This window comes from Luteimonas rhizosphaerae (assembly GCF_002849595.1).
Classification (GTDB): Bacteria; Pseudomonadota; Gammaproteobacteria; order Xanthomonadales; family Xanthomonadaceae; genus Luteimonas; species Luteimonas cellulosilyticus.
Genome location: NZ_NRQR01000004.1, coordinates 112,760 through 164,862 on the forward strand (window position 1 = coordinate 112,760; position 52,103 = coordinate 164,862).

Annotated in this window: 46 protein-coding genes and 5 pseudogenes (1 of these 51 cut by a window edge); 23 read left to right on the plus strand and 28 right to left on the minus strand. The window is 69.8% G+C overall.

The features are described from left to right. On the plus strand, positions 1-416 hold the 3' portion of the coding sequence (arsB, locus tag CJ022_RS02095; RefSeq protein WP_101925045.1) for an ACR3 family arsenite efflux transporter. 658 nt of this gene lie to the left of the window's left edge; 416 of the gene's 1,074 nt are visible here — the last part of the coding sequence; the start codon falls outside the window, past its left edge; its stop codon occupies positions 414-416. A 30-nt stretch (positions 417-446) separates the two neighbouring features. On the opposite strand, the pseudogene CJ022_RS02100 reads toward arsB, so the two are convergent. Beyond that, positions 447-1,465: pseudogene (locus CJ022_RS02100) on the minus strand (MBL fold metallo-hydrolase). 97 nt (positions 1,466-1,562) lie between these two features. On the opposite strand from CJ022_RS02100, the gene CJ022_RS02105 reads away from it, so the two are divergent. Both CJ022_RS02105 and CJ022_RS02110 read left to right on the plus strand, forming a co-directional pair. Next, positions 1,563-2,171, plus strand: a complete 609-nt coding sequence (locus CJ022_RS02105) for a TetR/AcrR family transcriptional regulator (protein WP_101925046.1) — start codon at positions 1,563-1,565, stop codon at positions 2,169-2,171. Between the two features lie 108 nt (positions 2,172-2,279). Next, on the plus strand, positions 2,280-3,392 hold the full coding sequence (locus CJ022_RS02110) for an alkene reductase (RefSeq protein WP_101925047.1): 1,113 nt from the start codon (positions 2,280-2,282) through the stop codon (positions 3,390-3,392). Between the two features lie 47 nt (positions 3,393-3,439). On the opposite strand, the gene CJ022_RS16650 is transcribed toward CJ022_RS02110, so the two are convergent. Both CJ022_RS16650 and CJ022_RS02115 read right to left on the minus strand, forming a co-directional pair. Beyond that, positions 3,440-3,835, minus strand: coding sequence for a hypothetical protein (locus CJ022_RS16650; protein ID WP_143703856.1), 396 nt, complete (start codon positions 3,833-3,835; stop codon positions 3,440-3,442). 168 nt (positions 3,836-4,003) lie between these two features. Next, a complete protein-coding gene (locus CJ022_RS02115) occupies positions 4,004-4,366 on the minus strand; it encodes a hypothetical protein (protein WP_101925048.1) in 363 nt (120 codons plus the stop codon). 285 nt (positions 4,367-4,651) lie between these two features. Between CJ022_RS02115 and CJ022_RS02120 the strand changes: the two genes are divergently transcribed. From CJ022_RS02120 to CJ022_RS02135, 4 genes are all read left to right on the plus strand, one after another. Beyond that, positions 4,652-5,770 carry a calcium/sodium antiporter gene (locus CJ022_RS02120; protein ID WP_233198556.1) on the plus strand — a complete coding sequence of 373 codons (1,119 nt, stop codon included), beginning with the start codon at positions 4,652-4,654 and terminating at the stop codon, positions 5,768-5,770. Positions 5,771-5,865: 95 nt separating this feature from the next. Beyond that, a complete protein-coding gene (locus CJ022_RS02125) occupies positions 5,866-6,489 on the plus strand; it encodes a dihydrofolate reductase family protein (RefSeq protein ID WP_101925090.1) in 624 nt (207 codons plus the stop codon). A gap of 189 nt (positions 6,490-6,678) precedes the next feature. Continuing rightward, positions 6,679-7,068, plus strand: a complete 390-nt coding sequence (locus tag CJ022_RS02130; RefSeq protein WP_101925049.1) for a BlaI/MecI/CopY family transcriptional regulator — start codon at positions 6,679-6,681, stop codon at positions 7,066-7,068. 1 nt (position 7,069) lies between these two features. Next, the gene (locus CJ022_RS02135; RefSeq protein ID WP_101925050.1) at positions 7,070-8,953 is read left to right on the plus strand and encodes a M56 family metallopeptidase; all 1,884 of its coding nucleotides are present in this window, start codon (positions 7,070-7,072) and stop codon (positions 8,951-8,953) included. Between the two features lie 348 nt (positions 8,954-9,301). Here CJ022_RS02135 and CJ022_RS02140 read toward each other — a convergent pair whose 3' ends face one another. The 3 genes from CJ022_RS02140 to CJ022_RS02150 all read right to left on the minus strand — a co-directional run bounded on the left by CJ022_RS02140 (position 9,302) and on the right by CJ022_RS02150 (position 12,216). After that, a complete protein-coding gene (locus CJ022_RS02140; protein WP_101925051.1) occupies positions 9,302-10,462 on the minus strand; it encodes an AAA family ATPase in 1,161 nt (386 codons plus the stop codon). A gap of 34 nt (positions 10,463-10,496) precedes the next feature. Further along, positions 10,497-11,549 (minus strand): SMP-30/gluconolactonase/LRE family protein, encoded by a 1,053-nt coding sequence (locus CJ022_RS02145; protein ID WP_101925052.1) that lies wholly within the window; start codon positions 11,547-11,549, stop codon positions 10,497-10,499. A gap of 160 nt (positions 11,550-11,709) precedes the next feature. Further along, complete coding sequence (locus CJ022_RS02150; RefSeq protein ID WP_101925053.1) at positions 11,710-12,216, minus strand: MgtC/SapB family protein; 507 nt, start codon at positions 12,214-12,216, stop codon at positions 11,710-11,712. A 534-nt stretch (positions 12,217-12,750) separates the two neighbouring features. On the opposite strand from CJ022_RS02150, the gene CJ022_RS02155 reads away from it, so the two are divergent. The 3 genes from CJ022_RS02155 (at position 12,751) to CJ022_RS02165 (ending at position 15,346) form a co-directional block, all read left to right on the plus strand. Continuing rightward, positions 12,751-13,914: a zinc-dependent alcohol dehydrogenase gene (locus CJ022_RS02155; protein ID WP_101925091.1), complete on the plus strand. Its 1,164-nt coding sequence runs from the start codon at positions 12,751-12,753 to the stop codon at positions 13,912-13,914. Positions 13,915-14,177: 263 nt separating this feature from the next. Next, positions 14,178-14,675, plus strand: coding sequence for an RNA polymerase sigma factor (locus tag CJ022_RS02160; RefSeq protein ID WP_101925092.1), 498 nt, complete (start codon positions 14,178-14,180; stop codon positions 14,673-14,675). Between the two features lie 11 nt (positions 14,676-14,686). Next, positions 14,687-15,346: a serine/threonine protein kinase gene (locus CJ022_RS02165; RefSeq protein WP_101925054.1), complete on the plus strand. Its 660-nt coding sequence runs from the start codon at positions 14,687-14,689 to the stop codon at positions 15,344-15,346. Positions 15,347-15,356: 10 nt separating this feature from the next. Here the strand turns inward: CJ022_RS02165 and CJ022_RS02170 are convergent, their stop codons facing one another. The 4 genes from CJ022_RS02170 to CJ022_RS02185 form a co-directional block, all read right to left on the minus strand. Further along, a complete protein-coding gene (locus tag CJ022_RS02170; RefSeq protein WP_101925055.1) occupies positions 15,357-16,334 on the minus strand; it encodes a hypothetical protein in 978 nt (325 codons plus the stop codon). A gap of 96 nt (positions 16,335-16,430) precedes the next feature. After that, positions 16,431-16,895, minus strand: a complete 465-nt coding sequence (gene msrB, locus CJ022_RS02175) for a peptide-methionine (R)-S-oxide reductase MsrB (protein ID WP_101925056.1) — start codon at positions 16,893-16,895, stop codon at positions 16,431-16,433. Between the two features lie 271 nt (positions 16,896-17,166). After that, positions 17,167-17,970 (minus strand): exodeoxyribonuclease III, encoded by an 804-nt coding sequence (gene xth / locus CJ022_RS02180; RefSeq protein WP_101925057.1) that lies wholly within the window; start codon positions 17,968-17,970, stop codon positions 17,167-17,169. Positions 17,971-18,046: 76 nt separating this feature from the next. Beyond that, on the minus strand, positions 18,047-18,265 hold the full coding sequence (locus CJ022_RS02185; protein ID WP_101925058.1) for a polyprenyl synthetase: 219 nt from the start codon (positions 18,263-18,265) through the stop codon (positions 18,047-18,049). Between the two features lie 129 nt (positions 18,266-18,394). Between CJ022_RS02185 and CJ022_RS02190 the strand changes: the two genes are divergently transcribed. Continuing rightward, positions 18,395-19,294 carry an alpha/beta hydrolase family protein gene (locus CJ022_RS02190; protein WP_101925059.1) on the plus strand — a complete coding sequence of 300 codons (900 nt, stop codon included), beginning with the start codon at positions 18,395-18,397 and terminating at the stop codon, positions 19,292-19,294. A 123-nt stretch (positions 19,295-19,417) separates the two neighbouring features. Here CJ022_RS02190 and CJ022_RS02195 read toward each other — a convergent pair whose 3' ends face one another. The 7 genes and pseudogenes from CJ022_RS02195 to CJ022_RS17740 all read right to left on the minus strand — a co-directional run. Further along, a complete protein-coding gene (locus CJ022_RS02195; protein WP_101925060.1) occupies positions 19,418-19,777 on the minus strand; it encodes a YciI family protein in 360 nt (119 codons plus the stop codon). A 209-nt stretch (positions 19,778-19,986) separates the two neighbouring features. Then, complete coding sequence (locus CJ022_RS02200; RefSeq protein ID WP_233198557.1) at positions 19,987-20,427, minus strand: DUF2628 domain-containing protein; 441 nt, start codon at positions 20,425-20,427, stop codon at positions 19,987-19,989. Positions 20,428-20,550: 123 nt separating this feature from the next. Then, positions 20,551-21,201 (minus strand): hypothetical protein, encoded by a 651-nt coding sequence (locus CJ022_RS02205; RefSeq protein ID WP_101925061.1) that lies wholly within the window; start codon positions 21,199-21,201, stop codon positions 20,551-20,553. A 165-nt stretch (positions 21,202-21,366) separates the two neighbouring features. Next, a complete protein-coding gene (locus CJ022_RS02210; RefSeq protein WP_101925062.1) occupies positions 21,367-22,776 on the minus strand; it encodes a tetratricopeptide repeat protein in 1,410 nt (469 codons plus the stop codon). Positions 22,777-23,356: 580 nt separating this feature from the next. Then, entirely contained in the window at positions 23,357-24,043 is a 687-nt protein-coding gene (locus CJ022_RS02215) for a DsbA family oxidoreductase (RefSeq protein ID WP_101925063.1), read from the minus strand. Between the two features lie 178 nt (positions 24,044-24,221). Continuing rightward, entirely contained in the window at positions 24,222-27,647 is a 3,426-nt protein-coding gene (locus CJ022_RS17195; protein WP_199171410.1) for an autotransporter domain-containing protein, read from the minus strand. Between the two features lie 151 nt (positions 27,648-27,798). Then, positions 27,799-29,178 (minus strand): annotated as a pseudogene (locus CJ022_RS17740) (beta strand repeat-containing protein); the annotation flags it as partial. Between CJ022_RS17740 and CJ022_RS17365 the strand changes: the two are divergent. Further along, positions 29,141-29,284 carry a hypothetical protein gene (locus CJ022_RS17365; protein ID WP_233198559.1) on the plus strand — a complete coding sequence of 48 codons (144 nt, stop codon included), beginning with the start codon at positions 29,141-29,143 and terminating at the stop codon, positions 29,282-29,284. The pseudogene CJ022_RS17740 and the gene CJ022_RS17365 sit on opposite strands and share 38 nt — an antisense overlap. A gap of 72 nt (positions 29,285-29,356) precedes the next feature. Further along, the gene (locus CJ022_RS17370) at positions 29,357-29,563 is read left to right on the plus strand and encodes a hypothetical protein (protein WP_233198560.1); all 207 of its coding nucleotides are present in this window, start codon (positions 29,357-29,359) and stop codon (positions 29,561-29,563) included. 1,332 nt (positions 29,564-30,895) lie between these two features. Here CJ022_RS17370 and hutU read toward each other — a convergent pair. Further along, entirely contained in the window at positions 30,896-32,569 is a 1,674-nt protein-coding gene (gene hutU / locus CJ022_RS02230; RefSeq protein ID WP_101925064.1) for a urocanate hydratase, read from the minus strand. A gap of 109 nt (positions 32,570-32,678) precedes the next feature. On the opposite strand from hutU, the pseudogene CJ022_RS02235 reads away from it, so the two are divergent. After that, a pseudogene (locus CJ022_RS02235) lies at positions 32,679-33,345 on the plus strand (ThuA domain-containing protein). A gap of 248 nt (positions 33,346-33,593) precedes the next feature. Here the strand turns inward: CJ022_RS02235 and CJ022_RS02240 are convergent. Then, on the minus strand, positions 33,594-33,908 hold the full coding sequence (locus CJ022_RS02240; RefSeq protein WP_101925065.1) for a hypothetical protein: 315 nt from the start codon (positions 33,906-33,908) through the stop codon (positions 33,594-33,596). Positions 33,909-34,127: 219 nt separating this feature from the next. Here CJ022_RS02240 and CJ022_RS02245 point away from each other — a divergent pair, with 219 nt between their 5' ends. The 3 genes from CJ022_RS02245 (at position 34,128) to CJ022_RS02255 (ending at position 37,624) form a co-directional block, all read left to right on the plus strand. After that, entirely contained in the window at positions 34,128-35,408 is a 1,281-nt protein-coding gene (locus CJ022_RS02245; protein ID WP_101925066.1) for an alkaline phosphatase family protein, read from the plus strand. A gap of 132 nt (positions 35,409-35,540) precedes the next feature. Next, positions 35,541-37,091 (plus strand): DNA-3-methyladenine glycosylase 2 family protein, encoded by a 1,551-nt coding sequence (locus CJ022_RS02250; protein ID WP_101925095.1) that lies wholly within the window; start codon positions 35,541-35,543, stop codon positions 37,089-37,091. Next, the gene (locus CJ022_RS02255) at positions 37,088-37,624 is read left to right on the plus strand and encodes a methylated-DNA--[protein]-cysteine S-methyltransferase (RefSeq protein WP_101925096.1); all 537 of its coding nucleotides are present in this window, start codon (positions 37,088-37,090) and stop codon (positions 37,622-37,624) included. Before CJ022_RS02250 ends, CJ022_RS02255 begins: the two co-directional genes overlap by 4 nt. A 163-nt stretch (positions 37,625-37,787) precedes the next feature. On the opposite strand, the pseudogene CJ022_RS02260 reads toward CJ022_RS02255, so the two are convergent. Beyond that, positions 37,788-39,010: pseudogene (locus CJ022_RS02260) on the minus strand (formimidoylglutamate deiminase). A gap of 65 nt (positions 39,011-39,075) precedes the next feature. Between CJ022_RS02260 and CJ022_RS02265 the strand changes: the two are divergent. Then, positions 39,076-39,285: a hypothetical protein gene (locus tag CJ022_RS02265; RefSeq protein ID WP_101925067.1), complete on the plus strand. Its 210-nt coding sequence runs from the start codon at positions 39,076-39,078 to the stop codon at positions 39,283-39,285. Beyond that, positions 39,269-40,495 carry an imidazolonepropionase gene (gene hutI, locus CJ022_RS02270; protein WP_101925068.1) on the plus strand — a complete coding sequence of 409 codons (1,227 nt, stop codon included), beginning with the start codon at positions 39,269-39,271 and terminating at the stop codon, positions 40,493-40,495. Before CJ022_RS02265 ends, hutI begins: the two co-directional genes overlap by 17 nt. Before the next feature lie 12 nt (positions 40,496-40,507). Here the strand turns inward: hutI and CJ022_RS02275 are convergent, their stop codons facing one another. From CJ022_RS02275 to CJ022_RS02285, 3 genes are all read right to left on the minus strand, one after another. Next, on the minus strand, positions 40,508-41,236 hold the full coding sequence (locus CJ022_RS02275) for a hypothetical protein (protein ID WP_101925069.1): 729 nt from the start codon (positions 41,234-41,236) through the stop codon (positions 40,508-40,510). A gap of 183 nt (positions 41,237-41,419) precedes the next feature. Continuing rightward, complete coding sequence (locus CJ022_RS02280) at positions 41,420-41,605, minus strand: 30S ribosomal protein THX (RefSeq protein ID WP_101925070.1); 186 nt, start codon at positions 41,603-41,605, stop codon at positions 41,420-41,422. Positions 41,606-41,714: 109 nt separating this feature from the next. After that, positions 41,715-42,110 (minus strand): MerC domain-containing protein, encoded by a 396-nt coding sequence (locus CJ022_RS02285; protein WP_101925071.1) that lies wholly within the window; start codon positions 42,108-42,110, stop codon positions 41,715-41,717. A 73-nt stretch (positions 42,111-42,183) separates the two neighbouring features. On the opposite strand from CJ022_RS02285, the pseudogene CJ022_RS02290 reads away from it, so the two are divergent. The 3 genes and pseudogenes from CJ022_RS02290 (at position 42,184) to CJ022_RS02300 (ending at position 46,396) form a co-directional block, all read left to right on the plus strand. Further along, positions 42,184-44,402 (plus strand): annotated as a pseudogene (locus CJ022_RS02290) (TonB-dependent receptor). Between the two features lie 312 nt (positions 44,403-44,714). Then, a complete protein-coding gene (locus CJ022_RS02295; protein WP_101925072.1) occupies positions 44,715-45,164 on the plus strand; it encodes a MarR family winged helix-turn-helix transcriptional regulator in 450 nt (149 codons plus the stop codon). Next, positions 45,161-46,396 carry an MFS transporter gene (locus CJ022_RS02300; protein WP_233198561.1) on the plus strand — a complete coding sequence of 412 codons (1,236 nt, stop codon included), beginning with the start codon at positions 45,161-45,163 and terminating at the stop codon, positions 46,394-46,396. The genes CJ022_RS02295 and CJ022_RS02300 overlap by 4 nt, the downstream gene beginning before the upstream one ends. 34 nt (positions 46,397-46,430) lie before the next feature. Here CJ022_RS02300 and CJ022_RS02305 read toward each other — a convergent pair whose 3' ends face one another. Beyond that, positions 46,431-46,943 carry a transcriptional repressor gene (locus CJ022_RS02305; RefSeq protein WP_101925073.1) on the minus strand — a complete coding sequence of 171 codons (513 nt, stop codon included), beginning with the start codon at positions 46,941-46,943 and terminating at the stop codon, positions 46,431-46,433. 62 nt (positions 46,944-47,005) lie between these two features. Then, entirely contained in the window at positions 47,006-48,412 is a 1,407-nt protein-coding gene (gene gltX, locus CJ022_RS02310) for a glutamate--tRNA ligase (RefSeq protein WP_101925074.1), read from the minus strand. A 92-nt stretch (positions 48,413-48,504) separates the two neighbouring features. Between gltX and lpxH the strand changes: the two genes are divergently transcribed. After that, entirely contained in the window at positions 48,505-49,251 is a 747-nt protein-coding gene (lpxH, locus tag CJ022_RS02315; protein WP_101925075.1) for a UDP-2,3-diacylglucosamine diphosphatase, read from the plus strand. A 147-nt stretch (positions 49,252-49,398) separates the two neighbouring features. Here lpxH and CJ022_RS02320 read toward each other — a convergent pair whose 3' ends face one another. From CJ022_RS02320 to CJ022_RS02330, 3 genes are all read right to left on the minus strand, one after another. Further along, a complete protein-coding gene (locus tag CJ022_RS02320; protein ID WP_101925098.1) occupies positions 49,399-50,223 on the minus strand; it encodes a ferritin-like domain-containing protein in 825 nt (274 codons plus the stop codon). A 19-nt stretch (positions 50,224-50,242) separates the two neighbouring features. Continuing rightward, positions 50,243-51,709, minus strand: coding sequence for an amidophosphoribosyltransferase (gene purF, locus CJ022_RS02325; RefSeq protein ID WP_101925076.1), 1,467 nt, complete (start codon positions 51,707-51,709; stop codon positions 50,243-50,245). Positions 51,710-51,777: 68 nt separating this feature from the next. Beyond that, a partial coding sequence (locus tag CJ022_RS02330; RefSeq protein WP_199171411.1) for an SPOR domain-containing protein occupies positions 51,778-52,103 on the minus strand: 326 nt, incomplete at its 5' end.

Consider the following 52,103-nt stretch of genomic DNA (forward strand, 5'->3'; position numbering starts at 1 on the left):
GCTTCCTCCCGAAGATCAGTCCGATCACCCTGGTCGCGCTGCTGTTCACCATCGTCGCGATGTTCAGCCTCAAGGGCGGCGACGTCGTGCGGATTCCGATGGACGCGGTGCGCATCGCGATCCCGCTGACGATCTACTTCCTGATCCAGTTCGTCGTCAGTTTCTGGATGGGCAAGCTCATCGCCAAGGATTACCCGCGCACGACGGCCATCGCGTTCACCGCGGCCGGCAACAACTTCGAACTCGCCATCGCGGTCGCGATCGCGGCGTTCGGCCTGGCCTCGCCGGTCGCGTTCGCCGCGGTCATCGGGCCGCTGGTCGAAGTGCCGGTGCTGATCCTGCTGGTGCACGTGGCGCTGCGACTGGGCCGGCGGCATTTCGGCACCGACGGCGTGCCGGCAGCCGCGCAGCGCTGAGCCAGGCGGACCTGGCGCACCGGCGCGGTGTCAGCGGACCTCGCGCCACCACGGATCGCCGACCTGCGGATCTGTGATGTCGACACGCTCGCCCATGCGCGGCGTGCTGATGCGGAGGCGAGATCGAAGGTGCCGTTGTGGATCGGCAGCAGCACGTCGGCGCGCAGGTCGCGGAAGGCCTGCAGGGTCTGTTCGGGCTGCATGTGCACCAGCGGCCAGCGCACGTCGTAGGCGCCGCTTTCCACCAGGGCCAGATCGAAGGGACCGTGGCGCCTGCCGATCTCGGCGAATGCGTCGGAGTAGCCGCCGTCGCCGCTGAAGAACATGCGCAGGTCGTCGTCGACGATGACCCAGGAGGCCCACAGCGTGCGGTCGGTGTCGCGCAGGCCGCGGCCGGAGAAGTGCTGCGCCGGCGTCAGGCTGAAGCGCAGGCCGTCGACGGTCGTGTCCTGCCACCAGTCGAGCTGGCGGATCTTCGCTGCGTCGATGCCCCAGTCGACCAGGCGGTCGCCGACGCCGAGCGGCGTCAGGATGTGGCGCGTGTTGCCTGCCAGCGCGACGATCGCGTGCCGGTCCAGATGATCGAAATGGTCGTGCGACAGCACGATGCCCTCGATCGGCGGCAGGTCGGCGAGCGCGATCGGCGGGGCGTGGAACCGCGCCGGACCGGCCCACTGCACCGGCGACGCACGCTTGGAGAAGACCGGGTCCGTGAGCCAGTAGCCGCCACGCAGCTTCAGCAGCACGGTCGAGTGGCCCAGGCGCCAGAGGCTGCGGTCCGGCGCCGCGTCGAGATCCGCGCGGGTCAGCGCGACGACCGGGATGTCGCCGGCCGGCACCGTGTTCTCCGGCTTCCGGAAGAAGACATCGAAGCCCAGCCGCACGCTGGCCCAGAAGCCCAGCCTGGGAATCTCGATCGCGTTGCGGAACCGGCCGTCGCGCTGCTGCGGCGATTCGGCGTACGGCGGCAGGTCGGGACTGCGGGCACAGGCGTAGAAAGTGGTCACGAGCAGGGATCCGGTCAGCAGGAGGAGGAGGAGACGCTTCATGGCGGGAATCGGCTGGGTACACTGCACAGTGTAGTTTCATTCCGGCGAATGTAAACCCTCCAGTGTAGAATTTCGCTTTGTCCGGAGGAGCGTCGCCATGCCCGCCCCCAGCCGCCTGACCGATCGCAAGCGCGAGGCCATCGTCCGCGCCGCCGTCGTCGCCTTCCGCACCGCGGGATTCGAGGCGACGAGCATGGACCAGGTCGCCGCCGACGCCGGCGTGTCCAAGCGCACGGTCTACAACCACTTCCCGAGCAAGGACGCGCTGTTCGGCGAGATCCTGCGTGCGCTGTGGGACCGGATCACCGCCAGCGTCGACCTGCCGTATGCGCCCGGGCAACCGCTGGACGCGCAACTGCGCCAGTTGCTCGGCCAGAAGCTCGCCCTGCTGGGCGATCCGGATGCGATCGATCTCGCGCGCGTGGCGATGGCGGAAATCATCCGCAACCCGGAACGCGCCCGCGACATCGTCGCGCGCATGGACGAGAAGGAAGAAGGCGTGACCGCGTGGATCCGCGCCGCGCACGCCGATGGCCGGCTACGCGACGTCGATCCCGCGTTCGCGGCGATGCAGTTGCAGGGGCTGGTGAAAGGGTTCGCGTTCTGGCCGCAGGTCACGATGGGCGCGCCGCCGCTCGATGGCGCCGCACGCGCGCGCGTCGCCGATGCCGCGGTGGCGATGTTCCTCGGGCACTACGCGGCCTGAGGCGCATTGCCGCAACGTTGCATCCCGGCAGGCGGATGCTGCGACGCTTGATAAGCGCGGGCGCGCGCATCAGATGGGGAGGCCGTTCCACTGTCGAGACCGTCCACCATGCCCACCCTGTTCGATCCCCTGACCGCCGGCGCGCTGTCGCTGCCCAACCGCATCGTCATGGCCCCGCTGACGCGCAACCGTTCGCCGGATGCGATTCCCCTGCCGCGCACCGCGCTGTACTACGCGCAGCGCGCGACCGCCGGCCTGCTGGTCACCGAAGCCACCGCGATCAGCCACCAGGGCCAGGGCTATGCCGACGTGCCTGGCCTGTATGCGCCGGAGCAGGTCGCCGGTTGGCGCCAGGTCACCGAGGCCGTGCATGCGGAAGGCGGCAGGATCGTCGTGCAGCTGTGGCACGTGGGCCGTATCTCGCATACCAGCCTGCAGCCCGATGGCCAGGCGCCGGTCGCGCCGTCGGCACTCCGCGCCGCGAGCAAGACCTTCATCCACGACGCCGATGGCCGGGGCGCGTTCGTCGACACGTCCGAGCCCCGCGCGCTCGAAGCGTCGGAACTGCCTGGCATCGTCGAGGATTACCGGCGCGCCGCGCGCGCGGCGATCGACGCCGGCTTCGATGGCGTCGAAGTGCATGCCGCGAACGGCTATCTGATCGACCAGTTCCTGCGCGGCGGAAGCAACCGTCGCGAAGACGCGTACGGCGGCAGCATCGAGAACCGCGCGCGTTTCCTCGGCGAGGTCATGCGTGCGGTCGTCGAGGAAATCGGCGGCGAGCGCACCGGCATCCGCCTGTCGCCGGTCACGCCGGCGAACGATGCGCACGACGACCAGCCGCAGCCGCTGTTCACCCACGTGGTCGAGGTGCTGGCGCCGTTGAACCTCGCGTTCGTGCATGTCGTCGAAGGCGCCACCGGTGGCGCGCGCAATCACCAGCAAGGCGATGCACCGTTCGATTACGTGGCCTTGAAGGCGGCCTATGCCAAGGCCGGCGGCAACGGCGCCTGGATCGTCAACAACGGCTACGACAAGACGGATGCCGAGGCCGCGATCGACACCGGCCACGCCGATGCGGTGGCGTTCGGCCGTCCCTTCATCGCCAACCCCGATCTCGTGCGACGCCTGCGCGAGAATGCGCCCTTGAACGAGCCCGACCAGGCGACGTTCTACGGCGGTGGCGACACCGGCTACACCGACTACCCGACGCTCGACTGAGCGCCGGGGCCGATGACCGTCGCGACAGGGCGACGGTCATCGTTCTCTCAGTCCGGCCGCGTGGCCGGCGTGGTCTGGAATTCCTGGCCCGTTGCCGGATCGCGTGCACGGCCGGGAATGGTTTCCTGGGCGCCGGGAATCACCCGCCCCTGCGCATCGCGGACCTGGCCGGGAATGTGCGGAGTACGCATCGGCGCAGTCTGCGTCGCCGGTGTCGGCTGCATCGACTGTGTGGGCGCAGGGCCCGCTTCCGGAATGCCGGTCGCGGGACGGGCGCGCTGCGACGCGTTCGCCGGCACCGGGGTCGGCGCCGGTGTCGCCGTCGTAGGTGACGTGGTCGGCGATGTCGGTGTGGTCGGCCGTTGCAGCTGTTGCGCCCACGCCGGCGCGGCGGCGACCGCCAGCACGACGGGGACGAGAATTCGATAGGGAATGCGGGACATGACGCCTCCAGGGGCGTAGGGGAGATTCGACCCTACGCGCCGCGCAATGCGCTGGAGATGAAAGATCCGTTGGATGGCGGCCCCAACGCAGACGGGCGCCGGATGACCCGGCGCCCGTCGTGGCAACGCATCGCCCCGTTCAGCGGCGATCGGAGACGCGTGGTTGCGTCAGTCGACGCACAGCGTCGTCGCGACGCCGTCGTGCACGCGCTGCTGGCAGCCGAAGGGGTTGGTGGTCACGCTGCAGGTGCCGCCGACCGTGGCGCCGTCGGTGGTGCCTTCCGGCGCGACGCACAGGCCTTCGCACTGCTCGCTGGTGGTGCAGGCCTTGCCGGCGTCGGTGGTCTGGCGCAGGCACTGCTTGACCGGCGCGCGGCCCAGCTGGGTCCACTCGCCACCGACGCGAACGCATTCGGCTTCGTTGGTCACCGAGCCCTGGTCGGGGCCGGCGTTGGTCGTGGTGCGTTCGGCCGGCGCACTGCAGGCGGCGAGCGTGGCGGCGAACAGCAATGGAAGCAGGCGTTTGAACATCGGACGTTCCAGTCGGGTGGGAGCGCGAGTCTAGCGACGGCCGCGTGAAGCCGCAGCCTTGTGCGACGCGTCACGCGTCCGGCCGCGACCGGTCGATCGCCGCCATGCAAGCGCGGGGCGAACGCCTGCCCGGCATTCCCGCGCGGGTCCGGTCCAGCGGCATGACGATCGCCGTCGTAATGGCGCATCGCGCGGCACGCGCCCGACAGTGCGAGTGCCGCATCTGCACGCGCGAGCGCATACCATGCCGCGTCCCGACCCCGACCCCGAGCGCCGCGAGATCCCATGCTGACTGTCCTGATGTTCTTCGCCGGCCTCGCCGCGCTCGTCGGCGGCGCCGAACTGCTGGTGCGCGGCGCCTCCAAGGTCGCGCTGTCGTTCGGCATCTCGCCGCTGGTCGTCGGCCTGACCATCGTCGCCTTCGGCACCAGCGCGCCGGAAATGGCGGTGTCCGCCGGCGCGGTGCTCGCCGGACAGACCGATCTCGCGGTCGGCAACGTCGTCGGCAGCAACATCTTCAACGTGCTGTTCGTGCTCGGCCTCAGTGCGCTGATCGCGCCGCTGGTCGTGCACACGCAGATCATCCGCCAGGAAGTGCCGATCCTCATCGGCGCCTCGGTGCTGATGCTGGCGCTGAGCCTCGACGGCGGCCTCGGCCTGTGGGACGGCGCGCTGCTGCTCGGCCTGCTGATCGCCTACACGGTGTTTCTGGTGGTGCAGTCGCGGCGCCAGGGTCTCGCCGATGCGGCCGCTTCCGGCGCGGACGGGGCCGCGCCGAGCGAATTCGATGTCGAATACCGCGCCGCCGATGCCGGCGCCTGGGATTCGCGGCTGCCGGTGCAGCTGGCGTTGATCGTGGTCGGCCTCGGCCTGCTGGTGCTGGGCTCGGACTGGCTGGTCACCGCCGCGGTCACGTTCGCCACCGCGCTCGGCGTCAGCGATGTGGTCATCGGCCTGACCATCGTCGCCGCCGGCACCTCGATGCCGGAAGTCGCGACCTCGGTCGCGGCGGCGCTGAAGGGCGAGCGCGACATCGCCGTCGGCAACGCGATCGGCAGCAGCACCTTCAACATCCTCGGCTGCCTGGGCCTGTCGGGTCTGCTGGCCGGCAGCACCGGGCTGGTCGTGCCGCCGGCGCTGCTCGCGTTCGATCTGTGGGTCATGGTCGCCGGCGCACTGGCGGCGCTGCCGATCTGCCTGTCCGGGCGCGAGATCGCGCGCTGGGAAGGCGGCGTGTTCCTCGGCTACTACGTCGCCTACGTGAGCTACCTGATCCTCGCTGCGCAGGACCACGCGGCGCTGTCGGCGTTCTCGCACGTGATGATGGGCTTCGTCGTGCCGCTGACCGTGATCACCCTGGTCGTCGTGCTGATCCGCCGTGCGGACGTGACCGGCGCACGCTGACGCGGCAACGGTCGGCCCTGCTGCGCCGCCGCTCGACGGCGCCGTGCGTCGCCGGCATGCTCCGGCGATCCGTCGACACCGCCGAGGCCCTCGTCATGCGCAGGATCATCGTCGCCGCGTTCCTGAGCCTGGACGGGGTCATGCAGGCACCGGGCGGGCCCGACGAGGACACCGGCGGCGGGTTCGCACATGGCGGCTGGACCGTGCCGTTCGCCGACGAGGTGTTCGGTGAGGCGATGGGCGAACTGTTCGCGCGTCCGTTCGAACTGCTGCTCGGCCGCCGCACCTACGACATCTTCGCGGCGCACTGGCCGCGCATGCCCGACGACGGCGACGACGCCGGCATCGCCCGGCGTTTCAACCGCGTCGCCAAGCATGTCGCCACGCACCGGCCGGACTCGCTGGCCTGGCACAACAGCCACGCGCTCGGTACGGACATCGTCGGCGCGCTGCGCACGCTGAACGCGCAGGACGGTCCGGACCTGCTGACCCAGGGCAGCAGCGAGCTGGTACACCAGCTGCTCGCGGCCGGTCTCGTCGACGAACTGCGCCTGCTGACCTTTCCCGTGCTGCTCGGCGCCGGCAAACGCCTGTTCGACAGCCGCACGCAGCCGGGCGCGTTCCAGCTGGACGCCTCGGTCGTCTCGCCGAGCGGCATCGTCATCTCGCGTTACACGCGCGCCGGCGACGTGCGCACCGGCTCGTTCGCGCTGGACTGAACTCCTGCCGCGCACTCGCGCCTGCCTCGCGTTCATCGGCCTGATCGATGCGCCGGCGGATCGGCGATGCAGAAACCTGTCCGCCATCCGAACGACGCTGGCGGGCGTCGGAAAATAACCTCCGACCTATTGACTACAGTTGTAGTCAGGAGCAAGGTGCCTACACGTGTAGTCAACCGGACCACTGCCATGCGCAACAAGACCGTCGGGGACCAGGAACTGGCCCTGCTGCAGCACATCGCCGCACACGACGCCGCCTCGGTCGGCGAGGTCGCCGCGACCTTCGGCGAACCCCGGGGCCTGGCCCGCTCCACCGTGCTGACGATGATGGAGCGCCTGCGCGCGAAGTCCTATCTCAAGCGCCGCCAGGGAGACGGCGGCGTGTACCGCTACTCGGCCACCGCGCGCCAGGACGACGTGGTCCGCAACGCGGTCGGCAGCTTCGTCGAAAAGACCCTGCAGGGCTCGGTGTCGCCGTTCGTCGCGTGGATGTCCGAACGCCGCGAAGTCAGCGACGACGAACTCGCCGAACTCGAGGCGCTGGTCGCCAACCTGCAATCCAAGCGCAAGGAGCGCTGACATGGCCCTGGACCTGATCGTCGACACGCTGCTGCCGCGACTCCTCGCCGCCAGCGTGCAATCCACCCTCCTCGTCGCCCTGGTCTGGGCGCTGTGCCGCGCGGTGCCGCGCCTCTCCGCCGCGACCCGCGCCTGGCTGTGGTGGCTGGTCGCCCTGCAGTTGGTGCTCGGCCTGGTCTGGTCGAGCCCGCTGGCGCTGCCGCTGTTGCCCGCGGAGCCGGTGCAGATCGTCGTATCGACCGCGCAGGCCGCGCCGGTGCCGAACGTGGGTGCGAGCGGTGCGGTGACACGGTTCGAGCCGGCCGTCGTCGCATCGACGTCCGCGCCGGTCTGGCCGCTGGCACTCGCTGGGCTGTGGCTGCTCGGCCTGAGCGTCATGCTGACGCGCAGCCTGCTCGGCCTGCTGGCCACGCGCACGCTGCTGCGCGAGTCCCGGCCCTGCCGCGACGACAGCCTGCTCGACGCGCTGGCGCTGGCCGCCGACGCCCACGGTCTGCGCGCGGCGCCGCACTTGCGGCTGTCGGCGCAGATCGACTCGCCGCAACTGGTCGGGCCATGGCGCCCGGTGCTGCTGCTGCCAGTCGACCATGCGCAGGCGATGCGGCCCGACGAACTCGACATGGCGCTGACCCACGAACTCGTGCACCTGCAACGCGGCGATCTGTGGCTCGGCCTGCTGCCGGCGCTCGCCCAGCACCTGTTCTTCTTCCATCCCCTGGTGCACCTGGCGGCGCGCGAATACGGACTGGCGCGCGAGGCGGCCTGCGATGCCGCCGTGCTCGAAGGCCACCGCGACTGCGCCCGCGAATACGGCCAGCTGCTGCTGCGCCTCGGCATCGCGCCGCGCCCCAGCGCCGGCCTCGCCAGCGCGTCCCCCGATTTTTCAATCCTCAAGCGGAGACTCACGATGCTCCAGCACACCCCGTCCCTGCCGCGCGTCGTCGCGGTGCTGATGACCGTCGCCGTCGGCGTCGTCGGCGTCATGCCCTATCGCCTGACGGCCGCGACACCCGCCGTCGCCGCGCAGGCGGCGGCTCCTGCCGCTCGCCCGTCCGCCAGCACGACGCCCGCACCCGAGGCGCTGCCTGCGCCGGCTGCGACGGCCACCTACAACGGCGTGATCGTCGATGCGGCCGACATGCCCGCGCCACCGGCCGCGCCCGCGCCGCCCGCGCTGGTGACGCCGACGCTGCCTGCGATCCCGCCCGCGCCACCGGCGCCAGTGACGCCGACACTGCCTGCCGTGCCGCCGGCGCCGCCCGCCCCGGTCGCCGCGCCCGCAGCGCCGACCGGCGCACTGCGCGGCACCTTCACCCTGGGCACCGAGCCGGGCAAGGAAGCCTTCGTGCTGCTCGACGACGACAACAGCATCGCCGTCAGCGCGACGTCCGAACTGCGCGAAGCCCAGGCCGCGCGGCGCGGCGACGAACCGCTGCTGTGGCTGCGCAAGGGCGATGCGCGTTACGTGGTGCGCGATCGCGCAACGATCGAGGCCATCCGCGACGCCTACGCCGACGTCAATGCCCTCGGCGCGGCGCAGGGCGAACTCGGCGCCCGCCAGGGCACGCTCGGCGGCCAGCAGGGCACGCTGGGCGCACGCCAGGCGCAGATCGCGATGCGGATGGCCGAGCGCTCGATCACCGCGGCGCGCGTGCAGGCGCAGGTCAACGCGGCCGTGACCGCCGACGCGACCCTCGCCGCGCTGCGCGCCCAGCAGGGCAGCCTGCACGAGGACATGCAGCGCCTCGCCAAACAGCAGACGGCGCTGGCGCGCGAACAGACCGCGTTGTCGATGCAGCAGCGCGAAGCCTCGGTCCGCGCCGAGCGCGAAGCGCGCGCGGTCATGGAAGCCGCGATTCGCAACGGCCTGACCGAGCGCCTCTGAGCCTGGCAGGGCATCGCAGCGGGCAGGCCCTGCTGCGGGGCCTGCCGCGAGGGCGCGTCGGAAGCGCACCAGCCGCCGGGATGGTCAAGCGACGGTCGCGCGCCTCCGCAGGCGACCGTGCCTGCAAGCGCGGCGCCACATCGGGTTGTGGCTGTGCGGGCGAGCAGCGCATGTCACCCGCGCATCGCGCTGCGTTGTTGCGAAGCGCTTCCCGTCCAGGCGGGAATGACGCACAACGGCAATGTTCCGCAGCGGTCGACGCGACGCCATGCGCTGGCGAGACAGACATGCCCGAGCGGACACCTCAACGGTCGCGCATGCCCGCCCGGCCCACGATGCGCAATGGCCTCAACGCTCCGGCCAGTACCAGGCCGGCGCATCCAGCAGGCCCTGCCCCGTGATCGTCGTCTGGCTGTCGCGTTTCTCCAGCGGGATCGTGTTGCAGTCGGGCGTCTGTTCCAGCGCGGCGATCAGGCGCGTCGCGTGCGAGACCACCCAGACCTGGGTGCGCCGAGATGCGCCGGCAATCAAGCGCGCCAGCGCCGGCAGCAGATCCGGATGCAGACTGGTCTCGGGCTCGTTGAGCACCATCAGCGGCGGCGGGCGCGGCGTGTGCAGCGCGGCGATCCACAGCAGATAACGCAGCGTGCCGTCGGACAGTTCGGCCGCCGACAGCGGGCGCAGCAGACCGTGCTGGCGGAACTGCAGCGAGAAGCGCCCGCCTTCGACCAGCACCTCGACGCGCGCGCCGGGAAACGCATCGGCGACCGCCGCGTCCAGCGCCTGCGGATCGCCGATCTCGCGGATCGTCGCCCAGGCGGCCGCGAGATCGTGCCCGTCGTGACTCAGCACCGGCGTGCGCGTGCCGAGCTGCGGCAGCCGTGCCGGCGCATCGAGATCGGCGCGGAAGTGATCGTAGAAGCGCCAGCCGCGGATCGTCTCGCGCAACTGCAGCACTTCCGGCGCGTTGCGCGGATCGGCGATCTGCGCGAACAGGCTCTCGAACGGACTCAGATGTTCGCCAGCGACGCGCCAGTCGCGACCGTCGCGCACGCGCACCAGCGCGCCGCGGCGATCCACCAGCGTGTTTCCCTGGCGCATGAACGGGCCGCTCCAGATCACCTCGCGCTTGATCTCGGGATCCAGACCGAACAACGACTGCGACGGCGTCGGCAGCCCGAGATCGATCGCATAACCGAAGTCCTCGCCGGCGAAGCCCAGCTTCAGCGAGACCGGCTTCTGCCGCGGCCCACCCTCGACCGCGACCTCGCCGCGGCGCATCGCCGCGCTCAGGGTTTCGGGACCGGCCCACAGCGTCGAGGCCAGCCCGCCCTCGCGCGCCAGCGCCGGCACCACGCCGCCCTGCGCGGTCTCGGCCAGCAGCCGCAGCGCGCGATACAGACTGGACTTGCCACTGCCGTTGGCACCGGTCACCAGGTTGAGGCGCGCCATCGGCACGACCAGCGTGTACAGCGAACGGTAATGGGCGATGGCGAGCGTGGTGAGCATGGCCGCGGCAGCGCAGGACGGAATGCGCGTTCTATCAGCGCGCGGTCGCAGGCCCTGCGATCTGCAGACGCACGCGCGCGATCGCATCGTTCGCGGTCATGTACAGCGTACGGCGGTCGGCGCCGCCGAAGGTCGCGTTCGACACCGGGCCACCGGTCTCGATCCGCCCCAGGCGCGTGCCGTCAGGCGCGAAGACCAGCACGCCGCCCGGCCCGGTCGCCAGCAGGGTGCCGTCGGCCGCGACGGTCATGCCATCGGGCAAACCGGGCGCGTCGTCGCCGACCAGGTCGGCGGCATCGGCGAACACGCGTCGTGCCTGGACCGCACCCGCGGCATCGAGCGTGTAGGCCATCCAGATCGGGCGCTGCGGATCGGAGTTGGCGACGTACAGCGTGCGTTCGTCGGGCGACAGCGCAAGGCCGTTCGGGAACGACAGGGTGTCGTCGAGCAGATGCACGCTGCCGTCGGTGTCCAGCCGGTAGACCCCGTTGAACGCGAGTTCCTTGACCGGCGACGCGTCGAGATCCTTGAGCCCGTACGGTGGATCGGTGAAGAAGATCGCACCGTCGCTGCGACGGATGACGTCGTTGGGACTGTTGAACCGGCGCCCCTCGTAGGCGCGAGCCAGCGTGGTCTTGCGCTTCGTCGCGGGGTCGAAGCGCTCGACGGTACGGCTGCCCGAATCGGCCATCAGCACGGTGCCGGCAGGTTCGACGAACAGGCCGTTGGCGCCCGCTTCGCGCAGGGCAGCGGTGTCGCTGCCGGCGTAACCGGACGGCGACAGGAACACCGACAGGCCGTCCGCCTCGGACCAGCGGTACAGCGTGTTCTCCGGCACGTCGTTGAACAGCAGATGCCCGCCGTCCGCGACCCACGCCGGGCCTTCGGACCAGGTGAAGCCGTCGGCGAGTCGCTCGATGCGCGCGTCGCGCGCGACGACATCGGCGAACGCGGGCGACCACGTCGTCAACCCGCCGACGACGGGAAATGCCGACGCGGGCGCCGCGTTCGGCGCGGACGAACTGGCACAGCCGAACAGCGTGGCCATCAGGGGAATCGCGAACAGCGCGGTGGTGGAACGTCGCATCGGGGCCTCCGTCGTGGGTGGCGTCGTCGCCAGGCGGCGACGGCATCGGCCGACAGCATGCCCGACATCGCGACGGCGGGTCGCCGCAGCCGCGACGCGCCCGAGGCGGCGGCAGGGATCCGGACACCGGCGTGCCGCGCCGCGCACCGGGCGCGCGGCGTCAGAGCGTGTCGGACTCGTCCTCGCGCTCGTCGCGCGCATGCTGCTTCTGCAGCCGCGGCACCGCGCCGACGACCAGCAGGGCGACGGCGGTCGTGATCAGCGCGACCATCTCCTGGCCCATGCCGGCGGCCATGCCGATCGCCGCGGTCATCCACACGCCGGCGGCGGTGGTCAGGCCGTGGATGCGGGTGTGCTTGTCGCTCTTGAGGATGGCACCGGCGCCGAGGAAGCCGATGCCCGACACGATGCCCTGCATCACGCGGGTGACATCGGCGCCGTCGATCTCCGCCAGCAGCGGCGCGAGCACGAACAGCGCCGAACCGATCGCCACCAGCATGTGGGTCTTCAGGCCGGCCGAGCGTCCGCGCTGTTCGCGTTCCCAGCCGACCAGGCCGCCGAGCACCGCCGCGACCAGCACGCGCGTGACGATCGTCGTCATGGTGTCGACGTCGGGCAGCGCGAGCTCGCGTGCGACCGCGTTTCCAATCTCCGCCCAGACGCTCATGGGGACGACCTGCGACACGCGCGGCGCGCACTACGGCAAGGGTCGGACATCGGGGCTCCTGGTAGCGGGACAGCGCGCATCCTAGCGTCGCGCGGGCCGCCGTGGGTGAGGACGCGCGGCATCGCGTCGCCCTCGCATCCGCCCATTCGCGGTAGTGAGGGTCGGAGCGGTGACGGCCCGAGACGCATGTCGCACGGATCGACCGGCAGCGCGCGCCGCGCGCCGCGCCATCACGCATGCGCCAACCCGCGAACGCCGAACCGCCTCCGCGAACGCCCAATGCGTCCCACGCCGATCGCGACTCACGCGCGCATCACCTGCCGATTCGCCGCATTCATTCCGATCGTGGCCCCTGCCCGCGTCGACGCCGTCGCCTCGCCCGAGAAGGCCGGCAGGACACCGGGTTTCTCGGGGATTCCGACGCATCGCGCCGCGCACGCGACATGACCTCCGGCAGAAAAATCCGCCACAACTCACGCCCCCTTGAAGTCGCCGCTGCGCTTCATGGCGTTCCCCCGCGTTGTGGAACCCGACATGCAAGCACTCACCTATCACGGCAGCAAGGACGTCCGCGTCGAAACCGTGCCCGATCCGATCCTGCAGGAATCCGACGACATCCTGCTGCGCGTCACCGCGACCGCGATCTGCGGCTCGGACCTGCACCTGTTCCGCGGCAAGATTCCCGAGCTGCACGATGGCGACATCCTCGGTCACGAATTCATGGGCGTGGTCGAAGACATCGGCGCCGACGTCAAGAACGTCAAGCGCGGCGATCGCGTCGTCATTCCGTTCGTCATCGCCTGCGGCGACTGCTTCCACTGCCGCCTCGCCGAATTCTCCGCGTGCGAGACGACCAATTCCGGCCCCGGCGCCGCGCTCAACGCCAAGGGCATGCGCCCGCCGGCCGCGCTGTTCGGCTTCAGCCATCTCTACGGCGGCGTGCCCGGCGGCCAGGCGGAGTTCGTCCGCGTGCCCAAGGGCAACGTCGGCCCGATCGTCGTGCCGGACGCGCTGCCGGACGAGCAGGTGCTGTTCCTCTCCGACATCCTGCCGACCGGCTACCAGGCCGTGCTCAATGCGCGCGTGACCAAGGGGTCGACCGTCGCGATCTACGGCGCCGGCCCGGTCGGCCTGATGGCGGCGGCCTGCGCGAAAATGCTGGGCGCGGAACGCATCTTCATGGTCGACCGGTACCAGTACCGTCTGGACTTCGCCCAGGCGACCTACGGCGTCATCCCGATCAATTTCGAGGACGTCGACGACCCGGCCGAGGAGATCGTCTCGCAGACCAACGGGCGCGGCGTCGACGCCTCGATCGACGCCGTCGGCTTCGAAGCCAAGGGCAGCAAGGCCGACACCATCGCCACCCAGCTCAAGCTCGAAGGCAGCAGCGGCGCGGCGATCCGCCAGTGCATCGCGGCGACCCGCCGCGCCGGCACCGTCAGCGTGCCGGGCGTCTATGCGGGCTTCATCCACGCCTTCATGTTCGGCGACGCGTTCGACAAGGGCCTGCGCTTCGAGATGGGCCAGACCAACGTGCAGAAGTACATGCCCGAACTGCTGGAACAGATCGGCGAAGGCCGGCTGCAGCCGGACGTCATCATTTCGCACCGCATGGCGCTGGCCGATGCCGCGAAGGGCTACGAGATCTTCGACGGCAAGGAAGACGCCTGCCGCAAGGTCGTGCTGACGCCCTGATCCTGTCGCGTCACCCGTGAGACCGGCCACGCCGGCGCCTGCAGGGGCGCCGGCGTCGTCGTGTCTGGGCCGGCACTCTGCGCGTGCGCTGCCGGATCGTTCGATTTCCGGGACATGCCGCGGCCCGCGGGGGAATCGCACGCGGGCGGCGCGTCGATTGCGCCCATCGCCCGATTGCCGTGTGATATCCGGCGCACCCGTGCGAACCATCCCATGACCGCTTCGATTCCGAGACGCGCATGGACACCAGGATGCCGGCCACGATGCCCCTCGACGACGACCGCCAGGACTTCGCCCGCCTGCTGCAGGACCACCACGGCATCGTCGCGACCGTGGCCGCGAGCTACTGCCGCGATCCCGACGACCGCGCGGACCTCGCGCAGGAGATCGCCGTGCAGCTGTGGCGCGCCTGGCCGAAGTACGACCCGGCCCGGCCCTTCAGCACGTGGATGTACCGCATCGCATTGAACGTGGCGATCAGCGCGGTCCGCAGCGCCGCGCTGCGCCATCGCCACGCGGTGCCCTTCGACGAAACCCTGCACGACCTGCCCGACCCCGCGCCGCACGACCCGCAGGCCGAGCAGCAGGTGCGCGCCCTGCACCACTTCATCCATGCGCAGTCGCCGCTCGACCGCGCCCTGCTGCTGCTCTACCTCGACGACCGCAGCCACCGCGACATGGCCGAGATCCTCGGCCTGACGGACACCAATGTCGCCACCAAGATCAGCCGGCTGCGCCAGCGCATCCGCACCGAACTCTGACGGAGAAACGTATGGAACCGCAGGACCTCAAGATCGCCTGGCAATCGCTCGAAGCGCGGATGGCGCGCAGCGACCAGCTGCACCTGGCCGTGCTCCGCGACACGCGCGTCCAGCGCGCACGCGCCGCGCTGCGCCCGCTGAAGATCGGCCACTGGCTGCAATTCGCACTCGGCCTCGGGCTGATCGCACTCGGCGTCGCCTGCTGGACGCGCAATCCCGATGTGCCCGGCCTGCTGGTCGCCGGCATCGCCGTGCACGCCTTCGGCGTGCTCAACATCATCGGCGCCACGCTGACGCTGGTGCTGGCTGCACGCGTGGACTACGCCGCGCCGGTGCTGGTCATCCAGCGCCAGCTGGCCACGCTGCTGCGGGCCTACGCGCTCAATGCCGCGGTGTGCGGCGTGCCGTGGTGGATCCTGTGGCTGCCGGTCGTCGTCGCGTTCGCCGGTCTTGGGGGCGCGCCCGCCGGTGCCGGTACGCCCGCATGGATCACGTGGAGCCTGGCGATCGGGGGGTTCGGCCTCGCCGGCACCTGGCTCTACGGCTGGCGGCAGCGCGTGAGGCTGCTGGCCCTGGATGCGAATGCGCCGACCCGTTGCGCGGACGGTACCGACGGCATCCGCCGCAGCCAGCGCCTGCTGGCGGAGATCCAGGCGTTCGAGGCCGAGTGACGGCGCCCGATCAGGCCAGCGGCAGCGCTTGCGTCGCGCGCGCGATGTCGTCGTGCATCGCCATGACCCGCCCCGCCTTCGGATCGACGACGTCCGGGCCGAACGAGCACAGGTAACGGCACGCCACAAACCCTCTGGACTTCACTGCGTAGTCCGCGATCCAGTCCAGTCGTTCTGGAAGACGCGCCTGGGAGCGTGACCACGCCGCGGTGCGGGGCTTGATGTGGCGCTGCATGCCCAAGCGCCACGGCTTCGGGGTCAGCCGCGCACGGAAGCAATGCTGCAGCCGGCACATGGTGGCGTAGAGGCTGTCCGCCTGCAGCGCCCGGAACAGACAGTCCACGTCGGGCTCCCGCGGATCGAACGTCCGGTGCAGCACCAGCACGCGAAGCCCGGCCGGGGTGCGGTAGGTCCGCAGGTGCCAGTCGGGGCTGGACGCGGAGAATGCGGCGACGCGGGCCAGCGCCCGGGCCTCGGCGCCGCCGTCCCGGTCGAAACGGTGCCGCCGCCAGCCGAGCACGGCCAGGTTGGCGACCACCAGCACCGCGACGGCGAGTGCCGCCGCCAGACGCCAGTCCATGACCAGCACCGCCGCTGCGAATGCCGCGCCGCCCACCAGCGCGCAGGTCGCCAGCGGCAGCACGCACCCCGAGGGGCGCGCCTCGAAATCCAGATCGGCGAACAGCACGTCCGGCGTGTTGAGGCACAAGGCGCCGTAGCTGTTGCGCGTGATCACCAGATCGCCCGCGCGCTCGACGATCTCTTCGCGGATCGGCACCCCCGCGACACCGTAGTTGGTCAGTGGCTCGCGACGCGGCAGCACCTCGCCGGCCAAGACCGCGTCGAACGCCGCCTGCACGCGTGCATCCGCGTGCGCCTTCGCCGCGGCTTCGCTGTCGTCGGACCAGCCGAACCGGCGCACCGTCACGCTGCGCCCGCCATGCCGCGTGTGTCGCCGGGCTTCCGCCCAGTATTCGGGAACGATCACGCAGTCTCCCCATTCCGTGATGAGCGGGGATTGTCACCGACGGTCGCGCGCTCGCCCACCTGCCGGCCCGATTACCCGATCAGGCGGCCACGGCGTTTACGCGGGCCCGGCCTCGGCGCCGCCGCGTTGCAAGGGGTCCGGCAGGTCCGCCTCGGCATCGACGAACGACAGCGACACCGAGTTGAGGCAGTGGCGCTCGTGGGTCGGCGGCGGGCCGTCGGGGAAGATGTGGCCGAGATGGCTGCCGCAACGCGCGCAGACCTCTTCGACGCGGATCATGCCGTGGCTGGTGTCGCGCACCCGGCCGATGTGCGCCTCGTCGTAGGGCGCGAAGAAGCTCGGCCATCCGGTGCCGGAATCGAACTTCGCGCTCGAGCTGAACAGCGGCAGCCCGCACAGCCGGCAGCAGTAGGTGCCCTCGCGCTTGTTGTCGAGGAACACGCCGCAGAACGGCGCTTCGGTGCCGTGCTGCAGCAGCACGCGGCGCTCGTCGGCGGACAGGCCGGCTTCCAGCGTGGCGCGCTGTTCGGCGCTGGGCGGGGTGAGATCGAAACTGGACATGGGCATCCTGGCGGCAGCGCCGCGGCAAGCGTGGAAATCCACAGATGGCGGCAAGGGTGCGCCGTCTCAAGCGCTCCGCACGTGAACCCGTTCCTGCAGGCGCGTGCGCGCACGCGAACGACGCCACACGGACCGGCATTCCCGGTCGCTCTTCCTCTTCATTCCCGCTCTGACGGCACGCACAACTTCGGCGCAGCCGATGGAGCACCAACGCATCCGGTTCGAACACCCGTCACCGGCGAACCACACGACGACGGGCGAGCCGATCGATTCACCCCTTTGCCGGCTTCGCCACCTCGATCCACGTCGGCGCATGATCACTCGCCTTGTCCTCCAGCCGCACCCAGCGATCGACCCCGGCCGACTTCACCGACTTCGCCACCACCGGGTTCGCCAGCAGGTGATCGATGCGCAGCCCGCGGTCGCGCTCCGCATGCTGGCGGAAATAATCCCAGAACGTGTAGACCGTCTCGTCGCCGAAGGTGTCGCGCAGCGTGTCCGTCCAGCCCTGTTCGAGCAGCGTCTCGAACGCCGCGCGGACTTCCGGCTGGATCAGCGCGTCCTTGCGCCAGGCCTTGGCGTCGTAGACGTCGGCATCGGTCGGGATCACATTGAAATCGCCCATCAGCACCACCGGATGCGGCAGGCCGACCAGCGTCTTCGCGTGCCTCTGCAGCCGCTTCATCCACGCGAGCTTGTAGTCGAACTTCGGCCCCGGCTGTGGATTGCCGTTGGGCAGGTACAGCCCGCCGACGACGATGCCGTGCACCGCCGCCTCGAGATACCGGCTCTGGTCGTCCTTCGGATCGCCCGGCAGCCCGCGCCGGCTTTCCACCGGCACCACGCCGCGCCCGAGCAACGCCACGCCGTTCCAGGATTTCTGGCCCTGCCAGATCGCGCCGTAGCCCGCGGCGTCCAGGTCATCGACCGGAAACGCAGCGTCGGTCGCCTTGAGTTCCTGCAGCGCGACGACATCGGGCTTGGTCTCGGCCAGCCACGCCAGCAGATGCGGCAGGCGCGTGGTGATGCCGTTGACGTTGAACGTCGCGAGCTTGAGGGTCTTCTTCGCCGCCATGGCCGCCTCGCGTGGGAACTGCCGCGACCTTAGGCGCCCGGCGCGTGCGCCGCAGTGAAACCCGCGGCCCGCCCGCTCAGCGCTTCAGACCTTTGACGACCTCCGATACGTTGAGGCCCAGCTCGAGCTGCAGCCGTACGTACTCGCGCTCCTTGCGCGACAGGCTGCGACCCAGCTCGATGCGCACGTCCTCCGCCTGCAGGATGCGCAGGATCCGCGGCAGCGCCGAGCCGACCGCGTCGGGTCCGTATCCCGCCTCGCGCAGGGCGGCAGTGATGAGGGATTCGGTGTCCATGGTGCATCCGGTTCGGCGGGGGCTTGCATTGTGCGCCGCGCGCCGCCGGCACACGACAGGCGTGCGGGACGTGCGAGGCATGCTCCGGCGCTGTCGGCCGGTCCATCCGCCCGCGGATTATCATGCCGGATGATCGAAGACCTCGACTCGACGCTTCGCGAGCGGCTCCGGCTTGCGACCCCTGTTCCCGTCGCGTTCGAGCGCGGCAATGCGGTCGCGTTCGACGGCTACACCCGGCAGCGCATCGACTATCGCGGCCTGGAAGGCGACACCATTCCGGCCTTCCTGTTCACGCCGACGGCGCAGCCCGCCGAGGGCGGCGTCGTGGTCTTCCACCAGCACAACGGCGAATTCCACTTCGGCAAGAGTGAAGTCGCCGGCATCGTCGGCAGCCCGCACCAGGCCTTCGGCCCGGCGCTCGCGCGTCGCGGCCTCGCCGTGCTGGCACCGGACGCCCTCACATTCGAGGATCGCCGCGGCCAGGTCCACGGCGTGGAACCGCACTACTACGACTGGCTGCAGCACTACAGCGCCATGAGCTACCGCCTGCTCGACGGCGACACCCTGATGCGCAAAGGCCTCGACGACGCACAACGTGCGTTGAGCGTGCTGATCGACGCGGCCGAACTGGACGCACGCCGCGTCGGCATCGCCGGCCATTCCTACGGCGGCTACACCGCGCTGTACCACGCCGCCGTCGATCCGCGCTGCCGCTTCGCCTGCATCAGCGGCGCGGTCTGCAGCTTCGACACCCGCCGCCGCGAAGAAACCGGCATCACCCTGTTCGAAGCCGTCCCCCGGCTCGCGCAGCTGCTCGACACGCACGACTTGCTAGCTGCGATCGGGCCGCGCCCGACGCTGGTCGTGTCGGGGACCGAGGACAAGTACTCGCGGGATGCAGATCAGGTCGTGGCGCGGGTCGCCGGGGACTTCATCACCGCGCTTCGCGTCGAGCGTGGACATGCGCTCGATCAGGAGCGGTTCGATGCGATCGTCGAGTGGCTCGTCGCGCAGGCGACGCGCGGCTGAGATCACCGCAACACACCAACACCCGCTCGATCGCAGCACTCTGGCCACGGCCCGCATTCCAGACACGTGGGTCTGAAACTGCCCGCGCCGCACCTGGTGCGACGCACGTTCCTCGCCAGCCCGTCAGACGAAATCGGACGCTTCGTAGAGCGGGCGGATCTCGATCTCGCTCGGTCCGGGCATCGGATTCGGGCAACGCTTCACCCAGGCGACTGCTTCGTCCATGTCCACGACCTCCCACAGCCAGAAGCCGGCCACCAGCTCCTTGGTCTCGGCGAACGGCCCGTCCACGACGGTGCGGCCCGCGCCCGAAAACAGGACGCGCTTGCCCTGCGAGGTGGGCTTCAGCCCGTCGCCGTCCTTGAGAATGCCGGCCTCGATCAGCGCCTCGTTGTACTTGCCCATGGCCTCGAGCAGCTCGGGCGTGGGCAGAATCCCCGCTTCGCTGTCCTCGGTGGCCTTCACAAACACCATCACACGCATGATCGTCTCCTCATGGCGGGCAATTCTTGCCGCCTGTGGTGGTACGACGATCGAGGCTCGGCCAGATCGACATCCAGCTGCACCGGGCATCCGACACTAGACTCGCTGGCTCGGTAAGTGCACCTGGAACCGTCAACTCGTCGGCCGCGACAGGCGTTCCACCAGCGTGTCGCTGAGGTCCGGCGTCGAATTGAAGGGTTCGCCAGCCCTCACAGCCAAGGCGCCTCACCCAGCACGACCTTCCGGTAATAGCTGACATTCGCGCGCATCGCGTAAAGAACAGCGAATCCAGAGCTCACGCCACGGGCGAGCCTGCCAAACCCCATCAATTCCAACAACACGCCTAGCGTCACGGCGCAGATGAAATACACGACGGCCTGCCGCCACAGCCCTTTGATCAGGAAATAGATTGGGCCAAAGAAAAAACCCAAGAAGTTGAAATTCACGCTCATGCGTTCACCAAACCGCAGGTTCTGGAAGTCAGGCAGCTTCGGCCCACCGGCCTGTTGGATCAGTCGGAACCTGCGCTTCCACGAGTCCGAGACATCAAGACCAGCGATCGCATCGGGCTTCGCGCTGGCTGTCGACGTCGGGACTAGCTTCGCAATCGGAGGCGCGTAGGGTCCCGCAGAATTGTAGGGGTCAGTCACGATGAGTCCTTTCAGTGTGGGTGGTTTGGCAACGGGATAAGCAGTTCTAAGCTGACAGGTAAGCGAACCTGGAGCTGCTAGCGCGGTCGAACGTCGAGCCGGCGACTTCCGCCGGGAAAGCCGTCAACGCCAGAAGGCCCACCAGGGTTTCGTCCTTGGAATGGCTGGCGCCGCAGGCAGCGGCCTGGGCGCGAATGGCGTGGGCCATGTCGGGCTCGTATTGGCAGTTCCGACGAGTTCGAACGCGTCGCAGGCGTGCATGTTTTCGGCCCAGAGTCCCGTGATGTTGCGCAGCGTGGTCCCCATCCCCAGCGGGCCCTCGGCAGGGATCTGTTCCAGTTGCTGCAGCGCCTCGCGCAGTTGGGACTCGAGCTGGCCTTCTTCCCCCATGCAGTCCAGCTCTTCGGTTCTCACCAGGATGTTCGCGTAGGGCTCCTGTGCCATGCGCGTCGACCACGCCTCGTAGAGCGCGAATTGATCGTCATCCAGCGATGCCCGCATCAGAGGAGCGCGCGCACGCAGACGCTCGACACCGGTGTTCCGGTCGCAGATCAGATACGCGTAGCTGCGACGCTCGTCATCTCCATCGATGTCGTCATCGCTATCGACCTCGGCCAGCCGCATGTCCGACGCAACGAACAGAAGGAGCCAGAAGAGCGGTACGCATTCGCCGGCCTCGTACTCGACACCGGACTGCTCGAAGAACGACGCCCACGCATCCGATTTAGGCAGCGACTGGACGTTGGTGCAATGAAGATATACGCGGTTGGACATTGTTGACGCCCTGGTTGGACCGGATCGCGAATGAGTGGCGGCTTGGAAGAGCGCTTATCAATCCTGGCAACCCGTGCACGGATCGAATCGGGACATGCGCGAACTTGAACGCCAGAGGATGCGACAAGCGAAGTTGCATGGAGGCACGTGGACGCGAGAGCGTCGTCATACATGCGTTCCCACCGGCGCTGTCATCGGCGCATCAGGCAGGCGTTCGATCCGTTCGCGCAGCGTCTCAACCCGGCTCGGGTCATCGATGACGACGTGGGTCTGGTAATAGAACTGGCCCGTCGGTTGCCCGCCCTGGCGGAAATCGATGCGCACCCTGCGCGCATAACCGCGGACCAGAATCAGCTGATCCTTGAGCCCGTTCTCGAACGGGGCACCGTAGCGGTCATCCAACGCCTGAAACGTCGCTGGGCGCAGGCGGATCGACACGTTGCGCGGGTCCTTGTAGTCCAGTTCGGAATTCAGGTACACATCGCCGCCGACGCGGGACGACGCGCGCACCCGGAGCAGAAAGAAGCCTGGCACGTAGGCCTGCCCGTCCGATTCGGTGAACTCCGCTACATCTGCAGCCAGCGCAATGGCCTCGAGCGCGGTCGTCGGTGCACCAAGGCCCGTGACGTACATTGCCTGCATTACGTCCTCGAGCAGCGGTCGGCCCTTGCAAGTTCGATCCAGCAGGCGATCGGGGCTGACGGGCAATACGTTTAGCGCGGCCGAGTAAGCGACCCCCGCCTGCTGGTGCCGACCTTTCGCCACTTCGCGCGCCCAGTCGACAAAGTACGCCGAGGCGATGACCATTCGCGGGCTTGGATACTCCATCCGCGCCAGCGCCTGCTCGCCGTAGCGGATCGCATCCCCGGTGTCGCCGTGAACGCACAACCTGTGGGTCGCATAGTTCCCGTGCGCATAGGCATCATCCACCACCGATATGCGCAGGCGATGCAGCATATCGATGCGCTCTTGGTCCGGCTCCGCCGTTTCCCATTCCCGGCTGATCAAGTCACCGAAGATCGCTCCGACGAGGGCCGCGTCATCCGGCCTGGCGTTGATCGCGCCACGGAACTTCAGCGCGGCCTTGTCGTTCTCACCCGAGATCATCAACAACCGGCCCCAGTTCAGCGCCAACCAAGGATCCTCGGAATCGAGCGCGTCGGCGCGTTCGAGTGCAGCCCGTGCCGCATCGAGCCGCCCTTGGCGCATCAGCACGAAGCCGTGCACCACATGCGCGCGATCGAATGCGGGATCGCGATCGATCGCCCGGGCTAGCGCTGCTTCCGCAGCGTCGAGTACACCGGCTTCGTAGCGACGCCCGTCGTTACCACGGCGCAGCAGATATCGCGCCTGCTCGACCAGCGCTGGCGGCGAATCCGGCTCGAGTGACAAAGCCTGTCCGATCAGAACGCCCGCACGTTCGACGTCAGGTGCGTCGACGCCGTTCGCGTCGAGCACTTCCCGCGCCTGCATCGCCAGCGCTTCAGCGCCGCTGCCTACGCCCGCTGACGACGCCGGCGCGGCCCACGCCAGCTGCCAAGTGACCAATAGCAGCAACGCTGCGAAACGCAGCATTCTTCCCCGTGCCGGACCACGCATCCTCGCCCCCTTCCCTGTCGTGCGGCGCTGTCGCAATCGTCCGGTTTGCATCAACCGGACTCCCCGGGATGGACTTTAGCGCATCACATAACCATCCGCGGCGCTTGTGCAACGCTGCGCGTAGACCGGCCTCATGAACGCTCGGCTCGCGAGCCAAGCGCGCCGACGAGCACTGCCGACTCGCCTACGCCAGGACGCTGCGCGCCATGAGACAGCGGCGGCAACATCGCGCCAAAGGTGGAAGTCATCGCGAGCGCGAGACCGGCCAGCGAATCCCGGCCGTGCAGGAAGGCAATGACGGCAAACTAAAAGCAGAGTCCAAACGTGCGACACACACTGGAGACGGAAGCGCGATGTTCGCGTCCGCCCATCTGGTTCTGGCATCGACGTCAATACCTTGCACCCGCTAAGGCGCGCCAGCCCGGCTTTCACCACGTGCGCTTCTCGCATAAAGCGCGCTCCGGCGCATATTGCACAGATTCGGCCGATTCCGTGCATATCGAAAATTTGCGGCTTTTCCTGATCGTTGATGCCAATGACGTAATGGCCGTACCGCCTAGCTCGGACCCGCCCCGTCCTGACCCACCTTGCCCGCCAAAATTTCGCGCAACGCCCGCTCGAACACCTCTACCGGCTGCCCGCCCGAAATCAGATGCCGTTGATCGATGATGGTCGCCGGCACGCTGTTGATGCCGCTGCGGATGAAGAACTGCTCTTCGGCGCGCACCACGTCGGCGAATTCGTCCGACGCGAGAATCGCAGCGGCGCGCTCGGCATCCAGCCCCACGCTGCTGGCGATGCGCACCAGCGTCGCGTGGTCGCTGACGTTTTCGCCATCGCCGTGATACGCCTGCAGCAGGGCGTGCTTGAGGTTGAACTGCAGACGTTCCTGCCCGGCCCAGTGCAGCAGGCGATGCGCGTCGAAGGTGTTCCAGGTGCGCTGGCGATCGCCGAAGCTGAAGCCGACCTCGGCGCCGCGGGCCTGGAGGTTGGCGCGGCCTTCGGCCAGCTGCTCGGGCGACATGCCGTACTTGCGGGCCAGGTGCTCGGCGATATCCTCGCCTTCCGGCGCCATCTGCGGGTTGAGTTCGAAGGGGCGCACGTGGAATTCCACGTCGACGTGGGCCGGCAGGCGCGCGAGCGCCTGTTCCAGCGCGGCGAGGCCGATGGCGCACCAGGGGCAGACGACGTCGGAGACGAAATCGATGCGGAGCGGCACGCGCGCGGTGGGCACGGCGCTCATGCCGGCACCCGCGACAGCTTGAGTCCCGGTTCCTGCGCACAGGCCCGACCGATGTTGTCGACCGTAGCGGCGAGGCGCGTGCCGCCGGCGCCGGACGTGTCGAACCGTCCGTGGTCCCTGCAACGGTCACCTGGGTGTCGTGTATCGGATGCTGCGTAGCGCGTCATGGCTTCACCATTCAGTCGACGGGAGGGCGCCCACCACGCGTGTCGGTCGCCATGGGGCGAAACGGCGCAGCAGTGCCGCAGGCCACTTCGCACGGCTCGATGCCGGCCTGCGCGGCTGCGGTTCCATTGACGATACCGCGCGCGCCCGTGCCCTGGGCGCCATAGGTCAGGCGCAGTCCGATGCTGCTGCTGCGCGTCGACTGCCGCGCCTGCTCGTGCCCCAACAGCAGCGACAGCGCCCAACCGCGCGCCAGACGCACGTCCAGACCACCCGACAGCGAGAAGGCGTTGTCGTTGTAGCTGCGCATCGCGAACCGGTAATCCGTCGCCTGCGGCAGGATCACGTAGTTCATCGTTGCGTCGTTCCGGTTCTCCAGCGCCTCGCGGTATTCCACGGACCAGAATGGGCGGACGCGGCCCGTGTCGCCCCCGATTAGGTAGCTGCCTTCGAGGCCCAGCGCGATCGCCGTGCTGTCGACGTCCTGGCGACGATAGTCGAGGTCGTAGAGGTCCAGGCCGTATTCGCGATACGCATCCAGCGTGGAACGACTGGTTTCCACGCGACTGTATCCGGTCAACGTGGCCGCCGGGCCGCGGTGTTCGTACCCCATCGCGATCGAGGCGAACCACTGTGCACCGGTGCGCGCGCCGGTCGCCAGCGCGTTCGCATCGCTGCTCCAGCGACGCAGATCGAACTCCAGCCGACCCGTACCCGCCAGTGCGTCGACGAACAGATGCTCGCCTGCCCGCCACAGGCCGTACAGCGCCAGCGAACGTTGATCGGCCTGCATCCGGGAACCCCCGCCCGCATCGAGCTGGCTGTCGTTGTGGGCGAGACTGCCGGCGACGCCGACCAGCACCTGGTCGCTGAGCGCGCGATCGGCACCGACGGTGATGCCGTCGGTATCGAAGTCGTACCCCGACACGCCGCCACTGCCGCCGACGGTGGCGGTGCCCGAAACCCATGCCCCCCACCCGTCCGGCATGGCGGGCCACAGCCCGGCCGCCGCCTGGCCCACCGGCGCCGACAGACCTTGGCCATGCGCGCCGCCGTCGTAGGCCAGCGTCACGTTGCTGGACGATGCGTTCGCACCGCTGCGCACCTGGCGCAGGCGATCGCGGATGTTGGCCTGCTGGGCCTGGGCGAAGCGGACGCTCGCATCCACCTGCGCCTGCAGCAGCCCGGTCACGCCGGGATCGCGTGTCGGATCCGGTCGGGCGGTCACGCTCAGCCGCGTCTCGATGCTCGCGGCGGCGTAGTTGCCGGCCGCCGCCTGCGTGGCGGTGATGACCGCGGTGCCTTCGCCGTGCAGGGTGACGGTCCGCCCGTCGACGGTGGCCACTTCGCTCCGGCTGCTGGCGAACGCGAACGCGCCGGTGCTCGGGCTGTCGGGGTTGTCCAGCGCGAACGCGGCCTCGCCCAGCACCTTGTTGATCTGTTCGGGCCAGACCAGGGTCGGCACGGCGGCGGCGATCTCGACATCGAGCCGCACCTGCGGCGCGGCCTCGAAGTTGGCATCCCCGGCCTGGTCCGCCGTCAGGCGGCACTGGCCCGCGGCGCGCATGGTGACGACGCTGCCCTCGACGGTGCAGACGACGGGCGTGGTGCTGGCGAACACGAGCGGGAGACCGGATGCGCCGCCCTCGGCGCTGACCGAGAACGTCCCGTCAGGCGCGAAGACGGGCGCAGCGGGATTGGAGGCGAAGCCGCTGATGCGCTGGACCGCCTGCGAGACGACCAGCTCGAAGCCCTGCGAGGCGGTGAATCCGTTGGCATCGCGGACCTGCACCGTCACGTCGAAACGACCTGCCGCGTCCGGCGCGCCGGACAGCCTGCCCGATGCGCTCAGTGCCAGTCCGGCGGGCAGCGCGCCGTCGATGACGGCGTAGGCGTAGGGCGCGGTGCCGCCGGTGGCGTCGAGCGTCTGGTCGAATGCAGCGCCGTAGATCGCGTCCAGATTCTCCGGCAGCGACAGACGGATGACCGGTGCTTCCACGACCAGCGCGTACGCGCGTTGCGCGGTGAACGGACCCGTGCCCGTGCTGCTGTCGACTGCGGCGACGGTGAACGCGAAATCGCCGGACTCCGTCGGCGTTCCCGACAGCGTGCCGCCGGTAGACAGCGCAAGTCCCTGCGGCAGGCGACCGGCGACCAGATCGAACGCATAGGGTGCCGCGCCGCCGCTCGCCGCGAGGACGTGCGTGTAGGCCGTTCCGCCGACGGCCGCAGGTGGGGCGGTGGCGGCGAGTGCGACCGACGGTGCGGCGACCGTCACCGTGACCAGGGCAGGCGCGGTCGTGGTGTAGGCGTCGCTGGCGGTGTAGGTGAAGCTGTCCGGACCGGCATAGCCGGGCGCCGGTTGATAGTGGATCGCCGTGCCGCTGACACGCGCGATGCCATGCGTCGGCGCGCTGGCAACGGCCACCGATGTCGGCGTGCCCGCGATGTCCAGATCCACCGGCGTGGAGGCCGCGCCGTAGGCGGCGCTCGTGGCGACCGGCGCGACCGACAGGGCGGGCACGGGCGTCACCGACGCGGTTGCCGCCGATGCGCCGCCCGTGCCGGCGGCATTGGTTGCAGTGACCGTGAAGGTATACGGGGTTCCCGGGCTCAGTCCGCGCACGGTCACGGGACTGCCGCTGCCAGCGGCCGTGATGCCGCCGGGGCTGGCGGTCACCGTGTAGCCGGTGATCGCGACGCCGCCGGCGAACGCGGGCGCGGCGAACGTAACGATGACATCGCCCGGACCCGCCACGCTTGCGCTGCCGATGACTGGAGCGCCGGGCGCCACTGCATTGACGGCGAACGACTGGCTGACCTGCAACGCGGGCGCGTTGCTGGCGTCGCCGGCCTGGTCCGCATTGATGCTGCAGATACCTACCGTGACGAATGCGAGCAGCCCGCCGGACGTCACTGTGCAGACCCCGTTCGTCGACGAAGAAAAGGTGACCGGCAGGCCGGAACCGGCAGTGGCGACCAGCGTCGGCGTTGTTCCAAAATTCTGCGCGCCAGGATTGGCGAACGTGATCGCCTGGCCCGCCGACGGCGTGACTGCGTTCGATGCGGCCGACGCGCTGCCGGTGCCGGCCGCGTTGTCCGCGGCGACCGTGAAGGTGTAGCTGATGCCATTGGTCAGACCGTTGACCGTGATCGGCCCCGCCGCGCCCGTCGCCGTCAGGCCGCCTGGATTCGAAGTCACGGTGTAACCGGTCACGGCGCTGCCGCCGGTGTACACGGGCACGTTGAACGCGACGGACGCCTGCGTATCGCCTGCAGTCGCCGTGATCGCGGTCGGGGCGTCCGGGACGACGGGATTGACGGTGAACGACCGGCTGATCTGGGGCGCCGGTAGATAGCTCGCGCTTCCCGTCTGGTCCGCGTTGACGGTACAGGTGCCTGCCGCGACGAAGGCGAGCGTGCCACCCGACGTGATCACGCAGACCCCGGTCGTCGCGGACGTGGGTGCCGAAGTTCTGCGCACCCGGGTTGTTGAACGTGATCGTCTGCGGCGACGCCGGGGTGATCGCGTTGGATGCGGCGGACGCCGCGCCGGTGCCGGCCACGTTGTCCGCGGTGACCGTGAAGGTGTAGCCGACGCCGTTGGTCAGGCCAGTCACCGTGATCGGTCCCGCCGCGCCCGTGGCGGTCAGGCCTTCCGGATTGGACGTCACGGTGTACCCGGTCACGGCACTGCCGCCGTTGGACGCGGGCGCGGTAAACGCGACGGATGCCTCTGTATCGCCAGCGGTCGCCGTGATCCCGGTCGGCGCACCCGGAACGATGGCATTGACGGTGAATGTTTGGCTGATCTGCGGCGCGGCTAGAAAGCCCGTGTCGCCCGCCTGGTCCGCATTGACGGTGCACCTGCCTGCGGCGAGGAACGTGAGCGAGCCGCCGGAGGTCACCGTGCAGACCCCGGTCGTCGAGGAGGTGAAGCTGACCTGTAGCCCGGAATCGCTGGTGGCCGTCAGCGACGGCATGGTGCCGAAATTCTGCGCACCCGGGTTGTTGAAGGTGATGGTCTGTTCGGCTTTCGGGATGACACTGTTCGACGCCGCAGACGCAGGGCTCGTCCCCGCCGCGTTGGTCGCGGTGACGGTAAAGGTGTACGCCGTGCCATTGGTCAGCCCGGTTACGACGAGGGGCGAGGACGCCCCGCTGGCGACGACGGCGCCCGGGCTCGACGTGACGGTGTATCCGGTGATGGTTGCCCCGCCATTCGTGGCAGGCGCGCTGAAGCTGATCTCGACCTGTCCGTCGCCAGCCGTCGCAGTGCCGATCACCGGCGCGCCTGGCGCGTCCGGGATGGCGACCGTGTGCGCCGAGCCGCCGGTGAAGGCGAGCAACGGGCCATTGCCGGCACCGTCCGTGATGTCGGTACCGCTGCGCAGATCCACGCGCAGCGTGCCGCTTCCGGTGATGCCGTTGACGACGAGATTGAACGCGGCACCGCTTCCCGACACGCTGGCGATGGTGGCGTCGGCGGTGCCGGTGGACGTCAACGAGAAATCGTCGACAGAGAGACCGGTGACGGATTCGGTAAAGGTGACAGTGAAGGACACCGAGGTGTCCGCCCCCGACGCGCCGCCTGCAGGCGCGATCGCGTCGATGGCCGGCAGCGTGCTGTCGACGGTGGCGTTGCTCGTGTCCGCGCGCGTGGTGCGGTTGCCGGCGTTGTCCGTCGCACTGAAACTCACGTTCCGGCCGCTGGCACTGATGCCACCCGCGACCAGGGTATACGTTGCGGACCACGTGCCGCCGCTGTTCGTCGCCACCACGGCTGCCCCGCCACCGAAGCCGCTGAAATCCGCTGTCACGCTGCTGATCGTGTCGCTGTTGTTGTCGCCGCCAGCCGTGTTGTTCCAGGTCGCCGTGACGGTGTCGCCGATCTTGTAGGCGCCGCCGGTGCCAGTGCCACCCGAGATCGCGATGTTCGCGTCGGTGACCGTTGGCGCCACGTTGTCCACCGTGGCGTTCGACGTGTCGGCGGTGGTGGTCGGGCCGACGCTGTTGGTCGCTGTGACACTGACGTTTCGGTTGGCTGCATCGATGGCGCCGGCGACCAGGGTGTAGGTCGCCGTCCAGATACCAGTACTGTTCGTTGCAACGACAGCCGCCCCGCCACCGAAGGCGCTGAAATTGACGGTGACGCCGGTGACGCCGGCGTTGTTGTCGCCGCTGGCGGTGTTGTTCCAGGTCGCCGTGACCGTGTCGCCGATCTTGTATGCGCCGCCGGTGCCGCTGGCACCGGAAATCGCGATGCGGGCATCGCTGACGACGGGGGGCAGCGGTACGACGGCATCGTCGATGACGATGTTGTTTATGGAGTGCCAAGTGGTCAGATCTCCCTGATCACCACCTGCAGAAATGAACAGCCGGACCTCGTCCACGTTGGCGAACGTAGTGTCCAACGCAATGGTCTCGAGCTCGTAGTCAGGGTTGAAACCAGCGAAGGTCATCGAAGCAACCTGCGCGCCATTGCGGTAGCCGACCACGGTGTTGGTGAAGGGCGTCGTCTCTCCCCAGTTCAAATAATCGAAGGATGCGAGGCGGAATTCAGCGCCGTCGCCGGACCGAATGGCCATCCCCTTAGTCGTGCCATTCGTGCCGTCGTCGTACGTCAGCGCACTTGGAATTCCGAGGCTGAGCTCATCCCGCCAGTGAATTGCACCGCGATTCGTCCCGGCTGTATCCGAGATGTTGAGGATCTGGATGTCCTTGCCCGGAATATCCACGGAACCACCATCGCCATCCGACGCGATGGCATCACCGAGGCCGGCGTTGCTGGAGTACGTGAGCGTGGCGGGTGCCGCCATGACACCCGGCGCCATGGCAAACAGCGCCAGCAGGCCCAGCGCATGCAGCGCGGAGCGGATCTTGGTGGATACCGACATCGAAACTTCCCCTGTGAACCCGCCTGACGCGGTCAACCGGCCGATGGCCGGATGTGTGTCGTGCACTCGCCCGGGGTGAAAACCTTCGCCCGGACCTCGTTTTTTCCCGCGCCGTCGACCGGCCGCTTCACCGCGCCCGAAGCCCCTTGCACGGTTCGCGCTCGGTGCGCCGAACCTCCCCAATCGCGCCTGCAAGCCTGCGGGCACCAACGCGCCCCTGCTGTGCTGCCCGACCCCGGCAGGCATCTTCTCACCGAACTCCCTTCCGCATCCGTCCCCAGGAAACCTGCATGTCCTGTGCCAGAACTCATGCGCGTCACCACAGACATTCGAATCGCGCATGACGCCTTCAGCCGATACCGCGCGATCCGCCGCCATGGCCAAGCCGGCAAGACCGCTCCGGAAACGCGGCACGAGCACCTGACGGTAGCGGCAGTGGTGCGCATTTCTTGAGCGGCACGGATGTCGCGGCTCGACGCACGAACGCAACTCCAAGAGCTGCGCAGGGCGCGCGGATGTCAGGATCCATGCTGCCGCGCTCCAACACCGCTGCCGATCATCGTCGAGCCCCTGATGGGCAAGGACGGCACCTGCAGCGCGATGCCATCGAACGCCCGATCGTGACCCGAAGGTGTCGTCATTGGCATGCGACTGGCGCCCGTCCACGACCGCGACCGCCCTAGCTCCGATCGTGTGAGGCAGCACTGCCCTCGAAGCGCAGCCGGCGTCGCATCGCTCGACCACACTGGCGCGAGTACACCTGCGCCTACCGCGCGGAATCCTGTCGGAATTACACCATCGGCAGCTTGAGGCCCTGTTCCTTCGCGCAGGCCTTGGCGATCTTGTAGCCGGCGTCGGCGTGGCGCATGACGCCGGTGCCGGGGTCGTTCCACAGCACGCGGGCGATGCGCCGGTCGGCGGCCTCGCTGCCGTCGCAGACGATGACGACGCCCGAGTGCTGCGAGTAGCCCATGCCGACGCCGCCGCCGTGGTGCAGGCTCACCCAGGTGGCGCCGCCGGCGACGTTGAGCATGGCGTTGAGCAGCGGCCAGTCGCTGACGGCATCGGAGCCGTCCTGCATGGCTTCGGTCTCGCGATTGGGCGAGGCGACGGAGCCGGAATCGAGATGGTCGCGGCCGATGACGATCGGCGCTTTCAGTTCGCCATTGCGCACCATCTCGTTGAAGGCCAGGCCCAGCTTGTCGCGCAGGCCGAGGCCCACCCAGCAGATGCGCGCGGGCAGGCCCTGGTAGCGGATGCGCTCGCGCGCCATGTCGAGCCAGCGGTGCAGGTGCGCGTCATCGGGGATCAGTTCCTTGACCTTGGCATCGGTCTTCGCGATGTCCTCGGGATCGCCGCTCAGCGCGACCCAGCGGAACGGGCCGATGCCGCGGCAGAACAGCGGGCGCACGTAGGCCGGCACGAACCCGGGGAAGTCGAAGGCATTGGTACAGCCCTCGTCCTTGGCCATCTGGCGGATGTTGTTGCCGTAATCGAACGTGGGCACGCCCATCTTCTTGAACGCGAGCATCGCCTCGACATGCACGCGCATCGAGCGCTTGGCGGCATCGCGCACCTGATCGGGATCGCTCGCCTGCATGGCCAGCCAGTGCTCGACGGTCCAGCCGATCGGCAGGTAGCCGTGCACGGGGTCGTGGGCGCTGGTCTGGTCGGTGACGGCATCGGGACGCACGCCGCGTTCGACCAGCTGCGGCAGAAGTTCGGCGGCATTGCCGAGCAGCGCGATCGATTTCGCCGCGCCGGCCTGCGTGTATTTGGCGATGCGGGCGAGCGCGTCGTCGAGGTCGGTCGCCTGCTCGTCGACGTAGCGGGTCTTCAGGCGCATGTCGATGCGCGACTGCTGGCATTCGATGTTGAGGCTGCAGGCGCCGGCGAGGCTCGCGGCCAGCGGCTGCGCGCCACCCATGCCGCCGAGGCCGGCGGTGAGGATCCACTTGCCGGTGAGATCGCCGCCGTAATGCTGGCGCCCCATCTCGACGAAGGTCTCGTACGTGCCCTGCACGATGCCCTGGCTGCCGATGTAGATCCAGCTGCCGGCGGTCATCTGGCCGTACATCATCAGGCCCTTGCGATCGAGCTCGTGGAAGTGCTCCCAGGTGCTCCACGCGGGCACGAGGTTGGAGTTGGCGATCAGCACGCGCGGCGCGTCGGCATGCGTGGGGAAGATGCCGACCGGCTTGCCGGACTGCACCAGCAGGGTCTCGTCGTCGCCGAGGGTCTTCAGCGATTCGATGATCGCGTCGTAGCAGGCCCAGTCGCGCGCGGCGCGGCCGATGCCGCCGTAGACGACGAGGTCCTCCGGGCGCTCGGCGACGTCCGCAGCGAGGTTGTTCTGCAGCATCCGGAACGGCGCTTCGGTCAGCCACGAGCGGCAGGTCAGCGTGTCGCCGCGCGGGGCGCGGATCGTGCGGGACGGGTCGTGGCGTGAGGCGGCGTCGGTCATTGCGGTGGTCCGGTCGAAGACGAATGCCGCGATTATCGCACCGCGCACCGGCGGGCCCTGCCGCGCTGCGGCGTGAGGCTGCATGCGTGCGGCGGCTAAGCTCGCCGGCATGCAGCTCATTCCATGTTCGGTCGCCCTCGTATTGCTCGCCACTCTCGGCGCCTGCGCCTCCACCCCGCCGGCACCTGCCCTCGCGGCATCCGACTCCGACGGCGCGCCGCCGCGCGTGCTGGTGTTCACGCGCACGGCCGGCTTCCGCCACGACGCGATCCCGGTGACGGTCGACACGCTGCGCACCCTGGGTGGCGCCACCGGCCTGACCATCGAGACGAGCGAAGACCCCGCCCGGTTCGACGACGCGACACTCGCCGGCTATCGCGCGGTGGTCTTCGCCCACACCACGCGCGAGGTGCTCGACGCCCCGCAGCAGGCCGCGTTCGAACGCTATGTCGCCGGCGGTGGCGGCTACATGGGCATCCACGCCGCCGCCGACAGCGGCTATACCTGGCCGTGGTACGGCGACCTGGTCGGCGCGTGGTTCGCGCGGCATCCCGAAGGCCTGCAGTCGCGCGGTGACGGCGTCGATCGACACGACGACGCATCCCGACGGGAAGATGGGCAACGACCATCCCATCGCCTGGTGCCACACGAATGCCGGCGGCCGGGCCTGGTACACGGGGCTGGGGCACGACATCGCGCTGTATGCCGATCCGGTGTTCCAGGCGCAGTTGCGGCAGGGATTGTCGTACGTGACGGGGTTGGCGGACGCGTGTTGAGCGCGAGCACGCGGATCCGCTGGCGGTGCACCTGATATCGCATCCGTCGAAGGCCTCTGACCCTGCAGGAGCGCGCCTGCGCGCGAGTGCTCTACGCAGGGGTTCCGAAATCGCTGGCAGCGCCCGTTCGCGCGCCAGCGGGCCCCTGCAGGGTGCGGCGCGATGGGATCGCGCAAAGCCGCGCAAACAAAAGCCCGGCGCTGGGCCGGGCTTTCTCATCTAGTCCGTCGTGACCGCACACGCCGCGATCAGAACACCGAAGGATCCAGACGACGCAGCGCGTCCTTGACGTCGACGGAGCCGGTCCGGTCGATGTCCTCGCGGGTGTAGACGCGGCCACCGCCGGTCACGCATTCGGTCTCGGCACGCTTCGAGCGGGCGGCGCGGCTTGCGGTGATCCGGGTGCCGGTCTCGCGGACGCAGAAGCGGTCGGCGGGGCTGGCACGTTCGGCGCGTTCGCTGGTCCGCTCCTCTTCCTCTTCTTCCTGGGCGTGGGCAGCCTGGGCCACCGTTCCGATCGCGAGACCGGCGCACAGCGCGGCGATCCACCAGTTGCGTTTCATCGGGCACCTCCGGGTGCAGCCATTGTCGTGCCGTCACGATACGCCGCCGTGGCTGAAGGCTCGACACAGGTCGCTGAATGCCGATAGGGGCCCCGAACGCGCGCGCCGGCGCTGCACGTACCCGCGATGTCGCATCGCGCCGGCCGGACGTCGCCGGTGCGGACCCGACGCGTGCGGCTGTCGCGGAAAAGCGTCATCTGCCGCCGGTATCCTTGGCGCATGCCCGATCGAACCCGTCTGCGCGCACTCGCGCTGCTTCCGCTGTTGCTGCTGGCCGCCTGCGCCACGCCGACCCCGACCTCCGACGCGACCTCCGCTTCCATTGCCGCCGCCCCGACCGCGGCGCGCCCCTCGCTGCTGCTGGTGTCGCTGGACGGCCTGCGCCCGGACGCGCTCGGCCGCGGGGACACCCCGAATCTCGACGCGCTGGCTGCCGACGGGGTGCGTGCGTGGATGCGGCCGTCGTATCCCTCGCTGACGTTCCCCAACCACTACACGCTGGTCACCGGTCTGCGTCCGGACCGGCACGGCCTGATCCACAACTCGATGTACGACGACATGCTGGGCGAGTTCCGGTTGTCGGATCGCGCGGCGGTCGGCAACGGCGCCTGGTATGGCGATGGCGAGCCGCTGTGGGTCACCGCCGAGAACGCCGGCCTGCGCACGGCGACGCTGTCGTGGCCGGGCAGCGAGGCGCCGGTGCGCGGCGTGCAGCCGACGCGCTGGCTGCCGTTCGACTACGCCCGCCCGATCGACGCGCGCGTGGACCTGGTCCTCGACTGGCTGTCGGAGCCCGACGCGACGCGGCCGGTGCTGGCGACGCTGTATTTCGAGCACACCGATGCGGCCGGCCATCATTACGGCCCCGACTCCGTGGAGCTGCACCAGGCGCTGCGCGACGTCGACGCGGCGGTAGGCCGACTGGTCGACGGCCTGCAGGCGCGCGGACTCGAGGACCGGGTGAATCTGGTCTTCGTCTCGGATCACGGCATGGCCGAGGTCGCACCCGGCCGCGCGATCGCGATCGAGGACATGGTTTCGGTGGAAGCGGCGCGGGTGGTGTCGACCGGCCAGGTGATCGGCGTAATCCCGAACCCGGGCTTCGAGGCGCAGGTCGCGCGTCGCCTGCTCGGCGCGCATGCGCAGTACGACTGCTGGCGCAAGGAGGCGATGCCGGCGCGCTGGAAGTTCGGCACCCATCCGCGCGTGCCGCCGATCGTCTGCCAGCTGCACGAAGGCTGGGACGCGGTGCCGCGCGCCTCGCTGGCGACACGGCCGTCGCACGCCCGCGGCTCGCACGGTTACGACCCGGCGCTGCCGTCGATGCGTGCGGTGTTCCTGGCGCACGGCCCAGCCTTCCGCCAGGGCGTCGAACTGCCGGGCTTCGACAACGTCGACGTGTATCCGTTGCTCGCGCGCCTGATCGGCGTGACGCCGGCCGAGCACGATGGCGACGCGGCGACGCTGCTGCCGGCGCTGCGGGAGAGCGACGCGGAATAGCGCCGCGAAAAGCGCCCTCACCCGCCCCTCTCTCCCGGAGGTAGAGGGGCTCTGACTGCGCCACCGATGCGCTCGACATCGATGTCCGAAACCGGCCAGTCCTGCATCGCCGCCGGTGCTAGCCTGCATCGCATGGTCCCGTCTGCCCCCCTGCCCGATGCCGCCGTCTGCGAACAGGCGCGCCTGAGTCGCGATGCGCGCTTCGACGGGCTGTTCTTCACCGCGGTGCGCACGACCGGCATCTACTGCCGGCCGGTGTGTCCGGCGCCGGCGCCGAAGGCGGCCAACGTCGATTACTACGCGAGCGCCGCCGCGGCCGAAGCGGCCGGCTTCCGGCCGTGCCTGCGCTGCCGCCCGGAGCTGTCGCCGGCCGATGGCAGCTGGCATCGCGGCGACGACATCGTCGCGCGTGCGCTGGCGCTGATCGATGCCGGCGCGCTCGTCGAGACGCCGTTGTCGGCGCTGGCGGCGCGCCTGCATCTCGGCGAGCGGCAACTGCGGCGCCTGTTCGTGGACCGGCTGGGCGCCGCGCCGGTCGGCGTGCACGGCACGCGCCGCCTGCTGTTCGCCAAGCAGTTGCTGACCGAGACCGCGCTGCCGATCACCGAGGTCGCGCTGGCCGCCGGCTTCAACAGCGTGCGGCGCTTCAACGCGGTGTTCCAGGACGCCTACCGCATGCCGCCGCGCGATCTGCGCAAGGCGCCGCGTGCGTCGAGCGGCGACGGGTTGACGCTGCGCCTCGCCTACCGGCCGCCGTACGAGCTGGCGGCCATGCTCGATTTCCTGCGCGGCCGCGCCCTGCCCGGCATCGAACGCGTCGAGGACGACCACTACACGCGCGTCATCGGCACGGCCGATGCGCCGGGCTGGCTGCGGGTCGGCGCGTGGCCGGCCGCGCGCGGCGAACCCCCGCCGCATGCGCTGCGCCTCGAGCTGCACGGCTGCCCGCCATCGCGCCTGCAGGACGCCGTGCAGCGCGTGCGCCGGATGTTCGATCTCGACGCCGATCCCGACACCATCACCGCGCATCTGGCGCAGGATGCGCGGCTCGCGCCGTTGCTGCGCGCACGCCCCGGCCTGCGCCTGCCGAGTGGCTGGGACGGCTTCGAGATCGCGGTGCGCGCGGTCGTCGGCCAGCAGGTCAGCGTGGCCGCCGCGCGCACGCTGACCGCGCGCCTGTCGCAGCGGTTCGGCGGCCCACTGCCGGACGCGTTCGTCGCACAGGGGTTCGCGCATCTGTTCCCGACGCCGGCGGCGCTGGTCGATGCCGACTTCGATGGCCTCGGCCTGATCGGCAGCCGCATCGCGACGATCCGCGGCATCGCGGCGGCCCTGCTCGACGGCCGCGTGGATTTCGATCGCGCCCGCACGCTGGATGACATCGTCGCGCGCTGGGTCGCGCTGCCCGGCATCGGGCCGTGGACCGCGCAGTACATCGCGCTGCGTGCGCTGGGCCATCCCGATGCGTTCCCGGCCGAGGACCTGGTCCTGCAGAAGACACTGCCCACCGATGGCAGCCGGCTGACCGCCAAGGCCCTGCGTGCGCATGCCGAGGCCTGGCGTCCGTGGCGCGGCTATGCCGTGTTCCATCTGTGGCGCGAGGCGTCCGCGACGACCGCGCCGCGCCCGATCGATTCCCGCCCTCCCCGCGCGCGCAAGGCGCGCCCACGGACCTCGCCATGACAACGCCTGCCCCGCCGACCGTCTTCACCCGCACGATCGACAGCCCCGTCGGGCCCTTGTTTCTCGCCGCATCGGACGCCGGCCTGCATGCCGTCGAGTTCGCCACGCATCGGCATCCCGTCACGCGTGGTGACGGCTGGCGCGACGGCGCGCACCCTGTGCTCGACGCGACCGCGCAGCAACTCGACGCGTACTTCGCCGGCACGCGCCGCCATTTCGACCTGCCGCTTTCCGCGCGCGGCACGCCGTTCCAGCAGCAGGTGTGGGACGCGCTGACGCGCATTCCCTACGGGCGCACGGCCAGCTACGTCGAGCTCGCGCGCATGGTCGGTCGCCCGACCGCCAGCCGCGCTGTCGGCGCCGCGAACGGTCGCAATCCGCTGTCGATCGTCGTGCCCTGCCACCGCGTGATCGGCGCCAGCGGCGCGCTCACCGGCTTCGGCGGCGGCCTGCCGACGAAGGAATTCCTGCTGGCGCTGGAAGGTGCCTGGCCGCGCGACGATCTGTTCGGCGCGAACTCGGCTGACCCGTGACGCGGAACGGACGCGTAGGCGCTTCGCCGCTCGATCCTGGACCTGTGCGACGACCGCCGCGTCGCGGTCTCCTGCGATGCGCTTCGACCCTGCCTTCCTCGCAACGCAACCGTGTCGAAGCCTCGACGCAGGCCCGGCTGCGCGCCATGCCGCGCAGCCGGGGTCAGGGCGTCAGCAGGGTGCGTATCGCCTTCGCGTAATCGGCCGCGGCGGCCTCGTGCAACGCATGACGTCCGCCTGCGACGACCTGGCGTCCGGCCACGTGCACCTCGCGCACCAGCGGCCGGTTGCCGCTGAACACCCAGCGATCGACGACGTCGTTCGCGGTCGCGCCTGCCAGCAGCGGCGCATCGGCATCCAGCACGATGTGGTCCGCCGTCGCGTCGAAGCCGGTCCTGCCAGCAGGGTCTCGCCGACGCTCGGCGTGTCCGCGCCGACCGCGATGTTGCGCCGCAGGCTCGCCAGGCGCTGGCCGTATTCCAGCCAGCGCAGTTCCTCGACCGGCGACACGGAGATGTGCGAATCGGAACCGATGCCCCAGCGGCCGCCCGCGTCCAGATAGTCGCGCAGCGGGAACAGGCCATCGCCCAGGTTCGCTTCGGTCGTCGGGCAGATCGCGACCGTCGCGCCGCTGCGCGCGATGCCGGCGACTTCGTCCGCATCCAGATGCGTGGCGTGGACCAGGGTCCAGCGCGCGTCGACGTCGGCATTGGCCAGCAGCCATGCGACCGGTCGCATCCCGCGCACGGCGACGCAGTCCTCGACCTCGGGTTGCTGTTCGGCGATGTGCACGTGCACGCGCGCGTCGGACGGCAGGCCGGCGAGCACGGCCTGCATCGCGCCGGGCAGGACCGCGCGCAGGCTGTGCAGCGCGCAGCCCACGCGCAGGTGCGCATCCTGTTGTGCGTGCAGACCGGCGAAGAGAGCGAGATACGCATCGACGTCGTGGCCGAAGCGGCGCTGGCGCTCGCCGAGCGCCCGGCCGTCGAAGCCACCGGTCATGTACAGCACCGGCAACAGGGTCAGGCGGATGCCGGTGTCGCGCGCGGCCTGGATCAGCGCGTCGGACATCGCCGACGGCGTCGCATAGGGCCGGCCGTCCGGTGCGTGATGCAGATAGTGGAACTCGCAGACGGTGGTGTAGCCGGCCTCGAGCATCTCCACGTAGAGCTGGCGTGCGACCGCGTGCAGCGTGTCGGGATCGAAACGCGCGGCCATGCGGTACATGGTTTCGCGCCAGGTCCAGAACGAATCCGCGGGATCGGTCTGCCGTTCCGCCATGCCGGCCATCGCGCGCTGGAACGCGTGCGAATGCAGGTTCGCGATGCCGGGCAGCTGCCACCCGGCAGGCGTGCGTGCGACGTAAGGCGTGGCGGATTCGGACATCGTGGCAGGCGCGAAACGGGAGTGCGCTAGGCTAACGCGTCGTCGCAACGGGGCACAGGGCGCGGATGCTGCAGACGGACACCATCGTGGTGCTCGGTGCCTTGGCGGGCGTCGCGCTGCTGTGGCTCGCGCTGGACTGGCGACGGCGGCGCGCGCGCCGATCCTCGCGCAGCGCGGCCGATGCGCCGGGCGACAACGGTGCGCTCGGCGGCACGCTGCGCGACCACGACGGATTCGACGGAGGTGGCGGTGACGGAGATGGCGGTGGTGACTGAACGCTGGGATGGACTGATCCTCGGGCCGACGTTGGCCACCCTCGCCGACGACATCGGCTACGGCCTCGTCGAAGACGGCGCGCTGGGCTGGCGCGACGGCATCCTGCGCTACGTCGGGCCGCGCAATGCGCTGCCCGGTGCGCCGGACACGCTGGCCGACCAGGTCATCGAAGCGCGCGGCCTGCTGACGCCGGGCCTCGTCGATTGCCACACCCATCTGGTCTTCGCCGGCAATCGCGCCGGCGAGTTCGAGCAGCGCCTGCAGGGCGCGAGCTACGAGGACATCGCGCGCAGCGGCGGCGGCATCGTGTCGAGCGTGCGCGCCGTGCGCGCGGCCGACGAAGCGGCGCTGCTCGCCGAATCGCTGCCGCGCGCACGGGCGTTGATGCTCGACGGTGCGACCACGCTGGAGATCAAGTCCGGTTACGGCCTCGACTTCGACAACGAACGCAAGATGCTGCGGGTCGCGCGCGCAATTGGGCGGACGCTGGGGGTCACGGTACGCACGACGTTCCTCGGCGCGCATGCGTTGCCGCCGGAATTTGCCGGTCGCGGCGACGCCTACATCGATGCGGTCTGCGACTGGCTGCCGCGGTTGCGCGACGAAGGCCTGGTCGACGCGGTCGATGCGTTCGCCGAGCGCATCGGCTTCACGATCGCGCAGACGCGGCGCGTGTTCGACGTGGCGCGCGCATTGGGGCTGCCGGTGAAACTGCACGCCGACCAGCTCAGCGACGGCGACGGCGCAGCGCTGGTCGCGGAATTCGGCGGGCTGTCGGCGGACCACGTCGAGCACACCTCGCCTGCCGGGGTGGCCGCGATGGCGCAGGCCGGCACGGTCGCGGTGCTGTTGCCGGGCGCGTTCCACGTGCTGCGCGAGACGACGCTGCCACCACTCGACGCGTTCCGCGCGCACGGCGTGCCGATGGCGGTCGCGACCGACTGCAATCCGGGCACGTCGCCGCTGTTGTCGGTGCGCCAGGCGATGCAGCTCGCGTGCACGCATTTCCGGCTGACGCCGGAAGAAGCGCTGCGCGGCGCGACGCGGCATGCGGCGCAGGCGCTGGGACTTCCCGATCGCGGCCGGCTCGCCGTCGGACAGCGCGCCGACATCGCGTGCTGGCGCGTCCAGCACCCCGCGGAGCTGGGCTACTGGCTCGGTGGCGCGCTGCTGGCGATGTCGTTCGCGGGTGGACGGCGCCTGGTCTGAGTGCCGCCTGCGTTACTGCTGCGCGGCCATCTGTTCGGGCGTCAGGCTGCGGACGACCTGGCCGTCGGCGTCGAGGAAATCGAGCGATGCCACGCCAGCCTCTGTCACGCGCAGGACCATGCGCGGCTTGCCGGCGCCATCGCTGAGCTGCAGCACCGCATCGCCGGAGCGCGCACGACCGACGAACAGGCGCCCGGCGCCGTAATAGCCGGACGCATTGCGTTCGCGCAGCAGCGCATCGCGCTCGGCGTTGGGCATCGCGTCGAGGCGGTCCGCTTCCGCGAAGTCGTGGCGGATCGAGCGGTCCGGGCGGTCGGAGACCTGCATGCCCGCAACCTGCTGGCCCGCCTGGTCGAGGCCCAGGATCTGCACGATCTGGTCCTGCTCGTAGCGGTCGAAGGTCAGGCTGCCGCCCGAGGACACGGTGCCGTCCGCGTCGCGGGCGCCGGCGAAGATCAAGCCGCCGACCTCGGCGCCTTCGTCGTTGTAGAACAGCATGCCGGCCTGCGGACGTGGGTGCGGATATTCGGTATCGCCAAGGATCGCGCCGGGAAACCGCGCCGAGCTCGACAGCACGTAACGCAGGGTGCCGTCGGGCTCGCGCAGGTTCAGCCGCTGCACGTCGATCTGCTCGAACGAGGTCGTCGTCGACCCGGCGGCCCCGGTCAGCAAGGCCACGGAGACGGCGGCCGTCAGCACGCCCGCATAGACCAGCAGGCAACGGTTGATGGTGTTCGACATGGACGCGACCTTCCCTGGGAGTGTGCGTTCGATCCTGGTACCCGCGTCGCCGGCGCGCACCAGCGGCAGCGCGGCGGGCCGTCACCCGGCCAGGACGCGAGGCGACCCGACGCCCATGAAAAAAGCCCCGCGATGCGGGGCTTCTTCGTCACTCGCTTCGCGCCTGCGCGCGGGCTGCATCCCTCAGGACGCGGCCTTCTTCGACACGGCCTTCTTCGCCGGTGCCTTGGCGACGGTCTTGGTCGCGGCCTTCTTCGCGACCGGTGCGGTCGGGGTGCCGTTGACGGTGGCCACGCCCTTCGAACGCGAATTGCCGTAGCTCGAGTTGTAGCGCTTGCCCTTGAGGGTCTTGCGGTCGCCCTTGCCCATGGTGTGCTCCTGATACTGGTTCTGATGAATGCCGGAAACGCGAAGGCGCGCCTCGGGGACGCACCAGACCGCGGATTTTAGCACGCGCGGCCCGGCGGAATGGGGCGGCTCAGCGTGCGGCGCTGGCGTGGGTCAGTCGCAGGTTCCACAGATGCGCCCCGGCGAGCAGCACGCCGCCGATGGTCATGACCACCGCGTGGGTCACCGTGTGGTCGTGCAGATGGCTGAACGAGCCGATCCACACGAGGGCCAGACCCGGCACCAGCAGTGCCCAGGCGCGGAAGGCGCGGTGGCGCCGATAGCCCAGGGTCAGCGTGGTGGCACCCAGCAGGGTCGCGAAGACCACGAAGGCCTGGTCGATATCGATCCAGCCGCCCAGATTGAGGCCGAACGCCGGCAGCAACGCGAGCAGCAGCGGGAACAGCGCGCAATGCACGGCGCAGAGCAGCGAGGCGGCGAAACCGACGCGGTCGGCCTGGCGGAGAGAGGAATCGGTCGCGGACATGTCTTTTGGGGGGTGCGGATCGTCTCGTAACATTATAACATTCCTGTTCCGTCCACCAGTGTACTGCATCCGAATGATCGCTTCCCGCCGCTCCGCCCCCGCCCCGACCCGCCTTGCCGTCGCGCTCGGCCTGCTGATCGCCAGCGGCGCCGCCCAGGCCCAGCAGACCGCCGGCCATCCCGCGCCGACGACGCTCGACCGTATCGAAGTGACGGCGACGCCGCTCGGCGGCCAGGCCGAGGATCTCGCCCATCCGATCGAGGTCCTGTATGGCGATGCGCTCGACGATCGCAAGGCCGGCACCCTGGGCGACACCATCTCGTCGCTGCCCGGCGTGCAGAGCGGCTTCTTCGGCACCGGCGTCGGCCGGCCGATCATCCGCGGCCAGGAAGGGCCGCGCGTGCAGGTGCTGTCCGGCGGCATCGGCAGCATGGACGCGTCGACGGTCAGCGCCGACCACGCGATCAGCATCGAGCCCTTCCTCGCCGACCAGATCGAAGTGCTGAAAGGCCCTGCCAACCTGCTCTACGGCAGCGGCGCGATCGGCGGCGCGGTCAACGTCGTCGACGGGCGCATCCCGCGCGAAGTGCCGACGCGCCCGTTGAGCGGCCGCGCCGAGCTGCGCGCCGCCAGCGGCAACGACGAACGCAGCGGCATGTTCCGCCTCGACGGCGTCAGCGGGGACAACCTGGTGCTGCATGTCGACGGCCTGATCCGCAACACCGGCGACTTCGACATTCCCGGCTACGCCCAGGTGCCCGACGACCACGATCACGATCACGAGGACCACGACGAGCACGAGCACGATGCGCATGCGGACGAAAACGCCTACGGCACGCTGCCCAACAGTTCGCTCCGCACCCGCGCAGGCGCGGTCGGCGCGACCTGGTTCGGCGAGCGCGGCAACCTGGGCGTGGCGGTCAGCACCTACCGCACCAACTACGGCCTGCCCGATGGCGCGCACGTGCATGCCGAAGGCGAGGACGGGCACGACCATGGCGACCACGACCACGACCATGGGGACGAGCACGATCACGAAGAAGAGGGCCACGACCACGAGGAAGAAGGCCACGACCACGGTTCTGTGCGCATCGACATGGTGCAGAACCGCGTCGACCTGAAGGGCGGCATCTACGATCCACTGCCGTTCCTCAGCGCGCTGAACCTGCGCGCGGCCTACAACGATTACGAGCACGTCGAGCTGGAAGACGGCCCGAAGCGCGCCTGGAAGCGGTGCAGAACGAATTCAACGGCTGGCGCGGCGCGTTCGGCCTCCAGGTCGGCCACGTCGATTTCAGCGCGACCGGCGAAGAAGCCTTCGTACCGCCGAGCGTGACCGACACGCTGGGCCTGTTCGTCGTGCAGGAGAAGGAGTTCGGGCCGTTCAAGCTCGAGTTCGGCGGGCGCCATGAGCGTGTGGAGATCGATCCGGCGACCGGCGACTCGCGCACGTTCGATGCCAGCAGCCTGTCTGGCGCGGCGATCTGGCATCTGTCGGAGGTGTTCGACCTGCGCTTCGGCGCCGACGTGTCCGAGCGGGCGCCGACCAACGAGGAGCTGTTCGCGGCCGGTCCGCACATCGCCACGCGCTCGATCGAGATCGGCGACGCGGATCTCGACACCGAACGCGGCCAGCGCCTCGAACTCGGCCTGCACGCGCATACCGATCGCGTCGAGTTCAAGGCGGCGGTGTACCAGACGCAGTTCAAGCGCTTCACCTACCTCGCCGACACCGGCGTGGTGGAGCAGGACTTCCCGGTGCGCCTGTGGACGCAGGGCGATGCCACCTTCCGCGGCGCGGAAGCGGAAGCGAAGTTCCATCTGGTGGCATCGGACGCGGGCGATTTCGACTTCCGCGTGTTCGGCGACGTGGTGCGCGCGGAGCTCGACGGCAACGGCACGCGCGAAGTGCATTTCGACGTCCCGCACGGCGACCACGCCCATCACTACCACGCCGACATCGCGATGGGCGGCGACCTGCCGCGGATCGCCCCGGCCCGCTACGGCGCCGACTTCAACTGGGCACTCGGCGGCTGGCGCGCCAACGTCGGCGCGGTGCGCTACATGAAGCAGGATCGCGTCGCCGAGTTCGAGGCGCCGTCGGCCGGCTACACCCTGGTCAATGCCGGTATCGCCTATCGCATGGGCCCGATCGATGCGACCCAGTGGGAAGTCTTCCTCGACGGTCGCAACCTGACCGACCAGGACGCCCGTGCCCACACCTCGCTGCTGCGCGACTTCGCGCCGCTGCCGGGCCGCACCATCGCCGGCGGCATCCGGGTGTTCTTCTGACCGGCCCACGCTGACCGGATCGCGTTCTCTCCAGTGACGTGCGACGTCACCGCCCCGTACCGGATTCCGGTGCGGGGCTTTTTTTTCGCGTACTGCGTGGCGCGGGCGCGGGTGAGGGTCCAACCCGACTCGACTCGACGCAGCTTCGTCGCACCGCCGACGCCGACACGCGCTGCGATGTCATCTCCTGGCACGCCACCGGACCGCCGCGGCATGCCCTGTTCGAGCGCCAGCATGCGCACCCAAAAAAGCCAGTTGGACGGCGTGCGAGATGGGTGTATATACAACCGAATCCAGACTCGGAGACGTCCGATGCCCGATGCCCGCCCTGCCTCACGCGTCATCCCGGTCTCCGCCTGCAGCTGCCAGCGCCTGCGCAAGCTCAGTCGTCTGATGAGCCAGCGCTACGACCAGGCGCTCGCGCCCGCGGGCCTCAACGTCAACCAGTACGCGATCCTGCGCTATGCGCAGCGCCAGGCGCGCACCGTCGGCGAACTCGCCGCGACGCTGGGCATGCAGCGCAGCACCCTGAGCCGCGACCTCAAGCACCTCGTCACCGCGGGCTGGTTGCAGTTGCAGCGCGATCCCGATGACGCGCGCCAGCGCCGCGTCGCACTGCTGCCGGCCGGGTCCGCGATCCTCACGGACGCCGAACCGCGCTGGCGGGACGCGCAACGCCAGGTCGAGGCGCTGCTGGGCGTCGACGAGGTCGGCCAGCTGCACGCGACACTCGATCGCGTGACCGCGAAGCTGCTGCCGTGAGCGCGCCGACGACGCCGCGCTGGTGGCCGCTGGTACTGGCCGCGACCGCGATGATGATGATCACGATGGGCATCCGGCAGTCGCTGGGCCTGTTCGTGCAGCCGATCGCCGCGGACACGGGCCTCGGCATCGCCGCGATCAGTTTCGCGCTGGCGGTCGGGCAGTTCGTCTGGGGCGCGGTGCAGCCGGTGTTCGGCGCGATCGCCGATCAGCGCGGCAGCGGCCGCGTGCTCGTGTTCGGCGGCGTACTGCTGGTCACCGGCATGGCGGCCGCGCCGTTCTTCGCCTCCGAATGGGGCCTGCTGCTGACGCTCGGCCTGATCAGCGCGGCGGGCGCAGGCGCCGGCAGTTTCTCGATCCTGATCGGCAGCACGGCGCGGGTCATTCCCGCCGAGAAGCGCTCGATGGCCTCGGGCGTGGTCAATGCCGGCGGTTCGTTCGGGCAGTTCCTCTACGCGCCGTTCGCGACCACGATGATCGGCGCGTTCGGCTGGGCTGCCGCCGCATGGGCAATGGCGGCCACCGCGCTGGCGACGTTGCCGCTGGCCTGGCCCCTGCGCCGTCGCAAACTGCCGCCTGCGGCGCCGGGTGCGGCCGCGCTGCCAATCGCGGACGACGACATCGGCCTGCGCGCGCAACTGCGCATCGCCCTGCGCGACCGCAGCTACTGGTTGCTGCACCTGGGCTTCTTCACCTGCGGCTTCCACATCGCGTTCCTGGTCACGCACCTGCCGACCGAGATCGCGATGTGCGGCCTGTCGGCGGGCGTGTCGGCGATGGCGCTGTCGCTGATCGGCCTGTTCAACATCGTCGGCAGCATCGGCGCCGGCTGGCTCGGCCAGCGCTACCGCATGAAATGGCTGCTGACGGCGATCTACGCGAGCCGCGCGCTGATGATCTTCGTCTACGTCCTGTCGCCGCCCACGCCCACGACCTTCTTCCTGTTCGCGATCGGTCTGGGCATGAGCTGGCTGGCGACGGTGCCACCGACCGCCGGCCTGGTCGGCAAGCTGTTCGGCCCGCGCTACCTGGCGACCCTGTTCGGCCTGACCCTGCTGTCGCACCAGACCGGCGCGTTCTTCGGCGCGTGGCTGGGCGGCCTCGTCGTCGCGGAGACCGGGTCCTATCTGTGGATCTGGTATGCCGACATGGCGCTGGCGCTGCTGGCCGCGGCCGCCAACCTGCCGATCCGCGAGGCGCGGCTGCCGAAACCCGCCATCGCAGCGGCCTAGGCGCCGCGCGACCGGGCTTGCCGCTCCGCGACACTCAGGCCGTGGCGGCGTCCGCGCATTGCGCGCACAGGCCGTGCACTTCCAGCGTCTGCGCCTGCGGCACGAAACCCAGGGCGCGTGCGCGTTCGTCGAGCGACGCGACGACCTGCTCGTCCTCGAGTTCGACGGCGCTGTGGCAGCTGTCGCAGATCAGGAACGGCACCGAATGCTGCGCGGTGCTGGGATGGTGGCAGGCGACGAAGGCGTTGACCGACTGCAGCTTGTGGATGAAGCCGTTGGCGAGCAGGAAATCCAGCGCGCGGTAGACGGTCGGCGGCGCGGCCGCGCCCGGACCGTCGCCTTCGCGCACCTGGTCGAGCAGGTCGTAGGCCTTCAGCGGCTTGCCCGCCTTGGCGATCAGACCCAGCACGTAGGCGCGGATCGGCGTCAGCCGCAGCCCGCGCTCGGTGCACGCGCGCTCCACCGCGCGGATGAAGCTCGCGGCATCGTCGACGTGATGGTGCGGATCGGTGCAGGCGGGGCCGTGGCCCGTCGTGGACTTGTGCATCCCGTCATGATGGGTGCGCGTCACGGTCGACTCAAGTCGCGGCCCGGACGCGCGTGCCGCCGTCATGCGGCGTCCGGCACCATCGCGATCGCCGCATCGATCCGGGCCAGCGCTTGATCGCGCCCCGCCAGATACACCGTGTGCCCGATGTCCGGGCTGACCTGCGTGCCGGTGATCGCGACACGCAGCGGCTGTGCGACCTTGCCCATGCCGAGCCCGAGCGTCTCGACGGTCTCGCGGAACGCCGCGTCGATCGCCTCGACGTTCCAATCGGCCAGCGCGGCGAAACGCGCGCGGACATCGATCAGCGGCGCGCGCGATTCCGGCTTGAGGTGCTTGGCGACGGCCTTGTCGTCGTAGGTCGTCAGCGGCTGGTACCAGACCGCCGCGCGCTCCGACATTTCCTTCAGCGTCTGCACGCGATCGCGCAATGCGATGACGACATCGGCCGGCGCGGGGCCCGCCGCCAGGTCGTAGCCGTCGTTGCGCAGGTGCCAGTCCAGATGCGTGGCGACGGCGGCCGGCTCGTCCGACTTCAGGTACTGCTGGTTGAGCCAGCCGAGCTTCGCCATGTCCAGGCGCGCGGCCTTGGCATTCACGTCCTTGAGATCGAACAGCTGCTGCATCTCGGCGATCGAGAAGATCTCCTGGTCGCCGTGCGACCAGCCCAGACGCACCAGATAGTTCAGCAGCGCGTGCGGCAGGTAGCCGGCGTCGCGGTACTGCATGACGTCGGCGGCGCCGGTGCGCTTGGACAGCTTGGCGCCCTGCTCGTCGAGGATCATCGGCAGGTGCGAGAACGCCGGCACCTCGGCGCCCAGCGCGCGGTAGATGTTGATCTGGCGCGGCGTGTTGTTGACGTGGTCGTCGCCGCGCACGACATCGGTGATGCCCATGTCCAGATCGTCGACGACGACGGCGAAGTTGTAGGTCGCGTAGCCGTCGGGACGGAAGATCACCAGATCGTCGAGCTCGCTGTTGGCGATCTCGATGCGGCCCTTGACCTTGTCTTCCCAGACCACCGTGCCGTCGAGCGGATTCTTCAGGCGGATCACGCGGTTCGGATCGTCGCGCTTCGGCTCGTTGCGCTCGCGGTACGCGCCGTTGTAGCGCGGCTTGTCGCCCGCGGTCATCGCCGCTTCGCGCATCGCGTCGAGCTCGGCCTTCGACTCGTAGGCGTAATAAGCCTTACCGTCCGCGACCAGCTGCTCGGCGACTTCGGCGTAGCGGTCCAGGCGATGGGTCTGGTAGATCGGGCCTTCGTCGTAGCCCAGGCCCAGCCACTCCATCGCTTCGAGGATCGCGTCGATCGCGGCCTGGGTGCTGCGCTCGCGGTCGGTATCCTCGATGCGCAGCACGAACTCGCCGCCGCGCCTGCGCGCCTCCAGCCAGCAGTACAGCGCGGTGCGCGCGCCGCCGATGTGCAGGTAGCCGGTGGGACTGGGGGCGAAACGGGTGCGGCAGGCCATGCGCGGAACTCGAGACAGACGGGGAGCCGCGCAGTTTAACCGCGGCGCCGACGACGCGCCGGGGGCACCGGGGGATGTCCTAGAATTCCCCGATGACGACCTACTTCCTCTCCGACCTGCACCTGGACCCGCAGCGTCCGCAGATCACCGATCTGTTCGCCGGGTTTCTCGCCGGCGAGGCGCGCGACGCCGATGCGCTGTACATCCTCGGCGACCTGTTCGAGTCCTGGGTCGGCGACGACGATCCGTCCGACGCCGGCGCCCGCGTCGCCGATGGCCTGCGCGCCCTGACCGCGCACGGCGTGCCGGTCGCCTTCATGCACGGCAACCGCGATTTCCTGGTCGGCGATGCCTACGCGCGTCGCGCCGGCATGACGCTGCTGCCCGATCCGGCGGTGATCCTGCTCTACGGTCGTCCGGTGCTGCTGACCCATGGCGATCTGCTGTGCACCGGCGACGTCGAATACCAGGCGGTCCGCGCCCAGACCCGCGATCCCCGCTGGCAGGCCGGCATGCTCGCCAAACCGCTGGACGCGCGTCTCGCGTTCGCCGGGCAGGCGCGCGCGGCCAGCCAGGCCCGCGCCGGCGCGCTGCGCGATGCGGGCACGATGGAGTCGATCACCGATGTCGCCCCGGCGACGGTCGACGAGTGGTTCGTGCGCTACGGCGTCGACACGATGATCCACGGCCACACGCATCGCCCGGCGCTCCACGACCTGCAGGTCGGGACGCGCGCCTGCCGGCGCATCGTGCTCGGCGACTGGTTCGAGCAGGGTTCGGTGCTGCGCGCGTACGCCGACGGGCGGCTGGAACTGTCGGCGCTCACCGGCGCGCTGTAACCGCGACGCGACGCAGGCGTTGCTCGTCTCCTCGCGAGGCCTGCCTGCGTGCCGACACAGCCGCGCGGCGCGTCCCGGCAGGCGGCTGCGGTGCCGTCGACGCGCGCTGGCGGCCTCCCTAGAAACCAGATCCGCGCGCAAGCGCGCCTATACGGGTGCGCGGGGGTCGGCGATCGTCTGCAGCGCCGCCAGCTCTTCCTCGCTGAATCCGGCCGCGGCGCGCGCGTCGAGGTTGAACGGCCCCCGCAGCACGGCGCGCGCGTAATCGCCCAGCAGCGCGCGGAACGTCGGCTCCGGATCGACGCCGTCGCGCGCGCAGTACCAGCGGAACCAGCGACTGCCGGCGGCGACGTGCGCCACTTCCTCGCGCAGGATCACCTCGAGGATCGCCACCGTGTCCCGGTCACCCAGCGACCGCAGCTTGACGATCATGCCCGGCGTCACGTCGAGCCCACGCGCCTCGAGCACGCGCGGCACCAGGGCCATGCGCGCCAGGCCGTCGTGCGCGGTTTTTTCGCACATCTCCCACAGGCCGTTGTGCGCATCGAAGTCGCCGTAGTCGAAGCCCAGCGCGCGCAGCCGGTCGCGCAGCAGCACGAAATGCCGCGCCTCGTCGGCGGCGACCGACACCCAGTCGGCGTAGAACGCCGGCGGCAGGTCGCGGAACCGGTAGACCGCATCCCAGGCCAGGTCGATCGCATTGAGTTCGATATGCGCGATCGCGTGGATGAAGGCCGCTCGGCCTTCGGCGCTGCCGAGTCCGCGGCGCGGCAACGCGCGCGGATGCACCAGCGCGGGTCGCGCGGGCCGGCCGGGCATGCGGATCGGCGCCGGCGGTGGCGCGTCGTCCGTCACCGGCAACAGGCCGGCGGCGAACGTGCCGGCGTGGCGATGGGTCAGCGCGACCTTGTCGGCGGGATCCGCTGCATCGAGGCACTGCTGCGCCGCCGCGAACAGATCCAGAGGCGGCATCGTGGTCGCCATCACGCCCTCAGGCGCGGCGCTTCTTCTTCGCGTCGTCGCTGCGCAGCTGCTGCAGGCGCTCGAAATAGCCGGCCTCGATGCCGGTCACGTATTCGCCGCTGAAGCAGGAGCTGTCGAACACGCGGCCCGGGAATTTCGGACCCGACACTGCGGATTCGAGATCGGCGAGGTCCTGGTAGATCAGCCAGTCGCAACCGAGGAACTGCTCGATGTCCTGCTCGCTGCGGTTGTGCGCGACCAGTTCGTCGACCGACGGCATGTCGATGCCGTAGATGTTGGGATAGCGCACCGGCGGCGCGGCCGATGCGAGATAGACCTTCTTGGCACCGGCGTCGCGCGCCATCTGCACGATCTGCTTCGAGGTGGTGCCGCGCACGATGGAATCGTCGACCAGCAGCACCACGCGGTTGCGGAATTCCAGGGGGATCGGATTGAGCTTGCGCTTGACCGACTTCGCGCGCTCGCCCTGCCCCGGCATGATGAAGGTGCGGCCGACGTAGCGGTTCTTGATGAAGCCCTCGCGGTACTTCACGCCGAGCGTATTGGCGATCTCGAGCGCGGAATCGCGCGAGGTGTCGGGGATCGGGATCACCACGTCGATGTCGTGGTCGGGCCGCTCGCGCAGGATCTTCTCGCCCAGCGTCACGCCCATGCGCATGCGCGCCTTGTGCACCGAGATGTTCTCGATCATCGAGTCGGGACGGGCGAAGTACACGTATTCGAAGATGCACGGCGCATGCTGCTGCGCCGGTGCGCACTGGCGATGGTGCAGCTCGCCGCGCGCGGTGATGACGATACCCTCGCCCGGCTCGACATCGCGCAGATGTTCGAAGCCGAGGATGTCGAGCGCGACCGATTCCGACGCGACCGCGTACTCGACGCCGGCGTCGGTCTCGCGGCGCCCCAGCACCAGCGGACGGATACCGTGCGGATCGCGGAACGCGACCAGGCCGAGGCCGAGCACCGTCGCGACCACGGCGTAGCCGCCACGCGCGCGGCGGTTGACGCCCTCGACGGCGCGGAACGCGGCTTCCGGGGTCAGCGCCTTCTCGCGATCCAGCTCGTGCGCGAACACGTTGAGCAGCACTTCGGAATCGGATTCGGTATTGACGTTGCGGCGGTCGGTCTCGAACACCTGCTGGCGCAGCTGGTCGGTGTTGACCAGGTTGCCGTTGTGCGCGAGCGCGATTCCGTAGGGCGAGTTGACGTAGAACGGCTGCGCTTCGTCGTGGCCTTCGCTGCCGGCGGTCGGGTAGCGGCAATGACCGATGCCGACGCGGCCGTTGAGCAGCGCCATGGCCTTCGCGTCGAACACGTCGCGCACCAGGCCGTTGCCCTTGTGCACGCGCATGACCGTGCCGCTGGCGACGGCGATGCCGGCCGCGTCCTGGCCGCGATGCTGGAGGACGGTCAGGCCGTCATACAGCGCCGCTGCGACTTCCGAGGTTCCGACGATGCCGACGATCCCGCACATGTTCGATATCCAGTGGTTCGAGGCGCGAGGGTCGCGCCGATGACGAATGACGCCGGCGCGTGCGCCGGTCAGGGATGGGCGCGGACGAGTCCGTCGATGCCGACCGCGGCACGCACGCGGGTCTTGAGCTGGTCGGCTTCGCCGCGACTCGTCACCGGCCCGGCCTTGACCCGCGTCAGCTGGCCCTTGTCGGTCTGCACGGTGTCGGTGAACGCGGTGATGCCCGCGCCGCGCAGGCGGTCGCGCATCGCGTTCGCATCCGCGGCGGTGCTGAACGCGCCGACCTGGACGATGAAGCCGACACCGGCGGTCGCGGCAGGCGTGGCGGGACGCGCGGGCGCGTCCGTCGTCGCGGCCGGGGGCGGCGGCGGCGCCGGTCGCGGCGTCTCGGCGG

What these genes read in the sequence shown, in the direction of transcription:
- CJ022_RS02295 (WP_101925072.1), top strand. Translation starts at nt 44,715, where the DNA reads ATGCCCGATGCCCGCCCTGCCTCACGCGTCATCCCGGTCTCCGCCTGC.
- CJ022_RS02105 (WP_101925046.1), top strand. Translation starts at nt 1,563, where the DNA reads ATGCCCGCCCCCAGCCGCCTGACCGATCGCAAGCGCGAGGCCATCGTC.
- CJ022_RS02155 (WP_101925091.1), top strand. Translation starts at nt 12,751, where the DNA reads ATGCAAGCACTCACCTATCACGGCAGCAAGGACGTCCGCGTCGAAACC.
- CJ022_RS02110 (WP_101925047.1), top strand. Translation starts at nt 2,280, where the DNA reads ATGCCCACCCTGTTCGATCCCCTGACCGCCGGCGCGCTGTCGCTGCCC.
- CJ022_RS02130 (WP_101925049.1), top strand. Translation starts at nt 6,679, where the DNA reads ATGCGCAACAAGACCGTCGGGGACCAGGAACTGGCCCTGCTGCAGCAC.
- hutU (WP_101925064.1), bottom strand. Translation starts at nt 32,569, where the DNA reads ATGACCGACGCCGCCTCACGCCACGACCCGTCCCGCACGATCCGCGCC.
- CJ022_RS02215 (WP_101925063.1), bottom strand. Translation starts at nt 24,043, where the DNA reads ATGAGCGCCGTGCCCACCGCGCGCGTGCCGCTCCGCATCGATTTCGTC.
- CJ022_RS02210 (WP_101925062.1), bottom strand. Translation starts at nt 22,776, where the DNA reads ATGCTGCGTTTCGCAGCGTTGCTGCTATTGGTCACTTGGCAGCTGGCG.
- CJ022_RS02115 (WP_101925048.1), bottom strand. Translation starts at nt 4,366, where the DNA reads ATGTTCAAACGCCTGCTTCCATTGCTGTTCGCCGCCACGCTCGCCGCC.
- CJ022_RS02135 (WP_101925050.1), top strand. Translation starts at nt 7,070, where the DNA reads ATGGCCCTGGACCTGATCGTCGACACGCTGCTGCCGCGACTCCTCGCC.
- CJ022_RS02190 (WP_101925059.1), top strand. Translation starts at nt 18,395, where the DNA reads ATGATCGAAGACCTCGACTCGACGCTTCGCGAGCGGCTCCGGCTTGCG.
- CJ022_RS02245 (WP_101925066.1), top strand. Translation starts at nt 34,128, where the DNA reads ATGCCCGATCGAACCCGTCTGCGCGCACTCGCGCTGCTTCCGCTGTTG.
- CJ022_RS17365 (WP_233198559.1), top strand. Translation starts at nt 29,141, where the DNA reads ATGTTCGCGTCGGTGACCGTTGGCGCCACGTTGTCCACCGTGGCGTTC.
- CJ022_RS02255 (WP_101925096.1), top strand. Translation starts at nt 37,088, where the DNA reads ATGACAACGCCTGCCCCGCCGACCGTCTTCACCCGCACGATCGACAGC.
- CJ022_RS02305 (WP_101925073.1), bottom strand. Translation starts at nt 46,943, where the DNA reads ATGCACAAGTCCACGACGGGCCACGGCCCCGCCTGCACCGATCCGCAC.
- gltX (WP_101925074.1), bottom strand. Translation starts at nt 48,412, where the DNA reads ATGGCCTGCCGCACCCGTTTCGCCCCCAGTCCCACCGGCTACCTGCAC.
- CJ022_RS02185 (WP_101925058.1), bottom strand. Translation starts at nt 18,265, where the DNA reads ATGGACACCGAATCCCTCATCACTGCCGCCCTGCGCGAGGCGGGATAC.
- CJ022_RS02265 (WP_101925067.1), top strand. Translation starts at nt 39,076, where the DNA reads ATGCTGCAGACGGACACCATCGTGGTGCTCGGTGCCTTGGCGGGCGTC.
- CJ022_RS02150 (WP_101925053.1), bottom strand. Translation starts at nt 12,216, where the DNA reads ATGAGCGTCTGGGCGGAGATTGGAAACGCGGTCGCACGCGAGCTCGCG.
- msrB (WP_101925056.1), bottom strand. Translation starts at nt 16,895, where the DNA reads ATGTCCAGTTTCGATCTCACCCCGCCCAGCGCCGAACAGCGCGCCACG.
- lpxH (WP_101925075.1), top strand. Translation starts at nt 48,505, where the DNA reads ATGACGACCTACTTCCTCTCCGACCTGCACCTGGACCCGCAGCGTCCG.
- CJ022_RS02250 (WP_101925095.1), top strand. Translation starts at nt 35,541, where the DNA reads ATGGTCCCGTCTGCCCCCCTGCCCGATGCCGCCGTCTGCGAACAGGCG.
- CJ022_RS02120 (WP_233198556.1), top strand. Translation starts at nt 4,652, where the DNA reads ATGCTGACTGTCCTGATGTTCTTCGCCGGCCTCGCCGCGCTCGTCGGC.
- purF (WP_101925076.1), bottom strand. Translation starts at nt 51,709, where the DNA reads ATGTGCGGGATCGTCGGCATCGTCGGAACCTCGGAAGTCGCAGCGGCG.
- hutI (WP_101925068.1), top strand. Translation starts at nt 39,269, where the DNA reads ATGGCGGTGGTGACTGAACGCTGGGATGGACTGATCCTCGGGCCGACG.
- CJ022_RS02125 (WP_101925090.1), top strand. Translation starts at nt 5,866, where the DNA reads ATGCGCAGGATCATCGTCGCCGCGTTCCTGAGCCTGGACGGGGTCATG.
- CJ022_RS02165 (WP_101925054.1), top strand. Translation starts at nt 14,687, where the DNA reads ATGGAACCGCAGGACCTCAAGATCGCCTGGCAATCGCTCGAAGCGCGG.
- CJ022_RS02240 (WP_101925065.1), bottom strand. Translation starts at nt 33,908, where the DNA reads ATGAAACGCAACTGGTGGATCGCCGCGCTGTGCGCCGGTCTCGCGATC.
- CJ022_RS02205 (WP_101925061.1), bottom strand. Translation starts at nt 21,201, where the DNA reads ATGTCCAACCGCGTATATCTTCATTGCACCAACGTCCAGTCGCTGCCT.
- CJ022_RS02275 (WP_101925069.1), bottom strand. Translation starts at nt 41,236, where the DNA reads ATGTCGAACACCATCAACCGTTGCCTGCTGGTCTATGCGGGCGTGCTG.
- xth (WP_101925057.1), bottom strand. Translation starts at nt 17,970, where the DNA reads ATGGCGGCGAAGAAGACCCTCAAGCTCGCGACGTTCAACGTCAACGGC.
- CJ022_RS02320 (WP_101925098.1), bottom strand. Translation starts at nt 50,223, where the DNA reads ATGCCGCCTCTGGATCTGTTCGCGGCGGCGCAGCAGTGCCTCGATGCA.
- CJ022_RS02280 (WP_101925070.1), bottom strand. Translation starts at nt 41,605, where the DNA reads ATGGGCAAGGGCGACCGCAAGACCCTCAAGGGCAAGCGCTACAACTCG.
- CJ022_RS02140 (WP_101925051.1), bottom strand. Translation starts at nt 10,462, where the DNA reads ATGCTCACCACGCTCGCCATCGCCCATTACCGTTCGCTGTACACGCTG.
- CJ022_RS02145 (WP_101925052.1), bottom strand. Translation starts at nt 11,549, where the DNA reads ATGCGACGTTCCACCACCGCGCTGTTCGCGATTCCCCTGATGGCCACG.
- CJ022_RS02285 (WP_101925071.1), bottom strand. Translation starts at nt 42,110, where the DNA reads ATGTCCGCGACCGATTCCTCTCTCCGCCAGGCCGACCGCGTCGGTTTC.
- CJ022_RS02195 (WP_101925060.1), bottom strand. Translation starts at nt 19,777, where the DNA reads ATGCGTGTGATGGTGTTTGTGAAGGCCACCGAGGACAGCGAAGCGGGG.
- CJ022_RS02160 (WP_101925092.1), top strand. Translation starts at nt 14,178, where the DNA reads ATGCCCCTCGACGACGACCGCCAGGACTTCGCCCGCCTGCTGCAGGAC.
- CJ022_RS16650 (WP_143703856.1), bottom strand. Translation starts at nt 3,835, where the DNA reads ATGTCCCGCATTCCCTATCGAATTCTCGTCCCCGTCGTGCTGGCGGTC.